The 41,928-nt window shown below is 72.8% G+C and carries 38 protein-coding genes, 2 tRNA genes, 1 pseudogene and 1 riboswitch (1 of these 42 running past the window's edge); of the genes and pseudogenes, 21 read left to right on the top strand and 20 right to left on the bottom strand.

Annotation, left to right across the window (positions count from 1 at the left end):
* The 5 genes from ACZ5ID_RS19775 to ACZ5ID_RS19755 all read left to right on the top strand — a co-directional run.
* A partial coding sequence (locus ACZ5ID_RS19775; protein WP_468899437.1) for a flavodoxin-dependent (E)-4-hydroxy-3-methylbut-2-enyl-diphosphate synthase occupies positions 1 to 609 on the top strand: 609 nt, incomplete at its 5' end.
* A 44-nt stretch (positions 610 to 653) separates the two neighbouring features.
* Entirely contained in the window at positions 654 to 2,561 is a 1,908-nt protein-coding gene (gene dxs / locus ACZ5ID_RS19770) for a 1-deoxy-D-xylulose-5-phosphate synthase (RefSeq protein WP_468899435.1), read from the top strand.
* Positions 2,558 to 3,955 carry an aspartate aminotransferase family protein gene (locus tag ACZ5ID_RS19765; RefSeq protein ID WP_468899433.1) on the top strand — a complete coding sequence of 466 codons (1,398 nt, stop codon included), beginning with the start codon at positions 2,558 to 2,560 and terminating at the stop codon, positions 3,953 to 3,955. The genes dxs and ACZ5ID_RS19765 overlap by 4 nt, the downstream gene beginning before the upstream one ends.
* Positions 3,956 to 4,020: 65 nt before the next feature.
* Positions 4,021 to 4,629, top strand: coding sequence for a cupin domain-containing protein (locus ACZ5ID_RS19760; RefSeq protein ID WP_468899430.1), 609 nt, complete (start codon positions 4,021 to 4,023; stop codon positions 4,627 to 4,629).
* An 11-nt stretch (positions 4,630 to 4,640) separates the two neighbouring features.
* The gene (locus ACZ5ID_RS19755; RefSeq protein WP_468899428.1) at positions 4,641 to 4,787 is read left to right on the top strand and encodes a DUF6126 family protein; all 147 of its coding nucleotides are present in this window, start codon (positions 4,641 to 4,643) and stop codon (positions 4,785 to 4,787) included.
* A gap of 14 nt (positions 4,788 to 4,801) precedes the next feature.
* Here ACZ5ID_RS19755 and ACZ5ID_RS19750 read toward each other — a convergent pair whose 3' ends face one another.
* Positions 4,802 to 5,617, bottom strand: a complete 816-nt coding sequence (locus tag ACZ5ID_RS19750) for a tyrosine-protein phosphatase (protein WP_468899425.1) — start codon at positions 5,615 to 5,617, stop codon at positions 4,802 to 4,804.
* Positions 5,618 to 5,815: 198 nt separating this feature from the next.
* On the opposite strand from ACZ5ID_RS19750, the gene ACZ5ID_RS19745 reads away from it, so the two are divergent.
* From ACZ5ID_RS19745 to ACZ5ID_RS19735, 3 genes are all read left to right on the top strand, one after another.
* The gene (locus ACZ5ID_RS19745) at positions 5,816 to 7,927 is read left to right on the top strand and encodes an alpha-galactosidase (protein ID WP_468899422.1); all 2,112 of its coding nucleotides are present in this window, start codon (positions 5,816 to 5,818) and stop codon (positions 7,925 to 7,927) included.
* A 387-nt stretch (positions 7,928 to 8,314) separates the two neighbouring features.
* Positions 8,315 to 8,481, top strand: a riboswitch (cyclic di-AMP (ydaO/yuaA leader).
* 4 nt (positions 8,482 to 8,485) lie between these two features.
* Positions 8,486 to 9,409, top strand: a complete 924-nt coding sequence (locus tag ACZ5ID_RS19740; RefSeq protein ID WP_468899420.1) for a M23 family metallopeptidase — start codon at positions 8,486 to 8,488, stop codon at positions 9,407 to 9,409.
* Between the two features lie 139 nt (positions 9,410 to 9,548).
* Positions 9,549 to 10,340, top strand: a complete 792-nt coding sequence (locus tag ACZ5ID_RS19735; RefSeq protein ID WP_468899417.1) for an SGNH/GDSL hydrolase family protein — start codon at positions 9,549 to 9,551, stop codon at positions 10,338 to 10,340.
* A 78-nt stretch (positions 10,341 to 10,418) separates the two neighbouring features.
* Here ACZ5ID_RS19735 and ACZ5ID_RS19730 read toward each other — a convergent pair whose 3' ends face one another.
* The 4 genes and pseudogenes from ACZ5ID_RS19730 to ACZ5ID_RS19715 all read right to left on the bottom strand — a co-directional run bounded on the left by ACZ5ID_RS19730 (position 10,419) and on the right by ACZ5ID_RS19715 (position 13,889).
* Positions 10,419 to 11,411: an NAD-dependent epimerase/dehydratase family protein gene (locus ACZ5ID_RS19730; protein ID WP_468899414.1), complete on the bottom strand. Its 993-nt coding sequence runs from the start codon at positions 11,409 to 11,411 to the stop codon at positions 10,419 to 10,421.
* A gap of 108 nt (positions 11,412 to 11,519) precedes the next feature.
* Positions 11,520 to 12,317, bottom strand: a complete 798-nt coding sequence (locus ACZ5ID_RS19725; RefSeq protein ID WP_468899411.1) for a polysaccharide deacetylase family protein — start codon at positions 12,315 to 12,317, stop codon at positions 11,520 to 11,522.
* Positions 12,318 to 12,679: 362 nt separating this feature from the next.
* Positions 12,680 to 13,495: pseudogene (locus ACZ5ID_RS19720) on the bottom strand (pentapeptide repeat-containing protein); the annotation flags it as partial.
* 214 nt (positions 13,496 to 13,709) lie between these two features.
* Positions 13,710 to 13,889: a hypothetical protein gene (locus tag ACZ5ID_RS19715; protein ID WP_406554936.1), complete on the bottom strand. Its 180-nt coding sequence runs from the start codon at positions 13,887 to 13,889 to the stop codon at positions 13,710 to 13,712.
* Positions 13,890 to 14,037: 148 nt separating this feature from the next.
* Between ACZ5ID_RS19715 and ACZ5ID_RS19710 the strand changes: the two genes are divergently transcribed.
* The 7 genes from ACZ5ID_RS19710 to ACZ5ID_RS19680 all read left to right on the top strand — a co-directional run bounded on the left by ACZ5ID_RS19710 (position 14,038) and on the right by ACZ5ID_RS19680 (position 19,852).
* Positions 14,038 to 14,478 (top strand): PPOX class F420-dependent oxidoreductase, encoded by a 441-nt coding sequence (locus ACZ5ID_RS19710; protein WP_468899407.1) that lies wholly within the window; start codon positions 14,038 to 14,040, stop codon positions 14,476 to 14,478.
* A gap of 97 nt (positions 14,479 to 14,575) precedes the next feature.
* The gene (locus ACZ5ID_RS19705; protein ID WP_468899404.1) at positions 14,576 to 15,769 is read left to right on the top strand and encodes an MBL fold metallo-hydrolase; all 1,194 of its coding nucleotides are present in this window, start codon (positions 14,576 to 14,578) and stop codon (positions 15,767 to 15,769) included.
* Between the two features lie 219 nt (positions 15,770 to 15,988).
* A complete protein-coding gene (locus tag ACZ5ID_RS19700) occupies positions 15,989 to 17,878 on the top strand; it encodes a sensor histidine kinase (RefSeq protein WP_468899402.1) in 1,890 nt (629 codons plus the stop codon).
* Positions 17,879 to 17,885: 7 nt separating this feature from the next.
* Positions 17,886 to 18,320, top strand: coding sequence for a roadblock/LC7 domain-containing protein (locus ACZ5ID_RS19695; RefSeq protein ID WP_067166122.1), 435 nt, complete (start codon positions 17,886 to 17,888; stop codon positions 18,318 to 18,320).
* Positions 18,321 to 18,322: 2 nt separating this feature from the next.
* A complete protein-coding gene (locus ACZ5ID_RS19690) occupies positions 18,323 to 18,694 on the top strand; it encodes a DUF742 domain-containing protein (RefSeq protein WP_406556486.1) in 372 nt (123 codons plus the stop codon).
* On the top strand, positions 18,672 to 19,286 hold the full coding sequence (locus tag ACZ5ID_RS19685) for a GTP-binding protein (RefSeq protein ID WP_406556487.1): 615 nt from the start codon (positions 18,672 to 18,674) through the stop codon (positions 19,284 to 19,286). Before ACZ5ID_RS19690 ends, ACZ5ID_RS19685 begins: the two co-directional genes overlap by 23 nt.
* Entirely contained in the window at positions 19,283 to 19,852 is a 570-nt protein-coding gene (locus tag ACZ5ID_RS19680; protein ID WP_468899396.1) for a GAF domain-containing protein, read from the top strand. Before ACZ5ID_RS19685 ends, ACZ5ID_RS19680 begins: the two co-directional genes overlap by 4 nt.
* Before the next feature lie 25 nt (positions 19,853 to 19,877).
* Here the strand turns inward: ACZ5ID_RS19680 and ACZ5ID_RS19675 are convergent, their stop codons facing one another.
* Positions 19,878 to 21,083 (bottom strand): acyl-CoA dehydrogenase family protein, encoded by a 1,206-nt coding sequence (locus tag ACZ5ID_RS19675; protein WP_468899393.1) that lies wholly within the window; start codon positions 21,081 to 21,083, stop codon positions 19,878 to 19,880.
* Between the two features lie 612 nt (positions 21,084 to 21,695).
* On the opposite strand from ACZ5ID_RS19675, the gene ACZ5ID_RS19670 reads away from it, so the two are divergent.
* The 3 genes from ACZ5ID_RS19670 to ACZ5ID_RS19660 all read left to right on the top strand — a co-directional run bounded on the left by ACZ5ID_RS19670 (position 21,696) and on the right by ACZ5ID_RS19660 (position 25,467).
* A complete protein-coding gene (locus tag ACZ5ID_RS19670; protein ID WP_468899391.1) occupies positions 21,696 to 22,919 on the top strand; it encodes a Gfo/Idh/MocA family protein in 1,224 nt (407 codons plus the stop codon).
* A 69-nt stretch (positions 22,920 to 22,988) separates the two neighbouring features.
* Positions 22,989 to 23,065 (top strand) — tRNA-Pro (locus tag ACZ5ID_RS19665).
* Between the two features lie 179 nt (positions 23,066 to 23,244).
* The gene (locus tag ACZ5ID_RS19660) at positions 23,245 to 25,467 is read left to right on the top strand and encodes an NADP-dependent isocitrate dehydrogenase (RefSeq protein WP_468899388.1); all 2,223 of its coding nucleotides are present in this window, start codon (positions 23,245 to 23,247) and stop codon (positions 25,465 to 25,467) included.
* A 119-nt stretch (positions 25,468 to 25,586) separates the two neighbouring features.
* Here ACZ5ID_RS19660 and ACZ5ID_RS19655 read toward each other — a convergent pair whose 3' ends face one another.
* The 11 genes from ACZ5ID_RS19655 to ACZ5ID_RS19605 form a co-directional block, all read right to left on the bottom strand.
* Complete coding sequence (locus tag ACZ5ID_RS19655; protein ID WP_468899385.1) at positions 25,587 to 26,837, bottom strand: MFS transporter; 1,251 nt, start codon at positions 26,835 to 26,837, stop codon at positions 25,587 to 25,589.
* Positions 26,838 to 26,951: 114 nt separating this feature from the next.
* On the bottom strand, positions 26,952 to 27,314 hold the full coding sequence (locus ACZ5ID_RS19650; protein ID WP_406554948.1) for an ArsR/SmtB family transcription factor: 363 nt from the start codon (positions 27,312 to 27,314) through the stop codon (positions 26,952 to 26,954).
* A gap of 61 nt (positions 27,315 to 27,375) precedes the next feature.
* The gene (locus tag ACZ5ID_RS19645) at positions 27,376 to 28,101 is read right to left on the bottom strand and encodes an SDR family NAD(P)-dependent oxidoreductase (RefSeq protein ID WP_468899381.1); all 726 of its coding nucleotides are present in this window, start codon (positions 28,099 to 28,101) and stop codon (positions 27,376 to 27,378) included.
* Positions 28,102 to 28,195: 94 nt separating this feature from the next.
* Positions 28,196 to 29,572 carry an aldehyde dehydrogenase family protein gene (locus ACZ5ID_RS19640; protein ID WP_468899378.1) on the bottom strand — a complete coding sequence of 459 codons (1,377 nt, stop codon included), beginning with the start codon at positions 29,570 to 29,572 and terminating at the stop codon, positions 28,196 to 28,198.
* Positions 29,572 to 30,669 (bottom strand): phenazine biosynthesis protein, encoded by a 1,098-nt coding sequence (locus ACZ5ID_RS19635; protein WP_468899376.1) that lies wholly within the window; start codon positions 30,667 to 30,669, stop codon positions 29,572 to 29,574. Before ACZ5ID_RS19635 ends, ACZ5ID_RS19640 begins: the two co-directional genes overlap by 1 nt.
* Positions 30,670 to 30,881: 212 nt before the next feature.
* On the bottom strand, positions 30,882 to 31,763 hold the full coding sequence (locus ACZ5ID_RS19630; protein ID WP_468899373.1) for an inositol monophosphatase family protein: 882 nt from the start codon (positions 31,761 to 31,763) through the stop codon (positions 30,882 to 30,884).
* A 4-nt stretch (positions 31,764 to 31,767) separates the two neighbouring features.
* A complete protein-coding gene (locus tag ACZ5ID_RS19625; RefSeq protein ID WP_468899370.1) occupies positions 31,768 to 32,625 on the bottom strand; it encodes an NAD(P)H-binding protein in 858 nt (285 codons plus the stop codon).
* Between the two features lie 44 nt (positions 32,626 to 32,669).
* The gene (locus tag ACZ5ID_RS19620; RefSeq protein WP_468899367.1) at positions 32,670 to 33,356 is read right to left on the bottom strand and encodes an FmdE family protein; all 687 of its coding nucleotides are present in this window, start codon (positions 33,354 to 33,356) and stop codon (positions 32,670 to 32,672) included.
* Positions 33,357 to 33,424: 68 nt separating this feature from the next.
* Positions 33,425 to 34,042: an MPN domain-containing protein gene (locus ACZ5ID_RS19615; RefSeq protein WP_468899365.1), complete on the bottom strand. Its 618-nt coding sequence runs from the start codon at positions 34,040 to 34,042 to the stop codon at positions 33,425 to 33,427.
* On the bottom strand, positions 34,039 to 35,508 hold the full coding sequence (locus ACZ5ID_RS19610; protein ID WP_468899363.1) for a class-II fumarase/aspartase family protein: 1,470 nt from the start codon (positions 35,506 to 35,508) through the stop codon (positions 34,039 to 34,041). Before ACZ5ID_RS19610 ends, ACZ5ID_RS19615 begins: the two co-directional genes overlap by 4 nt.
* Positions 35,505 to 36,785: a Glu/Leu/Phe/Val dehydrogenase dimerization domain-containing protein gene (locus ACZ5ID_RS19605; RefSeq protein ID WP_468899361.1), complete on the bottom strand. Its 1,281-nt coding sequence runs from the start codon at positions 36,783 to 36,785 to the stop codon at positions 35,505 to 35,507. Before ACZ5ID_RS19605 ends, ACZ5ID_RS19610 begins: the two co-directional genes overlap by 4 nt.
* A gap of 174 nt (positions 36,786 to 36,959) precedes the next feature.
* Here ACZ5ID_RS19605 and ACZ5ID_RS19600 point away from each other — a divergent pair, with 174 nt between their 5' ends.
* Positions 36,960 to 37,394 (top strand): MarR family winged helix-turn-helix transcriptional regulator, encoded by a 435-nt coding sequence (locus ACZ5ID_RS19600; RefSeq protein WP_406556714.1) that lies wholly within the window; start codon positions 36,960 to 36,962, stop codon positions 37,392 to 37,394.
* Positions 37,395 to 37,758: 364 nt separating this feature from the next.
* On the opposite strand, the gene ACZ5ID_RS19595 is transcribed toward ACZ5ID_RS19600, so the two are convergent.
* Positions 37,759 to 38,931 (bottom strand): nitric oxide synthase oxygenase, encoded by a 1,173-nt coding sequence (locus tag ACZ5ID_RS19595; protein ID WP_468899461.1) that lies wholly within the window; start codon positions 38,929 to 38,931, stop codon positions 37,759 to 37,761.
* A 242-nt stretch (positions 38,932 to 39,173) separates the two neighbouring features.
* On the bottom strand, positions 39,174 to 39,983 hold the full coding sequence (locus ACZ5ID_RS19590) for an AraC family transcriptional regulator (protein ID WP_468899358.1): 810 nt from the start codon (positions 39,981 to 39,983) through the stop codon (positions 39,174 to 39,176).
* A 54-nt stretch (positions 39,984 to 40,037) separates the two neighbouring features.
* On the opposite strand from ACZ5ID_RS19590, the gene ACZ5ID_RS19585 reads away from it, so the two are divergent.
* Entirely contained in the window at positions 40,038 to 41,297 is a 1,260-nt protein-coding gene (locus ACZ5ID_RS19585; RefSeq protein ID WP_468899356.1) for an MFS transporter, read from the top strand.
* A 283-nt stretch (positions 41,298 to 41,580) separates the two neighbouring features.
* Here ACZ5ID_RS19585 and ACZ5ID_RS19580 read toward each other — a convergent pair.
* Positions 41,581 to 41,675: transfer RNA gene (locus ACZ5ID_RS19580), tRNA-Pro, on the bottom strand.
* Between the two features lie 233 nt (positions 41,676 to 41,908).
* On the opposite strand from ACZ5ID_RS19580, the gene ACZ5ID_RS19575 reads away from it, so the two are divergent.
* On the top strand, positions 41,909 to 41,928 hold the 5' portion of the coding sequence (locus tag ACZ5ID_RS19575) for a GDSL-type esterase/lipase family protein (RefSeq protein ID WP_468899354.1). 652 nt of this gene lie beyond the right edge of the window; the window shows 20 of its 672 coding nt (coding positions 1–20); its start codon is at positions 41,909 to 41,911; its stop codon lies off the right edge, out of view.

Raw genomic sequence — 41,928 nt, 5'->3', positions numbered from 1 at the left:
CGGGATATCAAGATCTCGGTGAAGCACAACGATCCGGTGGTGATGGTCGAGGCCTACCGGCAGCTGGCGGCTCAGTGTGACTATCCGCTGCACCTGGGGGTGACGGAGGCGGGTCCGGCGTTCCAGGGGACGATCAAGTCGGCGGTGGCGTTCGGGGCGCTGCTGAGCCAGGGGATCGGGGACACGATCCGGGTGTCGCTGTCGGCGCCGCCGGCGGAGGAGATCAAGGTCGGGATGCAGATCCTGGAGTCCTTGAACCTGCGCCGGCGTCGTCTGGAGATCGTGTCGTGTCCGTCGTGCGGGCGGGCGCAGGTGGATGTGTACAAGCTGGCGGAGGAGGTCACGGCGGGTCTGGAGGGCATGGAGGTGCCGCTCCGGGTCGCGGTGATGGGGTGTGTGGTGAACGGGCCGGGTGAGGCGCGTGAGGCGGATCTGGGGGTGGCCTCGGGCAATGGCAAGGGGCAGATCTTTGTGAAGGGCGAGGTCATCAAGACGGTCCCGGAGTCGAAGATCGTGGAGACGCTGATCGAGGAAGCGATGAAGATCGCGGAGCGGATGGAGGGCGAGGGCATCGCCTCGGGCGTGCCGAGCGTCACCGCGCGGGGCTGACCGCAACCACCGAGAGCTGAACGGGATCCGAAGGGGGCTCCAGCGTGACGATCTTGGAGAATGTTCGGGGGCCGCACGACCTCAAGGCGCTTCAGGGCGCCGAACTCACCGCGCTGGCCCGGGAGATCAGGGAGTTCCTGATCCAGGCCGTGGCGCGCACCGGGGGCCATCTCGGGCCCAACCTGGGGGTGGTGGAGCTCACCATCGCCCTCCACCGGGTCTTCGACTCGCCCGTCGACCGCGTCCTGTGGGACACCGGCCACCAGAGCTACGTACACAAACTGCTCACCGGGCGCCAGGACTTCTCGAAGCTGCGCTCCAAGGGAGGCCTCTCCGGCTACCCCTCGCGCGCCGAGTCCGAGCACGACGTCATCGAGAACAGCCACGCCTCGACCGTGCTCGGCTGGGCCGACGGCCTCGCCAAGGCCAACGAGATCCTCAGGAGGGACGACCACGTCGTCGCGGTCATCGGCGACGGCGCCCTGACCGGCGGCATGGCCTGGGAGGCGCTGAACAACATCGCCGCCGCCCGCGACCGGCCGCTGATCATCGTCGTCAACGACAACGAGCGCTCCTACGGCCCCACCATCGGCGGCCTCGCCAACCACCTGGCGACCCTGCGCACCACCGACGGCTACGAACGGTTCCTGGCCTGGGGCAAACAGGTGCTGCAACAGACACCGGTGGTGGGCCGGCCGCTCTACGAGTCGCTGCACGGCGCCAAGAAGGGGTTCAAGGACGCGTTCGCGCCACAGGGGATGTTCGAGGACCTGGGGCTGAAGTACGTGGGGCCCATCGACGGGCACGACATCGAGGCCGTCGAGTCGGCGCTGCGGCGCGCCAAGCGCTTCCACGGCCCCGTCCTGGTGCACTGCCTCACCGAGAAGGGGCGCGGCTACCAGCCCGCGCTGGACGACGAGGCCGACCGCTTCCACGCCGTCGGCGCCATGGACCCGCTGACCTGCGTACCGCTCACGCCCGCCGGCGGCCCCTCCTGGACCTCGGTGTTCGGCGCGGAGCTGGCCGCGCTCGGCGAGGAGCGCGAGGACATCGTGGCGATCACCGCCGCGATGCTCCACCCCACCGGGCTCACCGAGTTCGCGGCCCGCTTTCCCGGCCGGGTCTGGGACGTCGGGATCGCCGAGCAGCACGCCGCCGTCTCGGCGGCCGGGCTCGCCACCGGCGGCCTGCACCCGGTCGTCGCCGTCTACGCCACCTTCCTCAACCGGGCCCTCGACCAGGTCCTGATGGACGTGGCCCTGCACAAGTGCGGGGTGACGTTCGTCCTGGACCGCGCCGGTGTCACCGGGGTCGACGGCGCCTCGCACAACGGCATGTGGGACATGTCGATCCTCCAGGTGGTGCCCGGTCTGCGCATCGCCGTCCCGCGCGACGCGGCCCAGCTGCGGGCCCAACTGCGCGAGGCGGTCGAGGTCGACGACGCCCCGACCGTGCTCCGCTTCCCCAAGGAGGCGGTCGGTCCGGACCTCGCGGCCCTCGACCGGATCGGCGCGATGGACGTGCTGCGCCGGGACGAGGACGCGGAAGTCCTGCTGGTGGCGGTCGGGGTGCTCGCGCCCGTCTGCCTCCAGGCCGCCGACCTGCTCGCCGGGCGCGGCATCCGGTGCACGGTGGTGGACCCCCGCTGGGTCAAGCCCGTCGACGAGCAGCTCGCACCGCTGGCCGAGCGGCACGCGCTGGTCGCGGTCGTGGAGGACAACTGCCGTACCGGGGGCGTCGGCTGGGCCGTCGGGCAGGCCCTGCGGGACGCCGGGGTGGACACCCCGCTGCGCACCTTCGGCATCCCCGAACAGTTCCTCGCGCACGCCAAGCGCGCCGAGGTCCTCGCCGACATCGGGCTCACCCCGGTGGAGATCGCGGGACGCATCAGCGCCGCCCTCGCGGCGCGCCAGGACGCCGCCGCGGCGGCCGAGAAGGGACACGACGGATGACCGACGGCGGCCCCAAGGGCTTCGACCTGGCCCGGCTCCTCGCCGAACGCGGCGGCGAGCGCTACGAGCTGCACACGAAGTACCTCAACCACCAACTGCCGCGCATGCTGCACACCATCGGCTTCGACAAGGTCTACGAGCGGGCCGAGGGCGCGTACTTCTGGGACGCGGACGGCCAGGACTACCTGGACATGCTCGCCGGGTTCGGGGTGATGGGCCTGGGCCGCCACCACCCCGTCGTCCGCGAGGCGCTCCACGACGTCCTCGACGCCTCGCTCGCCGACCTCACCCGCTTCGACTGCCAGCCGCTGCCCGGCCTGCTCGCCGAGAAGCTGCTCGCCCACAGCCCGCACCTGGACCGGGTGTTCTTCGGCAACAGTGGTACGGAGGCGGTGGAGACCGCCCTGAAGTTCGCCCGGTACGCCACCGGCAGGCCCAGGGTCCTGTACTGCTCCCACGCCTTCCACGGCCTGACCACCGGCTCCCTCTCGGTCAACGGCGAGTCCGGCTTCCGCGACGGCTTCGCCCCGCTGCTGCCCGACACGGCCGTGCCCCTCGGCGATCTCACCGCCCTGGAGCGGGAGCTGAAGCGCGGGGACGTGGCCGCGCTGATCGTCGAACCGATCCAGGGCAAGGGCGTCCACGAGGCGCCGCCCGGCTATCTGCTCGCCGCGCAGGAGCTGCTGCACCGGCACAAGGCGCTGCTGATCGCGGACGAGGTGCAGACCGGTCTCGGCAGGACCGGCGACTTCTACGCGTACCAGCACGAGCAGGGCGTCGAGCCGGACCTGGTCTGTGTCGCCAAGGCGCTCTCCGGCGGCTATGTGCCCGTCGGGGCGACCCTCGGCAAGGAGTGGATCTTCAAGAAGGTCTACTCGTCGATGGACCGGGTCCTGGTCCACTCCGCGAGCTTCGGCTCCAACGCCCAGGCGATGGCCGCGGGCCTCGCGGTGCTCGCGGTGATGGAGGACGAGGAGGTCGTCGCCAACGCGCGGGCCACCGGCGAACTCCTGAAGTCCCGACTGGCCGCGCTGGTCGACCGCTACGAGCTGCTGCACGACGTGCGCGGGCGCGGCCTGATGGTCGGCATCGAGTTCGGCAGGCCCTCCTCGATCCGGCTGCGCGGGCGCTGGACCATGCTCCAGGCCGCCCGCAAGGGCCTGTTCGCGCAGATGGTCGTGGTGCCGCTGCTCCAGAAGCACCGCATCCTCACCCAGGTCTCCGGGGACCACCTGGAGGTGATCAAGCTGATCCCGCCGCTGACGATCGGCGAGCGCGAGGTGGACCGCTTCGTCGAGGCGTTCACGGCCGTGATGGACGACGCGCACGGCGGGGGTGGTCTGATGTGGGACTTCGGGCGCACCCTGGTCAAGCAGGCGGTCGCCAACCGGTAGGACGTGTTTTTGCCTCTGGGGCAAAAAATTTGCCCCAGAGGCAACGCGCTGACTGAATGGAGTGCATGAGCACTCCCGCCGAAGGTGCCGGGGAGACGGCAGGCCCCGCGCTCCCCGATGTCGCCCCGCGCCTGCGCGACCTGCGCCGCCGCCGGGGTCTCACCCTGGAGGCCGCCGCCCCGCGGGCCGGTCTCTCACCGGCGCACCTCTCGCGGCTGGAGACGGGCGCCCGCCAGCCCTCGCTGCCGATGCTGCTCGCGCTCGCCCGTACCTACGGTACGACGGTCTCGGAGCTGCTGGGCGAGATGCCGCCCGAGCGCGAGCCCGTCATCCGGGGCGGCCGGGCCGAGCCCGCCGAGGCGGACGGCTGGACCTACCTCCGGGCCGGGCACCCCGGCCGCGCCATGCAGGCCCTGCGCGTCGAGGTCCCGTACGGCACCCAGCGCGAGCTGGTCCGCGTCCACCCGGGCGAGGAGTGGCTGTACGTCCTGTCCGGGCGGCTGCGGCTCACCCTGGGCGACGCCGCGCATGAACTCGACCCCGGCGACAGCGCGCACTTCGACTCCCTCACCCCGCACCGGATCTCCGCCGTCTCGCACGGCGGGGCCGCGTTCCTGTTCGTCCACACCCTGCTCCAGAGCCCCGATCCGCATCCGCACCATCCGCACGGCTGAGAGGTACGAACATGTCGCAGAACTCCTCGGGACGGTCCGCAGCGAGCACCCATGAGACGAAGTTCCCCCGCGGACTGGTGGTCCGGCTGTTCGCCTACCTGATCGCGGGCCACATCTTCGCGGCCTTCCTCTACCTCCTGTTCACCGTCGGGAAGTGACCGCCCGGGCCCGGCTACGCCGGGTCCTCGACGAGGCGCTCACGCAGCCGCTCGCGGGTCTCGGGGGAGAGCCCGAGGCCTTCGGACAGATAGCGCTCGGTGGAGCCCCAGGTCTCCTCGATGGTCTCGAAGGCCGCGTCGAGGTAGTGGGCGCGGGCGTCGAAGAGGGGGTTGAGCAGCTCCACGACCTCGGCGCTCAGCCCGGCGGGGGAGCTGTCGCTGCGGTGCATCTTGTAGCGCCGGTGCGGGTCGTTGGACTTCAGGTAGTCGGCCTCGATGGCGTCGCGCTCGACCCCCACCGCGAGCAGCGCGACCGCGATGGACAGGCCCGCGCGGTCCTTGCCCGCCGCGCAGTGCATCAGGGCCGGGACGCTGTCCTCGGCGAGCGCGTGCAGCACCCGGCTGTGCTCGGCCGTGCGCTGCCGGATGATCGTGCGGTACGAGCGCGCCATCCGGTCGGCGCCCCGGCCGTCGGAGAGCACCGACCGCAGCTGGTTGATGTCGCCGTCGCGGACCATCTTCCAGAACTCCGCCCCGTCCGCCGGGTCCGTCAGCGGTATGTTCACGTTGCGCACCCCCGGCAGCTCCACGTCCGGGCCCTCCAGCTTCTGGTCCGCCGCGTTGCGGAAGTCGAAGACGGTGTGCAGGCCGAGGGAGGCGAGGAAGGCGGCGTCCTGCGCGGTCGCGTGGGCGAGGTGGCCGCTGCGGAAGAGCCGTCCGTACCGCAGCCGCCGGCCGTCCACGGTCGGCAGTCCGCCCACATCGCGGAAGTTGCGGACGCCGGAGAGCTCGGGTTCGGTCGAAGGGATCTGCGGAGTCTGCTGGGTCACGTTGGCTCCTGATGAGGGGTCGAAAGAAAGATCACGCCGCCTCGTTCCGACGATACGACATGGGTTCCCGGGGCAATCATCTCGACCGGCTGACCGGAATGCGACCCCTTCGCACCCGTTGCCCTCCGTGATGTCCTGCCCCGATCCTGGTGTTGCTGTTCATGCCTGTGCGTACCTGTGCGGAACTGGGGGTTCGGGATGATCGAGACCGCGGACGACGGACGGGTGTGGCTGCTTTCCGGCCGCACCAGTGGATATGCCCTGCACCTCACGGAACACGACGAACTTCTGCATCTGCACTGGGGGCCCCGGCTGACCCTCGCCGACGCCGAGGCCCTCGCCGCCCTGCCCCTCCCGCCCCCCTGGCCCTTCGAATCACCACTGGATGGCCGGGAGGAGTACGTGGTGGAGGGCGGGCCCCGTTTCGCGCGCCCCGCGCTCTCCCTGCGTACGCCCGAGGCGCGCGGAACCGAGTGGACTTTCACGCACGCCACGGCCCACGGCGACGAGCTGCGGCTGCGGTTCGCGGACGCCGCGCACCGCCTCGGACTCACCCTGCACTACCGGATGCGCGACGACACCGACGTGGTCGAGCGCTGGGTCACCGTCGCCCACGAGGGTGCGCCCGGCGACCCGGACCTGGAGCTGCTGCGCGCCGACGCGGCCGTGTGGACCCTGCCGCAGCGCGACGGCTGGCGGCTCAGCCAGCTGCACGGCCGCTGGGCGGCCGAGTCCCGGCTCGTCCGGGCCCCGCTCACCCCGGGTGAGAAGGTCCTCGGCAGCCGCCGCGGCCACACCGGCCACCAGCACCTGCCCTGGGTCGCCCTGGACGCCGACGGCGCCACCGAGGAGACCGGCGAGGTCTACGGATGCGCCCTCGGCTGGTCCGGGTCCTGGCGCATCGCCGTCCAGCACCTGCCGGAAGGCCGGGTGCAGATCAGCGGCGGCGCCGGGCACGACGACTCCGGGCTCCTGTCCCTGGCGCCCGGCGACTCGTACACCACCCCGGTCTTCGCCGCCCTGTGGAGCCCGGACGGCTTCGGCGGGGCCAGCAGGGAGTGGCACGCCTGGCAGCTCGCGCGGGTGATCCCGGACGCCGAGCGGGTACGGCCGGTGCTCTTCAACTCCTGGGAGGCCACCGGGTTCGACATCGGGGAGGAGCAGCAGCGGGCGCTGGCGCACCGGGCGGCCGGCCTGGGTGTGGAGCTGTTCGTCGTGGACGACGGCTGGTTCACCGGCCGCGCCCACGACGCGGCCGGGCTCGGCGACTGGACGCCCGACCCCGGCCGCTTCCCCCGCGGGCTGAAGCCGCTCGCGGACGACGTGCACGCGCTGGGCATGCGGTTCGGGATCTGGGTCGAGCCGGAGATGGTCAACCCCGACAGCGCGCTGTACCGGGCGCGTCCGGAGTGGGTGCAGCACCACAGCGGCCGGCGGCGCACCGAGTTCCGCAATCAGCTCGTCCTCAACCTCGCCCGCCCGGACGTCCAGGAGTACCTCTGGGAGCGGCTGGACGGGCTGCTCACCGAGGTGCCCGTCGACTATGTGAAGTGGGACTTCAACCGCTGCTTCAGCGACGCGGGCTGGCCGGGCGAGGCATATCCGCAGCGGCTCTGGATCGATCACGTACGCGCGCTGTACGGACTCCTCGACCGGCTGCGGACGGCCCACCCGGCGGTCGACTTCGAGTCCTGCTCGGGCGGCGGCGGCCGGATCGACCTCGGCATTCTCTCCCGTACCGACCAGGTGTGGACCTCCGACAACACCGACCCGCTGGACCGGCTCGCCATCCAGCACGGCTTCAGCCAGCTGCACCCGGCCCGGGTGATGGCCGCCTGGGTCACCGACAGCCCCAACACCCTGCTCAACGGCCGCCGCAGCAGCCTGCGCTTCCGCTTCCTGAGCGCCATGGCCGGGGTGCTCGGCATCGGCGGGGACCTCGCGCGGTGGAGCGAGGACGAACTGGCCGAGGCGCGCGGGTGGGTGGATCTCTACAAGGAGATCCGGCCGGTGGTGCAGCTGGGGGAGCAGTACCGGCTGCGGCCCCCGGACGGCGGGCTGAGCGCCGTCCAGTACGTGCGCGGCGACGACACCGTCGTCCTGGCCCACCTCCAGGCCCAGCACCACGGGGAGCGGCCCCCGGCCGTGCGGCTGCGCGCGCTGGACCCGGCGGCGGCCTACCGGTGCCTGGACACCGGTGCCGTGCACAGGGGGGCGCTCCTGCTGCACCGGGGCCTGGACACCGGACTCCGGGGGGATCTTGACGCGGCGCTGTTCCGCTTCCGGCGGGTGGGCGCGGGTCGCGGGTGAGGAGGGCCCCCGCGGCGAGCAAGGTAAAGACCCCTATTCGCGTGTATGTGCTGAAAACGGACAGCATGTGCGATAGGGGGCGAGAGGGTTGAAGTGGGTGGAACGTTCGTCCGGATTGGGCGATTTGATGGACCATGTCCATCTCCTCGGCGAGAAGGGGAGGTTGCCCGTGAGCAGCGTCATATCCGTGACGTTCCGTGGTGGCGGGCGCCGATGAATTCCCCCGCCCGGCCGGGCCTGTTGGGAATGCGGGTCCACGCAGGGTGACCGCAATTCCGGTGTGAATTCCCGGCCGGGAATGCCGAGAGGAAATCGGCACTTGTCGTGGCCCGCCGGGCTCGCTTACCGTCACCGCAATCCGGGTGGACCGCCGAATCCTGCCACCGCTCGGAATCCGCACCCATCCACGCGTGGCAGGAGCGGGGGACCCAGGTAAGCGCCGTCCGGAATTCCGGCACGGCTCGGGGTGAAGCCGAAGCACCATGACCGGTGCCCCGGCCGGGCAGCTCCAGCCCGAACCCGACAGCTCACCTCGCAGGCGCCGGAGAGGAATTCGCCATGCCCGCGAAGGGTAAGCACCGCCGTCCCAAGTCCAGCCCGATATCCCGGGGCATGGTCGCCGCCGGTACGGGTGGCGCCGCACTCGCCATCCCCCTGCTCGGTGCCACCGGAGCGCACGCCGCGGTGCAGACCGCCGCGCCCGCCACCGCTCCCCAGCAGGCCACCCGCAGCGCCGGGACCCTCGCCGCCGCCGCGCCCCAGGCCGCGCCGACCACGTACAAGGTCAAGAGCGGCGACTGCCTCTCGCGGATCGCCGAGGACCACCGGCTCGGTGGCTGGCAGCGGCTCTACCGGGACAACCGCGAGGTCATCGGCTCCGACCCGGCGCTGATCCGCCCGGGCATGAAGCTGGTCCTCGGTGCCAAGGCCAAGACGGGCGCGCCGCACGGCTCCGGCACGGCGAGCACGCACGAGTCCGGCACGAAGACGACGGCCCCCCAGACCCGCACCCCGGCGCCCTCTTCGCCCGCCCCGGCCATCCACGCCTCCACCACCGCGGACCAGGGTTCCTCCGCCGGTTTCCGCGCGCCCCTCGACAGCGTGAGCATCGGCACCCCGTACCGCATGGCCGGATCCATGTGGTCCAGCGGCTACCACACGGGCGTCGACTTCGCGGCCGAGACCGGCACCACGGTCAAGGCGGTCGGCGCGGGTACGGTCGTCTCGGCCGGGTGGGGCGGCGCCTACGGCAACCAGGTCGTCATCCGGCACGCGGACGGCATGTACTCCCAGTACGCCCACCTCTCGCAGCTCTCCGTCTCGGCCGGGCAGAGCGTGACCGCGGGCCAGCAGCTCGGACTCTCCGGTGCCACCGGCAACGTCACCGGCCCGCACCTGCACTTCGAGATCCGCACCACGCCCGACTACGGCTCGGACGTCGACCCGATCGCCTACCTCAGGCAGCAGGGCGCCACCCTCTGACCGACCCGGACTGTCCGGTGAGCCGGGGGTATTCGGCGTATTCCCGCTGGGGGAAACTGACCGGGTGGTCTATATCACCCACCGTCAACCCCTCCTTACGGTCGCGTAGGTCACACCGTTAAGGGAAAGATATGGTCTCGTGGCAGACGATTCGAGATCATTCAACAGCGGTACGTTCGGGTCGTACACGGCGATCGGCGACAGCTTCACGGAAGGTGTCGGCGACCCCGGCCCGGACGGGGCGTTCGTCGGCTGGGCGGACAGGTTCGCCGTGCTACTGGCAGATCAGCGACCGGAGGGGGCCTTTCGCTATGCCAATCTCGCGGTCCGCGGCAGGCTCCTCGACCAGATCGTCGAGGAGCAGGTACCACGGGCCAAGGAGCTCAAACCCGACCTGGTGACCTTCTGCGCGGGGGGCAACGACATCATCCGGCCGGGCAGTGACCCGGACGACGTGGCCGAGCGCTTCGAGCGCGCGGTCGCGGACCTGAAGAGCACGATTCCCACGGTGATGGTGACCACCGGGTTCGACACGCGCGGGGTGCCGGTCTTCAAGCACCTGCGCGGCAAGGTGGCGACGTACACCGCGCATGTGCGCTCCATCGCCGACCGCTACGGGTGCCCGGTGCTCGACCTGTGGTCGCTGAAGTCCGTCCAGGACAGGCGGGCGTGGGACGTCGACCGGCTGCATCTGTCGGCCGAGGGGCACACCCGGGTCGCGCTGCGCGCCGCCCAGGTGCTGGGGCTCGCGGTGCCGGCCGACCCGGACCAGCCGTGGCCCCCGCAGCCGCCGCGCGGCACGCTGGAGGTGCGGCGCGACGACATCCAGTGGGCGCGCGAGCATCTGGCGCCGTGGATCGGGCGACGGCTGCGGGGTGAGAGCTCGGGCGACCACGTGGAGCCCAAGCGCCCCGACCTGCTGCCCCTCTGACAGTCCATCAGGCCGCTGGTCCCCCAAGGACCGGCGGCAGCACTGACGGACCGTCCCAGGGGCCGGCGCCCGCACGGCTCAGCCGTGCAGCAGCTTCCGCTCCGTCTCCGGGTCCAGTCCGACCCGGGGGCGGTCCGGCCGCTGCGGCGCCTCGCCGCCGAGCGAGGCCAGCCAGGCCCAGGTGTCGGCGACCGTCTCCTCGACGGGCCGGCAGTTCAGCCCCGAGAGCACGGCCTTCCACACGTTCGAGCCGTGCATCGTGTCGTGCAGCTCGCCCGGCGGAATCCACACCGGCAGCTGGTTCCACGGCTCGACCCCGGCGGCCAGGATCGGTTCGGGGTCCGTCCAGCGCAGCTCCGCGCCGCCGCCGGTGACCCGCGCACACGCCTCCAGCAGCTCGCCCATGGTGGTGTGGTCCGGCGGGCAGACCAGGTTGTAGGGCCCGCAGAGCCCGAAGTCGGCGGCGCTCACGATCCACTCCGCCAAATCCCGTACGTCGATGAACTGCACCGGCAGATCGCGCGGCCCCGGCGCGAGCACCTCACCGCCGCGTGCCATGCGCCCCAGCCACCACGGCAGCCGCCCGATGTTCTCGTAGGGCCCGAGGATCAGCCCGGCGCGCACCAGCAGCGAGCGGTCCGGTCCGAACTCCCGGATCGCGGCCAGCTCGCCGCCCCGCTTGGCCCGCGCGTACGCCACGTCGTCCGAGGCGTCCGGCGACCCGTCGACGAGCGGCGCGCACTCGTCGGTCCCGGGCGGGACGGGGTGCTCGTACACGGAACGGCTCGACACGTACACGTACCGGGCGACGCGTCCCCGCGCGAGCAGCCTCGCCGCGTCGCGCACCACCGAGGGCGCCCCCGACCAGGTGTCCACCACCACGTCCCAGCGCCCGTCGGCGAGGGCCGTCAGACCGTCCTCGGCCGTCCGGTCGCCGAGCAGCGCCCGCACACCGGCGGGCGGCTCGTGGCGGCCCCGGTGGAAGACGGTCACCTCGTGCCCGCGGGCCACCGCGGCCTCGGCCACGGCCCGTCCGACGAACTCCGTACCACCCAGTATCAACAGCTTCATGGCCGCAACTCTGCCCGCCCGCAAGGCTTCTGAGAACCGGTCCACGCTGAAGGCGAAATCGCGGTGTCCCGTCCGGGGGCCGTACCGGCGCGGCTCGCGCTGCGCGGGTCAGGGGCGGTAGAGCCGGCCGGGCTTGGGGGCGGCGGGGGCGAGCAGCTGGGGCACGGTCACGAAGGTGAAGCCGCGCGCCTTCAGCGCGTCGATGATCCCGGGTACGGCGGGCACGGTCCCGTCGTAGATGTCGTGCAGCAGGATGATGCCGTCGCGGTCGGCCTGGTCCAGGATGCGCCGGGTGATCAGGGCCGAGTCGTTGGTGGAGTAGTCCTTGGCGGTCGCGCTCCACAGGATCTGCGAGAGCCCGAGCTCCTTGCTGACCTTGGTGACCTCCTTGTTGGTGCGGCCCTGGGGCGGTCGCATCAGGACGGGCTTGCGACCGGTCAGCGCGGCCACCGCCTCCTGGGTGCGGTTGAGTTCGGTACGTATCTCGGCGGGCTTGAGCTTGTCCAGGCGCTCGTGCGACCAGGTGTGGTTGGCGACCTCGTGCCCCTCGGCGGCGATGCGGCGCACGGTGTCCGGGTACTTCTCCACGTGGTTCGCGCCGAGCAGGAAGAAGGTGGCGTGCACCTTCTTCTCCTTGAGCGTGTCCAGCAGTTGGGGCGTCTTCACGCCCGGCCCGGCGTCGAAGGTCAGCGCGATGCACTTGGCCTTGCGGCAGTCGACCCCGGCGGCGGCCCCCGCCTCGGCGCCGGCCGCGGCCTTGCTGTCGAGCGCGTCGTTACGGGCGGAACGCGGCGAGACGGCGCCGTCGGAGCAGCCCGTCAGCGTCAGTCCGAGTACGCCCACCGTCATCAGCGCGGCGGCGGCCCGCCCCCGGGCGCGACGGACTCCGGAATTGCTGCTGCGCATGACGCGACTCCCCTTCGGACTGGACCAGAACATGCCCCGGACTATACGCGAGGTGTATACACGCGATGAATAGTGGGGTGGGGGAGGCCGGAAAGGGCAGCGAGGGCCCCTCGGCGGCGGGGGTGAGGGGCGAGCCTGTCCGCAGGGGCGAAAGGGAGACGCGGAGGCCTGCCGGCTGGGGCGAAGACGCGACCCTGGAGCCCGCCGGAGGCCGGCCGCTACTTGCGGCGTGCTCCCGTCGAGCCGGGGCCCCCGCGTCGGGAGCCGCCGGGCTTGCGGGACGAGCCGCCCCTGCGGGCGGGGGTGGCCGGAGCCGGTCGACCGCCGCCGGACGGCTTCACCGCACCCGCCGTCGCCGCGCCCCAGTGCGAGGGCCGGTCGAGTCCGGTCGGCAGCACGGTGGCCTCGTCGCCGCGCGCCGCGTTGACCTGCGTCTGGGTCAGGAACAGGCAGTCCGTGAGGTCCGCCCCGGCGAGGTCGGCGTCACGGAAGTCCGCGCCGATGACATCGGCGAACCGCAGATCCGCCCCGCTCAGATCCGCCGCGATGAGGTAAGCCCCGCGCAGGTCCGCGCCGCGCAGATCGGCGCCCCTGAGCCGGGCCCCGAACAGATCGGCGCCCCTGCGGTCCTTCTTCTTGCCCTTGATCTCGGCGCGCACCAGTTCGCTGGTGCGCAGCAGCAGGGTGTTCACCCCGGCGCGCAGCGCCGCGACATCCAGCTCCAGGAGCGTGTCCACGTCGCTGAGGGTCAGCCGCTCGATCCGCTCCCGCTCGGCCGCCACCCGGCGGTGGACCGGACGCGCGGCCGGACGGCTGCCCGCCTCGGCGAGGTACCAGAGCAGCTCGTGCAGCTGGCGCATCACCGGGAGCGCCGCGAACATCTGCCGCGATTCGTCCGGCGCCTCGCGCCAGTTGCGGCCGACGAAGGTGACCTGCGAGATCTTCTGGCCCGCGCCGAAACAGTCGTACACCGTGCACCCCTGGAAGCCCTGGGGGCGCAGCCGGTCGTGGATGCCGCAGCGGAAGTCCTGCCCGAGGTTGGCGCACGGGTCCCCGGCGGCCTTGTCGACGGCGAAGTCCGTGGACCGCGAGAACGCCAGCGCCACACAGCACAGACCGAAGCAGTTCGCGCAGTCGGCCCGCAGCCCGGAGCGGTCGTCCACCGGGCCGGGCGCCACGGCGGCCCGCTCCCGTACGCGGTTCTCGGATGTCTCGGACAAGGCGGACGCTCTCCTGCGGGGTACGGGTGGCCCGGGGGCGCCAACAGTCGGGCCCGCGGGCCCGAGGTGGCCATAAGGGGAGGTCGAGCCTACCGCCGGGCCGCCGCGCGGAACGAAGAAGGGGAAGGGCGCCGGGACGACGGCGCGCCGGGTCCGACCGACCGGTCGGGCGCTACGCGGCCTCGTCCAGGTCCGCCGTCGTGGCCTGGGCCCACAGCGTGAGCAGTCGTTCGTACTCCTCCGAGGGCCAGCCGCCCTCCGGGTCCGCGCTCTCGACGAGGTCGCGGATCGCCGCGTTGGCGGCTTCGGCGTCCGGCAGTACGGAACCAGGCTGGTCGGAGGAAGTGGACATGCGTCCAGACTAGGGCCACGGTCCGACAATCCGCTCCGCACAGTCATGCCAGGTCCATCACACAGTCATCGACCGCCCCCCACACGACCTTCACCACGCGGGCGCGGATGAGGGAATCCGGAGGTACGCGCGCGCTGTTCCAGTGGCCATGACGGCATTCGACGCACCCGAGGAAGCCCTGCTCAAGCTGGTCGCGCGGGAGAAGGGCGGCGTTCTCGCCACCCTCAAACGCGACGGCCGGCCCCAGCTGTCCAACGTGAACCACGCGTACTACCCGGACGAGGGCGTGATCAAGGTCTCCCTCACCGACGACCGCGCCAAGACCCGGAACCTGCGCCGTGACCCTCGCGCCAGCTACCACGTCACCAGCGCCGACCGCTGGGCCTGGACCGTGGCCGAGGGCGTGGCCGACCTCACCCCGGTGGCCGCCGACCCCTACGACGCCACCGTCGAGGAGCTGGTCCGGCTCTACCGGGACGTCCAAGGGGAGCACCCCGACTGGGAGGACTACCGGCGGGCCATGGTCCGCGAGCGGCGCCTGGTGCTCCGGCTGCGGGTCGAGCGCGCCTACGGCCAGCCGCTCGCCTGAACCCGTCCCCGGCGGGAACCGCCCCGTGACGGCGCGGTTCCCGCGTTGTCGTACCCGCCGCACATAATGGAATGACCCCCGAGCCCCAGGAGGTGCCGTGACCGGCGCTGGTTCTCTGCTCCCACTCCGCTCCCGGCTGCGCGAGCTGCGCCCCGCCGCCTTCGGGGCCGACCCGGCGGGGGACCGCCTGGAGCGGATCCGCCGCTCACCGAACTTCGCGGACGGGGTCTTCCAGAACCCCGAGGGCGCGCGCACGCGCCCGTCGGGCTCGATGGTGGAGTTCGCCAAGATCTACTTCCAGAAGGAGCAGCGGGCCCTGCGCGCCCCGGTGGGCAACATCCCGGTGCACGCGACGACACTCGCCGACCTGGCCAAGCCGCCCGCCACGGGCCTGCGGCTCACCTGGATGGGGCACTCCAGCGTCCTCGCCGAGATCGACGGCCGCCGGGTGCTCTTCGACCCGGTGTGGGGGGAGCGCTGCTCCCCCTTCGCCTTCGCCGGACCCAAGCGGCTGCACCCGGTGCCCGTCCCGCTGGCCTCCCTCGGCCCGGTCGACGTGGTGGTCATCTCGCACGACCACTACGACCACCTGGACCTGCCCACCATCCGCGCCCTGGCGGGTACGGAGACGGTGTTCGCGGTCCCGCTCGGCGTCGGCGCCCACCTGGAGCACTGGGGCGTCCCCGCCGACCGCCTCCACGAGCTCGACTGGAACGAGTCGACGAAGGTCAACGGCCTCACCCTCACCGCCACCCCCGCGCGCCACTTCTGCGGCCGGGGCCTGCGCAACCAGCAGCACACGCTCTGGGCGTCCTGGGCCGTCACCGGCCCCGAGCACCGGATCTACCACAGCGGCGACACGGGCTACTTCGACGGGTTCAAGGACATCGGCGCCGAGCACGGCCCGTTCGACGCCACGATGATCCAGATCGGTGCCTACAGCGAGTTCTGGCCGGACATCCATATGACTCCGGCCGAAGGCATGCGCGCCCACCTCGACCTCCAGGGCGGCCGGCCGCACGGCGTGCTGCTCCCGATCCACTGGGGCACCTTCAACCTCGCCCCGCACCCGTGGTCCGAGCCGGGCGAGGGGACCATGGCCGCCGCCGCGGCTGCGGACGCCCGCATCGCGCTGCCCATCCCGGGTGAACCCTTCGAGCCGGCCTCGGAGCACGTGCCGTCCGCGCCCTGGTGGCGCCCGGTCGCACCACCCCCGGCGGACGGCTGGCCCCTGCACACCCGCAGGCCCGCCAGGACGGGGGAGCAGGAGGCGGCGCCGGTCGTCTCCTAGGGTCACGGCCCCCGGAACCCCCGGGGGCGACCCGGTATTTCGTGCTGTCGTACGAGGCGTCATACCAGAGCGGGACACGGAAGGGGGGACTTTTCCAACTGCGCACCGAGGGTGAGGGGTTGACCCCTACTGTGAGTGGCCGACGATCAACGCGGGCCCTCACGGATCGAGTGGGGCCCGGGACCACGATCTCTGGGACCCCACGTACCGAGGACGCAGATGTCTCATCTTCGCGCACCCGCCGCGCGGTCCGACCGCCGCGAGGGCGGGCGGCACGGACGTACGGCACACCGGGCGAACCCCCCGGCCGCACCCGCGGGCGCCCCGGCCCCGGCGGGACGTCCGCCGAACGGGCAGCGCCCGTCCACCGAGAGCCGGATACGGCCGCAGCTGCAGCGCAGCGCGGTGCTGCCCGCCATCGTCGCCGTGCTGTGCGGCACGGCCGCCGTCGTCTTCACCCTCCACTCCACCCACGCCCACCCCTCGCGGATGCTCTGGGCCGCGCTCGCCGGTATGGCCGTGCTCGCCCTGGCCTCCGTGGCCGCCGCCGCCGTGGGCGCCGACCGGGCCGCGCGGACCGTGCTGGGGCGCGCCAACGGGTTGCGCCGGAGCAGCGCGCGCTCGGCCGCCGACCTGCGGACCGTGGTCGACGGACTGCGCCGCGGCGAGGGCCCGCCGGCCCGGCGCAGCCCCGGCCAGCTCCCGCCCAACGCGGACGAGTTCCAGCTCCTGGCGCACGAGCTGACCCGCTCCCACGACGCGGCCGTCGCCGCCGTGGTGCAGGCCTCCCAGCTCTCCAGCAGCGTCGGCAACGAACAGAAGGTCGAGGTCTTCGTCAACCTCGCCCGCCGGCTCCAGTCCCTGGTGCACCGCGAGATCCAGCTCCTGGACGAGCTGGAGAACGAGGTCGAGGACCCCGAGCTGCTCAAGGGCCTCTTCCACGTCGACCACCTCGCCACCCGCATCCGCCGGCACGCGGAGAACCTCGCCGTCCTCGGCGGCGCCATCTCCCGCCGCCAGTGGTCCCACCCGGTGACCATGACCGAGGTGCTGCGCTCCTCGATCGCCGAGGTCGAGCAGTACCCCAGGGTCAAGCTGGTGCCACCGATCGACGGCACCCTGCGCGGCCACGCCGTCGCCGACGTCATCCACCTGCTCGCCGAACTCGTGGAGAACGCCACGGTGTTCTCCGCCCCGCACACCCAGGTGCTGCTGCGCGCTCAACTGGTGACCGCCGGACTCGCCGTGGAGGTCGAGGACCGGGGCCTGGGCATGCCCGTCACCGAGCAGAACAAGATGAACGCGCTGCTCTCCGACCCCGACCAGGTGAACGTCGCCCACCTCCTCCAGGACGGCCGGATCGGCCTGTTCGTGGTCTCCGCGCTGGCCCGCCGGCACGGCATCGCGGTCCGCCTCCAGACCAACATCTACGGCGGCGTCCAGGCCGTACTGGTGCTGCCGCAGGGGCTGTTGGGCGCCGAGTCCGAGACCCCGAAGGAGGGGCAGACGAGCGAACGGCAGCCGCTGCCGGACCCCGATCGCGCCCCCCTCCCGGCCCAGCCCCAGCCCCCCGCGGTCGCCCCGCGGACGGCCCCGCCCGCCCCGGCCGAGGCGCCGCTGCCGACGCCCGCCGCCGTCTCCGAGCACGGCGCCCCGCAGCCGCCGCCGCCCCGCCGGCCCCAGCACGGCGAGACCGTGTCCGCGCAGGGCACCGCGCCGCTGCCGGTGCGCGCCGCCCACGAGGAGCGGCCCAACCCGGCCGCCGCCGTCCCCGGCCCCCACCGGGGCGCCGGGGAGCCCGCGACGCCGGTGCCCCCCATACCCGTGGCCGGCGGTACGGCGCACGGCACCGGCCGCCCCGATCTGCCCCGGCGCCGCAGCCAGGAGCACCTCGTCCCGCAACTGCGCGACGCCCCGGCCGCGCGCCGGGAGGACGAGCACGCGGTGCACGACCCGGGGCTGATGGCGGCGTTCCAGCGGGGCATCGGCCTCGCCGAGTCGCAGCCCGCCCGGCACGAGCACACCGGCGTACCGCAACCACACCGGTCCCACCCCGACCAGTCGTTACACCACCCGGCAGAAACTGACGCCGAACACTCCAAGGAGTAGATGCACCATGGCGAGCGATGCGCCGACCGGACACGTCTCGGACCTCGACTGGCTGCTCAGCGGACTGGTCCAACGGGTGCCCTACACACGCAACGCGGTCCTGCTCTCCTCCGACGGGCTGGTGAAGTCCGTGCACGGTCTCGACGTCGACAGCGCCGACCACATGGCGGCCCTCGCCTCCGGGCTCTACTCGCTGGGCCGCAGCGCGGGCGCGCGCTTCGGCGACGGCGGGGAGGTCCGCCAGGTGGTGGTGGAGCTGGACTCCACGCTGCTCTTCGTCTCCACGGCCGGCTCGGGCACCTGCCTCGCCGTGCTCGCCGGACGCGAGGCGGACGCGGCGGTGCTCGGATACGAGATGGCGATGCTGGTCAAGAGCGTACGGCCCTACCTCGTGACGCCGGCCCGGCAAGGCGCCGGAACACCGAGCGGCACGAGGCGCTGAGCGTGGCCGCCCCGCAGGACGGCCCATGGCTCGACGACGCGGCCGGGCGGCTGATCCGGCCGTACACCGTCAGCAACGGGCGCACCCGGCCGACCGCCACGCTGGACCTGCTCTCCCAGGTGATGGCGACCGGACAGCCGCCCCAGACGCCGCTGGGGCCCGAGCACTCCCAGGCGCTCGGGCTCTGCGAGGGGCCCACCTCGGTGGCGGAGATCGCGGCCCATCTGCGGCTGCCCGCCGTCGTCACCAAGGTGCTGCTGTCCGACCTGGTGGACTGCGGCGCGGTGACGGCCCGCGCCCCCCGCTTCCACCACACCCCGACCGACCGTTCTCTGCTGGAGGCAGTGCTCGATGGCCTACGACGAAGGCTCTGACGTCAGCCCCGCCGTGGATCTCTTCCCCACCGCGCTGAAGATCCTCGTCGCCGGCGGCTTCGGGGTCGGCAAGACGACCTTCGTGGGCGCGGTCAGCGAGATCGAACCGCTCTCCACCGAGGAGCTGCTCACCACGGTCAGCGTGGCGCACGACAGCCTCGAAGGGGTGGAGTCCAAGACCACCACGACGGTCGCCATGGACTTCGGGCGCATCACGCTGGACGAGCGGCATGTGCTCTACCTGTTCGGCACACCCGGGCAGGAGCGGTTCTGGTTCATGTGGGACGAGCTCTCCGAGGGCGCGCTCGGCGCGGTGATCCTCGCGGACACCCGGCGCCTGGAGGACAGCTTCTCCGCCGTGGACTTCTTCGAGCGGCGCGGGATCGGCTTCCTCGTCGCGGTCAACGAGTTCGACGGTGCCTACCGCTACACCCCGGACGAGATCCGCTCCGCCATAGACCTCAAGCCGGAGGTTCCCGTGGTGCTGTGCGACGCCCGTATCGGCAGCTCCGGGATCGCGACCCTGGTCACCCTGGTGCAGCACCTGCTGTCCACCTTTCCGGCCGCCACCAGCCATGGAGCCCACACATGACGTACGACCCCACCGGCCATCTGCTGCTCACCCCGGTCGACCGGGAGGCGCCCGTCCGTGTCCAGCGGCTGCGCCAGCTCGGTATCGGCGAGCATCCCGATCCGGCGTTCGACGAGTTCGCCCACAAGCTCGCGGAGGTCACCGGGGCGCCCTACTCGATGGTCAACTTCATCGACGAGCACCAGCAGTTCTTCGCCGGGCTGCACACCCCCGAGGGGGCGCACGCGGGCACGGATCTGTCCGCGGTGGCCGCGGCCGGCGGGGTGAGCCGGTTCATGGCCCGCGACCACGGCTACTGCCCGCATGTGGTGGTGCGCCGAAAAGCGCTGGTCCTGGAGGACGTCTGCGACTACCCGCGGTTCGCGGGCAACCCGGTCGTCGACGAGATCGGCATCCGCTCCTATCTGGGCGCGCCGCTGATCGACCGGACCGGTATCGCGCTCGGCACGATCTGCGTCGTCGACACCGAGCCGCGGCCGTGGGGCCGGGCCGGCCTGGAGACGATCAAGTCGATGGCGGCCGAGCTGATCGAGCAGATCCACCACCGGGAGGAGAGCGGTTTCTGACCGCCGCCCCCGCCGACTCACCCGGTCAGTGGGCCGTCGCGAACTCGTCCGTGCGTACGACGTCGGAGAGCCGCTGGGACCACTGGCCCTTCGCCGTGCCCAGCGCCACCTCCGCCAGCCGCAGCAGCTGGACGTCCGTGGTGCCGGCCGGGGCGAAGATGTGGTGCGCGTCGCGCAGATACCGTTCGATGGGGCAGTCGGTGAAGAGCCCGGCCGCCGCGTGGATCTCCATGGCGGCGCGCGCCGAGTCGAGTGTGGACTCGACGTTGACCACCTTGGCGTTCATGAGCTCGGGGTCGCACGGCATCCCCTGGTCGAGCAGGTGCACCGCGTGGTAGGCGGCGAGGCGGGCCGTCATCAGCCGGGACTGGAGCCGGCCCAGCTTGATCTTGATATTGGGCAGTTCGTGGAGCGGTTTTCCATAGCGGACGCGCTCCGCGCAGAACCTGCTGGTCTCCTCCAGGATGGCCCGGTGGATGCCGAGCGAGACGGCCGTGAGGTTGGCCCGGCCGTACAGGACGCTGGAGGAGTAGGCCACGGCGAGCCCGTCGCCCTCCTCGCCGAGTCGGTTCTCCACCGGCACCCGGCAGTCGTCGAAGCGGAGTTCGCCGAAGCTGAAGCCGTGCAGGCCCATCGTGTCGCGCTCGGGGCCGAGCGAGAACCCGGGCCGGTCGGACTCGACGAGGAACGCGGTCAGCCCCCGGGAACCGGGGCCGGTGCGGACGACCACGCCGTGCACATCCCCGACATGGCTGTTCCCGACGTACACCTTGCGGCCGTTGAGTACGTAGTCGTCGCCGTCGCGGACCGCGCTCGCCGTCATCCCGAGGACATGGCCGCCGGACTCCGGCTCGGTCACCGCGATCGTGGGAAGGCAGTCACCGGCGGCGATCGCCGGCAGCCAGCGCTTCTTCTGCTCCTCGCTGCCGAAGTGGACTATCTTGGCCACCCCCAGCTGGGAGGCCTGCGCCATGGCGCCCATGGCGCCGCTGACCCGGGACAGCTCCTCGATGATGATCGTCTTTCCCAGGTGTCCGACGCCCATCCCCCCGTACGAGGGACTGACGGTGGCGCCCATCCAGCCCTGCCGGGCGATGAGCCGTGACAGGTCGTACTGGACGGAACGCGCCGCCTCCATCGCCGCTATGCGGGGCCGGATCTCGCGTTCCGCGAACTGCCTTACGCGCTCCCGTAGTTGGTGGTGCGGGCGGCTGCTGAAGTATGCGTCCATGGCGAGCCCTCCTCCGCGAAACGCCTGCTCGTCACGGTGTTCGAGCAGGTGGTGCATCGGCAGTGGTCCCCGTCCCGAAGAGGCCGACCCACTCATGTTGTTGATCATCCAGCGGTGCTACAACGTGCTTGTCAACTTTGGCCTGAACAAGGCGTGTTGACGTTTGACTACTGGCGTGTTCTGTGAGGTTGGCCTCCTCGGTACCACTCGGTTGGCATTCCCCGGTCTCGCCTTCTTGCCACATGCCAACGGCAAAGGTTTCGTGGGCATACGGCACTGAGGGACAGGGATCGGTCCCGAACTCGCGGGCGACTGGCATCGAGGAGCACCCCCGAGCACGGGGAGAGGGCCGCCCCCGAACGCTTTCGGACGCCACCGCGGCCGTCCACCGTACGGTTCCCGCCTGTGCGAACCTGATCGTTTCACCCGGTGGCCGTCGGGCAGGGTGGTGGACCGGCGCCTTGGAGCGGGTGCAGGTGAAGATGGCGCGAAATTCTTGTCGCGGGCGCGCGCCCCAGCGTGCGGCACCGGTCCGGGCGCCGATGTCATCATCGGGCACCTGGACCACCCCGGCCCACAGTCCATCCCGCCCGGACCGCAAGGAAGTTGACCATGACCGACCTCCGTATCGGCGTCCTCGGCTACGGCCTGCGCGGCAGCCTCGCCCGCGTCGCCCACCGCCCCGGCCGCGGCTCCGTCGTGACCGCCCTCGCCGACCCCGACCCCCGGGCCCGCGCGGAGGCGGCCGGGGCCTTCCCCGACGCCGCCATGACCGGTGACCACCGCAAGGTCGTCGAGGACCCCGACATCGACGCCCTGCTGGTCCTCACCCCCGACCACACCCACGCGGACCTCGCCTGCGCCGCCCTGCGCACGGGCAAGTCCGTCCTCGTGGAGAAACCCCTGGACATCTCGGTGGAGCGCTGCGACACGATCCTGCGTACGGCGTACGAGACCGGTTCGCGGCTGTACGTCGGCCACAACATGCGCCATATGCCGGTGGTCCGCCTGATGCGCGACCTGGTCGAGCGCGGGACGATCGGCACCGTCAAGACGGTGTGGATCCGCCATTTCGTCGGCTACGGCGGCGACTGGTACTTCAAGGACTGGCACGCCGAGCGCGCCCGCACCACCGGACTGCTGCTCCAGAAGGCCGCCCACGACATCGACGTCCTGCACTGGCTGGCCGGCGGCTACGCGCGCGACGTCCAGGCCATGGGCGACCTCATGGTCTACGGGGACAACCCGCACCGGCGGGCGGCCGGGGAGCCCAAGGCGGACGACTGGTACACCAAGGACGGCCACTGGCCGCCGCACACCCAGCGGGCGCTCAACCCGGTGATCGACATCGAGGACGTCTCCCTGTTGAACATGCGCCTGGACAACGGTGTGCTCGCCGCCTACCAGCAGTGCCACTTCACCCCCGACTACTGGCGCAACTACACCGTCATCGGGGACGCGGGCCGGCTGGAGAACTTCGGCGACGGACCGGGCAGCCGGGTCAAGGTGTGGAACGCCCGGCGCTCCCACTTCCGGGACGAGCCCGACGAGATCCACGAGGTGCCGCCGGCCCGCGACGACTCGGGGCACGGCGGGGCGGACCCGCTGCTGATGGACGAGTTCCTGCGGTTCGCCCGCGAGGGCGGCCCTACGGACACCTCGCCGGTCGCCGCGCGGATGGCCGTGGCGGCGGGCTACGAGGCGACCATGTCCCTGCGCGACGGAGGCACGCCCCGCCGGGTGGAGCCGCCGGACCCGGATCTCGTGGCGTACTTCGCGGGCGGCCAGCCGCGCCGACCCAGCGCGCCGGGCCCGACGGCCGAAAGGCGTTCGTGACCACCGGTCGAAGTGCGGTATTGTTCTCGTGCACGTTCGGCCGGGGGAAACCCCAGGTCAGACGGGCGCCGGGACGTGGCGCAGCTTGGTAGCGCACTTGACTGGGGGTCAAGGGGTCGCAGGTTCAAATCCTGTCGTCCCGACCAGCGTTTTCGCAGGTCGGAAGCCGTCTTCTCCATCGGAGAAGGCGGCTTTCTGTGCGTTTTCACCCCGTTTACGGGTCCTTCCACGGTCCGCCACCCCGGGGCAGGGCCCTGTCCGGCCCGGGCCCACCACGAGATATCTTGATGTCGAGCAATGTTGCATACGTGGAGTGGAGCACCCGGTGACTGACTCGACCATCATCTACACCCACACTGACGAGGCGCCCGCGCTGGCGACGTACTCGTTCCTGCCTGTGGTCCAGGCGTATGCCTCGACGGCCGGGGTCACTGTGGAGACGCGGGACATCTCGCTGGCCGGGCGGATCATCGCCCTCTTCCCGGAGTACCTCCAGGAGGGGCAGCGCATCGACGACGCCCTCGCCGAGCTCGGCGAGCTGGCGAAGACGCCCGACGCCAACATCATCAAGCTGCCGAACATCTCGGCCTCGATCCCGCAGCTCAAGGCCGCCGTCGCCGAGCTGCAGGCGCAGGGCTACGCGCTGCCGGCCTACCCGGACGACCCGCAGACCGACGAGGAGCGCGACATCCGCGCCCGCTACGACAAGGTCAAGGGCAGCGCCGTCAACCCGGTGCTGCGCGAGGGCAACTCCGACCGCCGCGCCCCCGCCTCGGTGAAGAACTACGCCAAGGCCCACCCGCACCGCATGGGCGCCTGGACCGCCGAGTCCAAGACGAACGTGGCGACCATGGGGGAGAACGACTTCCGCTCCACGGAGAAGTCCGCGGTCGTCTCCGCGCCCGGCTCGCTCCGCATCGAGCTGGCGGCCGAGGACGGCACCACCACCGTGCTGCGCGAGTCCGTACCCGTCCTGGCGGGCGAGGTCGTCGACGCCTCCGTGATGCGCGTCGCCGCGCTGCGTGAGTTCCTCACCGAGCAGATCGCCCGCGCCAAGGCCGAGGGCGTGCTGTTCTCGGTGCACCTCAAGGCCACGATGATGAAGGTCTCCGACCCGATCGTCTTCGGTCACGTGGTGCGCGCCTTCTTCCCCCAGACCTTCGCGAAGTATGGCCAGGCGCTCGTCGCGGCCGGTCTGTCCCCCAACGACGGCCTCGGCGCCATCCTCAAGGGCCTGGACTCCGTGCCGCACCTCGGCGCCGAGATCAAGGCGTCCTTCGAGGCCGAGCTCGCCGAGGGCCCGGCGCTCGCCATGGTCGACTCGGACAAGGGCATCACCAACCTGCACGTTCCGAGCGACGTCATCGTCGACGCCTCCATGCCGGCCATGATCCGCACCTCCGGCCACATGTGGGGCCCGGACGGCCAGGAGGCCGACACCCTCGCCGTGCTGCCGGACAGCAGCTACTCGGGCGTGTACCAGGTCGTCATCGACGACTGCCGCGCCAACGGCGCCTTCGACCCGGCGACGATGGGCTCGGTCCCGAACGTCGGTCTGATGGCGCAGAAGGCCGAGGAGTACGGCAGCCACGACAAGACCTTCGAGATCGCCGCCGCGGGCACCGTCCGCGTCGTCGACGCCGAGGGCGCCGTCGTCCTGGAGCAGCAGGTCGCCGCCGGTGACATCTTCCGGATGTGCCAGACCAAGGACGCGCCGATCCAGGACTGGGTCAAGCTCGCCGTCACCCGCGCCCGCGCCACCGGCGACCCGGCCGTCTTCTGGCTCGACGCCGAGCGCGCCCACGACGCCGTACTGATCGAGAAGGTCAAGGCGTACCTCGCGGAGCACGACACCGAGGGCCTGGAGATCAAGATCATGTCTCCGGTCGAGGCGACCGCGTTCTCCCTGGAGCGCATCCGCCGCGGTGAGAACACGATCTCGGTCACCGGCAACGTGCTGCGCGACTACCTGACCGACCTGTTCCCTATCCTGGAGCTGGGCACCAGCGCCAAGATGCTCTCGGTGGTCCCGCTGATGAACGGCGGCGGCCTCTTCGAGACGGGCGCCGGCGGCTCCGCCCCCAAGCACGTCCAGCAGCTGGTCAAGGAGAACTACCTGCGCTGGGACAGCCTGGGTGAGTTCCTGGCCCTCGCGGTCAGCTTCGAGCACCTCGCCACGACCAAGGGCAACGCGCGCGCCCAGGTCCTCGCCGACACGCTCGACCGTGCCACGGGTTCCTTCCTCAACGAGGACAAGTCCCCGAGCCGCAGGCTCGGCGGCATCGACAACCGCGGCAGCCACTTCTACCTGGCGCTGTACTGGGCCCAGGAGCTGGCCAAGCAGACCGACGACGCCCAGCTCGCGGAGGCCTTCGCGCCGCTGGCCAAGACGCTGGCCGAGCAGGAGGAGACCATCGTCGCCGAGCTGATCGCCGTCCAGGGCTCCCCGGCCGAGATCGGCGGCTACTACCAGCCCGACCCGGCGAAGGCGGCGGCGGTCATGCGCCCGTCGACGACCTTCAACCAGGCCCTCGCGCTCCTGGCCTGAGCCACAGCGGCACCCTGACCGCCCCGGCCGGCATCATGCCCGCCGGGGCGGTTCCCGTTTTCCGGACGGGACGGGGCGGGGGAGGGCAGGAGGACAGGACGGGACGGGAGCAGGGCGTGTCAGCGTACGGAAGCCGTCGCGCGGCGCACGGCCGCTCGCTCCGGCACCGGCTCACCCGGCCACACCACCGTCGCCACCCCCGCCGCGCCCAGCGAGACCACGCCCAGCACCCCGGCCGTCACCGGCACCCCGGCCCCCGCCGCCAGCCAGCCCGCGAGCGGGTACGTCAGCAGCCAGCAGCCGTGGGAGAGCGAGAACTGGGCGGCGAACGCGGCCGGCAGGTCGGCCGCGGGCGTGCAGCGGCGGATCAGCCGGCCGCCGGGGGTCAGGACCGCCGAGCTCGCCGCGCCGATCGCCGCCCAGGTCGCCAGCAGCCCGGCCCAGCTCCAACTCCCCGCCGGGGCAAGGGTGGTGAGGGCCACCGCGACCAGGACGCACGGCAGGGCGTAGGCCGCCGGGAGCATCACCGCGCGGTCGCTCGCCCGGGACAGCAGCCGGGGGAGCCACAGGGCGGCGGCGATGGAGCCGGCGCCGTACGCGCCGAGGGCCAGCGAGACCGCGCCGGCGGGTTCGTGGAAGTGGCCGCGCACCACGACCACCGTGTTGACGAAGACCATCGCGCCCGCCGCCGCCACCGCGAGGTCGAGGGCGAGCAGGGCCCGCAGCCGCGGCTCCGCCCGGAACAGCCGGGCCCCGGACGCCGCCTTGGCGTACGCGCCCCCGGTGCGCGCCACCGGCGCCTGCCGGGGCAGCACGGCCGACACCACCAGGGCCGCGGAGGCCAGGAAGCCCAGGGTGGTGCCCGCGAAGAGCCAGTGGTAGGAGACCGCGGTCAGCAGCAGGGCCGCCAGCGCGGGGCTCAGCAGGCTCTCCAGGTCGTAGGCGAGGCGGGACATGGACAGCGCGTGGGTGTAGTCGCGCTCGGCGGGCAGGACCTCGGGCACGGTCGCCTGGAAGACCGGGGTGAAGGCGGCGGAGGCCGCCTGGAGCAGGAAGATCAGGGCGTACACCTGCCAGACCTGCGAGACGAACGGCAGGGTGATGGCCACGCCCGCGCGGGTCAGGTCGCTCGCCACGAGCAGGGCGCGGCGCGGGACGCGGTGGGCGAAGGCGCCCACGAGCGGGGCGACGCCCACATACGCCACCATCTTGATCGCCAGCGCGGTGCCGAGGACGGCCGAGGCATGGCCGCCCGCCATGTCGTAGGCGAGCAGGCCGAGCGCGACGGTGGCGAGGCCGGTGCCGAGGAGCGCGACCACCTGCGCGGTGAACAGATGGCGGTAGGTGCGGTTGCGCAGTACGGACAGCATGGGATCCGTCCCGGGGGCACGAGAAGGTGCGGGGATCACCATCGTAACCAATACGTGCGTACCTATGCACATATTCTTTGGGTGTCCGCTTGTGAGGCAGGGGTGCCGGGCGGGTCAGTCGTGCGGGGGGAGGGCGCCGAGCTGGTGGTCGGCCACGTTCACGGCCTCGTCGACCAGCCGGCGCAGATGGCCGTGGCGCAGCGAGTAGACCACTCGGCGGCCGTCCTTGCGGGTCGCCACCAGACCGGCCAGGCGCAGTTTGGCCAGGTGCTGGCTGACCGAGGGGCGGGCCGCCCCGCAGGCCTCGGTGAGGGTGGTGACATCCGCCTCGCCCTTGCCGAGCTCCTTGAGCAGGGCGAGCCGGGTGCGGTCCGCGAGCAGCGTCAGTACGGCGACCGCCACGTCCAGGCGCTCGTCCTCGCCAGTGGTGCGCGGGTGCGGGGAGTGCGCATCTGACAGGTGCTTGCTCGCGCTCATGTGCACATCGTAGAGGTCCGGTACGGGCCCGCCGGGTGGCCGGACCGCACCGGACCGCCCCTCAACGGGTCGGGATCACGCCGCCGTCGACCCGGACGACCTGCCCGGTGATGTGCCGCGCGGCGGGCGAGGCGAGGAACCGTACGACGGCCGCCATGTCCTCGGGCTGTCCGGCCCGGCCGAGCATCGTCTCGGCCACCCGGGCCTCGTGGAACTGCTCCGAGCGGCGGTCGCGGAAGAACTCCGTCTTGTCGACGTAGCCCGGCGCCACCACGTTGCAGGTCACCCCGCGCGGCCCGAGCTGGCGGGCGGCGAAGATGTTCCAGCTGTTCATGGCCGCCTTGGCCGCGCCGTACGAGCCCGCGCCCCGGTCGGCCGCGAAGGAGCTGATGTTGACCACGGCGCCCCCGGAGACGAGCTGCTTGTCCACGGCGGCCGTGGTCAGCACGGCGCCCAGCAGGTTCGCCTCCAGGTTGGCCCGCCAGCGTTCGGCCAGGGCCCGCAGATCACCCGGTGGCGGGGCGTCGAACTCCCGGTTGCCGCCCGCGTTGTTGACGAGGACGTGCAGCACGTCCGGCAGCCGCTCGCGGAAGCCCTCCAGCTGCTCGGGGTCGGTGACGTCGCAGGGCAGCGCCGTCACCCGGCCGTCGAGCTCCTCGGCGGCCCGCAGCAGCACGTCCTCGCGGCGGCCACTGATGACGACGTGGTCGCCGTCGGTGAGGAAGGCCGCGGCTATCGCCTTGCCGATGCCGGTGCCACCGCCGGTCACCAGGACGGTTCGAGTCATCTCCACACACTCCAGGGGTCGTTGCAGCGAGGTCGGGCGGGGCGGGGTCGGGCGGGGTCGGGCGGGGTCGCGTGGGCGGCTCGCGGGCCGTGTCTCAGGCCGAGGTGCCGAAGGCCCGGGCCTCCATCAGGTCGTGGCTCAGATAGCCGTCGTGCGGACTGGTCGGGCCCGCCTGGTACGTGGGGATGGGACCCAGCAGGACCTTGCGGATCGACCGCTCCCGCAGCGCCTCGCGCGCCAGCGGCTCGTCGCCGCCGAGGATGGTGAGGGCGAGGGTGTCCCGCAGCGGGCCGAACCCCTCCTCGCGCCGCCACGGCAGGATCCACACGCACGGGAACGAGAGCTCGACCCGGGCGCCGGGATGGTCGGAGCGGTCGCAGAGCAGGACGGCGGGACGCAGCGCGGCCGACCCGTCCCCGAGGTCCGCCACCGGCCCCTCGGGATAGAGCGGCGCGGCCACGTCCACCGCTCCCTCCAGCCGCCCCGTCAGATGTTCGCGCAGCGCCCGTGCCTCGGCGAGCGGCAGCACCGGGACCTGTGCCTCGGGCGACTGGGGCGGCGCCGGAGTCAGCCGGGCGAGCCGCTCGGCCACGGCCGCGGCCAGCGCCGCGGGATCGGCTTCGGTGAACACGGCCGTCGCGTTGGTGCAGCGCATCCCCGCGTCGTAGCCCACCGAACGGCAGATCACGTCGACCGTCTGCTCGGTGATCTCGCCGGTGTGCAGCAGCTTGGAGCGGCCCGGCCCGCGCAGGATGACCCGGCGGTCGCCGCCGTAGCGCCGGGCCGCCGCGTCCCCGCCGAAGACCAGGCTCAGATCGGCCGCCTCCACCAGCGCGTCCCCGGTGGCGTGGCTGCCGGGCAGCAGGGAGAGGTAGTGCGGGGCGACGCCCGCGTCCAGCAGCGCGGCGATCATCCGGGCCGGAGTGAACGGATCGCGCGTCCCCGGCCGCACCGCCAGCCGGTACCCGCAGGCCAGCGCGGTGAGCCACTGGGTGTGGGTGCCGGGGTTGTTGCTGGGCGCGATCACGGCGAGGACGTCGCCGCGCCGCGTCCAGACGGTGGAGATCTCGCCCGGGACGGGCGCGGCCGGGACGCCGGCCGGGCGTTCGGCGAGGAACTTCGCGCCCACGTTTCCGAACGTCTCGGCGACATCGTTCAGCGAGTGCCGGGCCACCGCGATGGGCACCCCCGCGACCCGGGACTGGAGTTCGCAGTAGGCCCGCGGCGTCAGTCCGCCCAGGGTCGCGGTCGCGAAGAGCTCGCCCGCCGCCGCGATGCGCTCGGGCTCCGGCGTCCGCTCGGCCCCGGCCCGCGCGTCCGCGACGGTGAGTCGCGCGAGCAGCGGCGGGGCGAGGTGGACCAGCGCCAGCGGGGTGCCGTCGACGCCAGCGAGTTCGGCGCGCTCGGCCGACTGCCGGGGCAGGCCCGCCCGGATCAGCGGGATCTCGTGCAGGTCCTTGGCCCCGTCCATCAGTACACCCCTTCGACCACGGAGGTGCCCGCCGACTCGTACGGGCGGACCCCGGAGAGCTCGATGCCGGGGAAGCCGTCGGCCGAGGCGCGGCGGGTCGCCAGGTCCCGCTCCAGGGTCGGCGGGGTGAAGTAGTCCCGGGTCAGCACGGTGATGACGACGCGGCCGTCCTCGTCGTCGGAGACGATCCGGTCGGGCCGTTCGGGGTCGACGAGTTCGACGACGGTGTACGGATAGAAGGGGCGGAAGACGCACGGCGCCGCGTCGCCGGGGCGCGGGGTGCGCTGCGGGGCGACGCCCATCATGGTGTTGCCGTACGCGCCGGCCAGCCTGGCCCGCGGGAACATCTCCTCGTCCAGCAGGCGCAGGGTCTCGCCGTCCATGCTGGTGCCGCCCCAGATGATGCCGCGCACGCTGTCGCGCAGCAGGGCGTGGACGTCCTCGCGGGCGCCGATGGATTCCAGGATGCGCGGGGTGGTGGAGATGCCCCGGATGTCCTGGGTGCGCAGGACGTCCCTGACCTGGTCGAGGATGTGGTCGACATAGCGGCGGAACTCGGTTTGCCGCCCCTCGCTGACACAGCGCCGGACCCAGCGGGGGTCGAGGTCGACGAAGTAGCAGAGCATGCCGCGCAGTTCGGAGAGGGTGCCGATGTTCTTGGCCATGACATGGGGGCCGGTGGGGCCGATGTGCAGCCAGTTGCCCTCGCCGGAGGGGAACCCCTGCTCGTCGAGCATCCGGCTCTGCCACTGGACGTTGCGGCGCCGCGAGGTGGCGTCCACGATCCGCTTGGGGGCGCCGGTGGCCCCGCCCGACTCGTAGATCCCGTACCGCGTGCCCGGCGCGCTGCCGCGCGGCACCAGCTGGTCGGCGGGTATGCGGCTCCAGTCGACCGGCACGTCCGCGAACAGCCGCAGATCCGCCAGGCTTTGGACGTCGGCGCGCGGGTCGAAGGAGAAGTCCTTGGCGCGCTCGACCCAGTACGGGCTGCCGGTCAGCGGGGAGAAGTGCCACTCCATGGTCGCGCGGACGAGGTCGTCGATGTCGGGCAACTGGTCAAGTGGGGGCTCGAACACGGCAGTGAAGTCGTCGGCCATCTCGGTTCGGTCCTGTCCGTTCTGGAGGGATCGGCGACCCGGCGTCTCGACACGCGGCGGGCGTAGAACAGGTGACTGATTGTCAGAGGTCCTGATTGTTGGCAGTATGTTGAGCGCGGGAAGGGGCGTCAAGACCCGCGCCGCCGGTGGGGAGTCGGCCGCGCGGACGCGACGCCCTGATCGGCCGGGGGGCCGGGCCCGACCCCCCGGCCTCACCCCGCGGCCGGTGACCCCGGGCGGGCCCGGGGCGCGGGCAGCGGCCCGGCCGGCCGGATGCCGTGGACCGCGAAGGCGGTCAGGAGCGCCCGGGTGAGCCCCGGACGGCAGAGCACCGCCAGGGGCGCGCGGCGGCCCGGGTCCACCGGACCGGACCGCCCCTCCACCGGCGCGTACAGCCGGCTCACCTGGAGCCCGGCCGCCCGCGCCACCCGGAACAGCGCCTCGTCGCCCCACTCCCAGGCGCCCGCGGAGTGGATGTAGGCATCGGCCTCGCCCTGGACCACCGCCAGGATCTTGGCGCCGGACGAGCCCATCGGCACCAGCTCGGCCCCGGTCTGGCGCACCACCGTACGGGCGAACGCCGCCGGGTCGCGGGTGTCGACCACCACCCTGGGCCGCTGCCGGGGCACCGGCCGGGCCCGGCGCCACCCCGCGTCCCGGTCCGCCGTGCACACCACCTCGCACAGCGCGGGGACCGCGACGGCCGCGGCCACCACGCCCCGCTCGCGCTCCCAGAGCGCGAGCTGCACCGACCAGTGCGGATCGCCGTCGGCGTGGTACCCCTCGGGCGAGTCCAGCGGCTCGACCAGCCACACCCGGCGTCTGCGCAGGGTCTCCGGCGCCCGGTCGGCCGGTCCGGTGAGGATCCCGTCGCGCGGGTAGCGGGCGCGGATCCGGTTGCGCAGCAGCAGCCCGGACCAGGTGCGGCCGAGCTGCGCCATCTTGGCGCCCCCGGGGGCGAGACCGTCCTCGTGCTGCATCCGCAGATCGAGGAGCAGCCGTCCGGCCGCCACCGCGGAACGGGCGGCGAAGCCCGCGGCGAGGAAGTCGTCGGCGACGACCGTCCGTTCGGCGGTGCGCGGGGTCACGGGCATGGGCTCAGTCCTCCGGGTCCGGCAGGAAGTGCTGGAGGTGGGCCTTGAGGAAGTCCGCGACGGGACGCGGCTCGTGCCCGGTGACCCGGCGCACGTCATCGGTCACCGGCTCGCCCGCGCCCTCGCGGAACTGCCCGAAGAGCGCGTCCAGTTCGGCCTCCCACGGCCGGTGCTCCCGGGCCAGCCAGGCCGCGAGCTCCGCCCCGGCGAGCTCCCGCGCCGAGACCGGCGCCGACAGCAGCCCGGCCAGTACCTCCGCGAGCTGGGCGAAGGTGGGCGCGGCCGGGCCGGTGAGGGCGTAGGTGCGGCCCTCGTGCCCCGGCTCGGTCAGTACCCGGGCCGCCGCCTCCGCCACGTCGTGCTCGTCGACGACGCTGACCCCGCGCCCGCCCGCCGGGTCCACCAGCACCCCGCGCCGCCGTACCTCGGGCGCGTAGTGCCGGATCAGCTCCTGCATCGGGTAGTTGGGGGACAGGATCGTGTACGGCAGGTCCCGCTTGGCCAGATACCGCTCGGTGATCCAGTGGTGGCGGGCCCCGGGCGCGGGGCTGTCCTCCCGTACCGCCGCCTGCCACGGCGACATCTTCACCAGCCGCGCGCCGACGTCGGCGGCCACGTCCACCGCGGCGCTCTGGCACTCGACATCGCAGGCGGCCGAGAGGAACAGGCTCGCGCAGCCCTCGGCCGCCGCCCTGACCCGGGCCGGGTCCGAGAGGTCCCCGGCCGCCACCCGCACGCCCGCCCCGGCCTGGACCCGCTCGGGGTCCCGGGCCAGGACGGTCACCTCCACCTCACGCTCCCGCAGCGCACGGACCACCAGTTGCCCGAGTCCGCCCGCCGCGCCGATCACGAACACTGTCACGGCCCCTGGGCCCCTTCCGTACGTACGCGCTCGGTCGACATCGGTCAGTGCTTGTGCTCGTGCTGGTGGCCGTGGCGGTGCTGGTGGCTCTGCGGGTGGTGCCCGTGGTCGCCGTGGCCCTCGGGCAGCACCCCGCCGTGCGCGGCCAGATGGCAGGCCGGGCAGACCATGCGGCCCCGGTGGTCGTGCAGCGTCTCCACACTGGTGGGCTCACCGCAGTCGACGCACAGGTCGGTACGGGCCAGATGCTTGACGCCCGGCGCCGGGGCCTCGGCCTTCTCCACCGCGAGGATCTCCTCGTCCGGCACGCTCAGCAGCCGCGCGATCCGCTCGCCCTGGAGCCGGGCGAAGGCGGCCTCGTCCTCCGGGGTCGCGGTGCCGTCGTCGATCCGGCCCGCCAGCGCCCAGATCTCCTCGGTACGGAAGACGACGCTGCCCGCCTTCGCCCGTATCCGGACCCCCTGCGAGCCGTCCCGCTCCCAGAGCGTGAAGACGTTGCGGCCGGTGTCCTGGTGGACCAGGTTGCGCTTGCCGTACGTACAGCCCGTGAGCACCTGGAGCGCGTCGACCGCACACGCGTCGGTCTCGGAGACCAGGACCAGGGGCGTGCCCGGCTCCTTCAGGTCGAGGGCGGCGAGCGCGGCCTCCGCGACACGGACGCCGAAGGCGGCGCCGGGGCACTCGTGGCCGTGGAAGCGGATGACGTCGTTGTATGCCTGGGTGCGATCCATGACGACCTCTTTACGGATGTACGGATGGGATACGGACGAGCGGTACGGCGCGCGGGAGCCGGGCCGGTTCAGGCCCCGGCCGCGCGCATGCCGGGCAGCGGCGGGACGATGCGGACGGTCGCCTCGCGGTCGTTGTCGCCCTCGAAGAACGCCCGCAGGAGGGGGCGGTGCAGATCGACGACGGACAGGATGAACGTCCACTGGCCCGACTCGGCGGCCAGCACCCGGTCCAGACGCGTGCAGGTGTCCCGCAGCGGGTCGTGCGGCCAGGGCACCCGATGGGTGTGGTAGTTGCCGAACAGCACCCAGCCGGCGTCGTCACAGGCGTCGTCGATGGCCATCAGCTCGCGCGGATCGGCGATCCAGCCGCGCTGCTCCATCGGGGTCTCGGACGGGATGGCGTGCTCCTCGACCACCTCGTCCATCCGGGCCCGGTGCCCGCTGTCGTGGCGCATGTTGACGATGAGCGGGAAGACCGAGCCGACCTGGATGCCGCCCGGCACCGGGCGGCCCGCGAGCATCCCGAACGCCTTGCGCTCCTCGGTCTCGCCCGCCAGGTAGTGGCCGGTGAACTTCCGTACGGCGTGGGCCACCAGGCTGGAGTAGAGGGGACGCGGAAAGACGATCTCGCGGGCCCGGGATATCTCCCCGGTGTCCGACTCGGCGGGCGCGAGCGCGGCGCTCACCGCGCGTCGCCGCCCTCGGTGTGCCGCGCGGGCCGGGCCAGGGCCTCGCGGGCCCCCGCCACCGCCCGGTCGGTCAGGGCCACCGACTGGCCCAGATAGGTCGCCGGGTCGAAGATCTCGTCCAGGGCGGCGGCGTCCAGCGGCGCGCCCGCCAGCCCGTCGCGGCCGGTCACCTCGCGCATGGAGGTGCCGTTCTCCCGCGCCGCCTGGACGAGTTCGTACACGTACTCGTGGGCGGTCTGCTTCCCGATGTGCTTGCCGAGGGCGAGCATCAGCTTCTCGGTGGCGATCTGCTCGGCGACCGCCGCGACGTTGGTCCGCAGCCGCTCGGGGCGCACCGCGAGGCCGCCCACGAGGTGGGTGACGATCTCGCACGCGGACAGGGCGTAGTGCGAGGCGTCGGGCACGCAGGCCCATTCGATGCGCAGCGACCGCGAGTCGCGCTCGTGGTCGCCGCCCATGCAGGCCAGCGCGTTGGCCATCTGGGCGGCCGTGAGCCGGGCCATCACGACGGCCTGCTCGCACGCCTCCGGGTTGCGCTTGTGCGGCATGGTGCTGCTGCCGACCTGGCCGTGCCGCCAGCCGATCTCCAGCTCGCCGAACTCCGGCCGGGACAGGACGCGCACCTCGTCCCCGATCCGGCCCATCGTCCCCGCCACCATCGCCAGCGTGGACACGAACTCCACCACCCGGTCCCGCGACACGTGCCAGCCGACGGCCGGCGCCGTGAGACCCAGACGGGCGGCGAACGCCTCCAGGAGCGGCAGCGCCTGCTCGCCGAAGCCGGCCATGGTGCCGACGCCGCCGAAGAGCTGGGCGGCCAGCACCCGGGGCCGCAGCTGCTCGACGCGCTCCAGATGCCGGACGATCTCGTCCAGCCAGCTGGCGATCTTGATCCCGAATCCCATCGGCAGGGCGGGCTGGGCGTGGGTGCGGCCCAGGGCCACGGTCGCGCCGTTGGCCTCGGCCAGCTCGGCGAGCCGCTCGGCCAGCCCCCGCAGCAGCCTCTCCATCTCGTCCAGGACGTCCCGCATCTCCAGGACCTGTGCGGTGTCCTGGATGTCCTGGGTGGTGGCGCCGTAGTGCACGTACTCACCGGCGCCGCCCTCGCAGGAGGCCTGGAAGACGCGCAGGAAACCGACGAGGGAGTGGCTGGTGCGGCGGATCTCGGCCTGGATCGCGGGCAGGTCGAGCCGGTCCACGTCGGCGGCCTCCGCGATCATGCGGGCAGCCGCCGCCGGGATGATGCCCAGCTCGCCCTGGCTCAGGGCGAGCGCCGCCTCGACGTCGAGCCATCGTTGGTAACGACATCGGTCACAGAAGATGCGGTGGCTGGCCTGGGTGCTGTACCGGTGCCCGTAGAAGCGCGAGTCGGTGATGTGGCCGCGTAAGTGGGCGCAACCGGTGGCCTCCGGGGCGGGGGCCGGGCGGGTGGCCGGGGTCTCGGGCGAGGGTGCGGTGGTCATGACGGTCGCCTCTCGGACTTCTGCGGGGTACGGACGGAACGCCCGCGGCTGCCCCGGGGTGCGGGGCGGACCGGGCGGTAGGGACTTGCGCCGTACGGCTTCTCGCCGGGCGAGACGATCGCCGACGCGGCGATGCCGGCCGCCACCTGGCGGGGACTCACCCGCCGGTCGCGCGCTCCGCAGAGGATGTCCCCGACGAGCTCGCGCATCATCGCGCCGATGGTGTCGAGCACCTCGGGCGCCGTCGGTGTGGCGGCGGGTCCGAAGAGCGCCTCCATCGACGCCGAGCCGCCGATCCCGCCGATGAAGTCGGGGACGACCACTACACCGCGGTCCAGGAGCAGCCGCTCGGCGGTGGCGCTCAGCCCGCAGTTGGCGCCCACCGCGACGATCGGCACCGGCAGCACCGCCGCGCGCTCGGCCGTGACCGCGTCCTCGCCGCCCGCGAGGACCAGCACGTCGGCGGGCAGCTCGAACAGGGCCTCGCGGGGCAGCCGCATCGGCTCGGCCAGCAGGCTCTGGACCGGACGGCGCTGGTCGAGGGTGAGCATCCGCGCGATGTCCAGGCCGCGCGGGTCGACCGCGCAGCCGTACTCGTCGGCGACGACCGTGATGCGTACGCCCGCCTCCAGCAGGGCGAGCGCGGCGGCCCGCCCGAGGTTGCCGAAGCCCTGGAGGGCGACGCTGACCCGGCTGTCGCGGCGGCCGGTGTGGGCGGTCGCGGCGAGCGCGGAGTGGGCGAGGGCCTGGCCCGCCCGGCGCTGGCCGAGGGTGAGCAGGCCGACCCGGGCGTCGAGCAGGCCCATCCGGGCGCGGAACTCGCTGTCGGTGATCCGCTGCGCCCGCCGGACGGCGATCTTGGCGGAGCCGATGCCGAGCGCGCCGGCCATCCGGTCGAGCTCCTCGAACCGGGTGCCCATGTCGCACCCCATGCTGAAGCGGGTGGTGAGCTCGTCGGCCAGGAAGGCGACGAAGCGGCGCAGCACCTCCGCGCGGTGCGGGCCGTGCGGGTCGTAGGCGATACCGCACTTGGCACCGTCCACGTTGACCCCGAGCACGCGCTGCTTGAGCGTCATGCGCCCCGCGAGGGTCTGGAGGGTTTCGGCGGTGAGCCCCGCCTGCATACGGCACCCGCCCGCCGCGAGGCGGCAGTCCGTGGCGTCGTACGCCAGGTAGCCGGGGCAGTGCTCGACCGGATCCACATACTCGATGACGCTGACCATGGTTCCCCCGTAGGTCATGAAGATCGCGCGGCTCAGGGCGCGCGAATTGAGCAAGATAGATTGTCTGCTACAGTGACAATCAGGTGCTCTGTCAGATCGGGAGCATGGCCGACCGGTGACTGGGGAGTCAAGGGGCCCGTTGCGCGGCCCTCATGATGGACCGTCACCACTGGAGGGTGAACCGAAAAAGTGGTGGCGAAGAGGGAACCGAACAGTGGGACACAGCCGTTGTTCCCTGGGTTGCAGGGCTGGCACGGCTTCCTTCTCCGCAAGGCCGGTCAGCGTTTCACCGAGCAGGCCGAGCAGGCCCTGGGGCATCTGGACATCACGCTGCGTCAGTTCGGCGTGCTGAACGTGGTGGACTCCGAGCCCGGGATCAACCAGCGGATGGTCGGGCAGACCCTGCGCATCGACCGCACGACGATCGTCGGGCTCGTCGACGACCTGGAGCGCAAGGACCTCCTGGAGCGCCGGCGCGGCGCCGACCGCAGGACCTTCGCGCTCTATCTGACCGACCGCGGCACCGTGTGCTTGCGGGATGCCGGGGATCTGATGGTCAAGGTCCACGAATCGTTTCTGCAGCCCCTGTCGACGGCGGAGCGCGATGTGCTGCGTGAGCTACTGCAACGGCTCGCGGTCGCGGACGACTCGGCGGCCCTGTAGCGGCTGCGGCGCCGCGGATCTTCGTGACTCCCGTGCGTCCAGCTTGACTTGACTGCTCATCAGACCATTGCGGTGCGTCACTCTTGCGCATCTTGTGCAATTACGCCAGTCTGGCAATGGTCTCCTCGTCATGCCGTCCGCCCTACGGACCGCACGTCCGGCGCCCACGCACGGCGCCCGGAGCGGACCCGCCCCCTGAGGGGTCCGGCGCGGTCGCCCACATCAAGGGGTTCGGGCCGACGGCCGGACGGCACCGGCAGACGGAAGTACCAGAGCATCTCAGTTCCCCGGGGGAGGCAGCGGTACGCCCGCGGCCCCGCCGCCCCCTACGCACGCCCCTCGCCGATGGCCGGGACGCACGTCACTACATGCGCCGAATCGATTCGCCGCGGGCCCGGGCAGCCGCCTCCGGATGATGCGCGAAACCCGGCCGCAGCTGGGCCGTGTCGTAGGTGCGGTGGAAGACCTCGGTGGTCGCGCCGGACATCGGCGGCACGATCCAGGACCAGTCGGCGGGCACCGGCCGCCCCTTGTGCTCCTCGCGCTCCAGATGGCGTACGAAGCGCCGGGACTCGGTGTGGTGGTCGGCCATGGTCACCCCGGCCCGGTCGAAGGAGTGCAGCACGGCCCGGTTGAGCTCGACCAGGGCGCGGTCCTTCCACAGCGAGCGGTCGTCGGCGGTGTCCAGACCGAGCCGTTCGGCCACCCGCGGCAGCAGGTCGTAGCGGTCGGTGTCGGCGAGGTTGCGGGCGCCGATCTCCGTCCCCATGTACCAGCCGTTGAACGGCGCCGCCGGATAGTGGATGCCGCCGATCTCCAGACACATCCCCGAGATCGCGGGTACGGCGTGCCAGCGCAGCCCCCACGCGCGGCCCCAGTCGTCCTCGGGGTGGTCGAGGGGCACTTCGAGGACCGCGTCGGCGGGCAGTTCGAAGGTACGGGGCTTGTCGTCGACGCCCTCGACGACCAGCGGCAGTACGTCGAAGGCGGTGCGCGGGCCGCCCGGCCAGCCGAGCCGCAGGGCCAGCTCCGTGAGCCCGGCGTTGCGCGGGTCGCCCAGGACGCGGCCGTCGGCGGCGCGGTAGCCCGCGTACCGGATGAGCTGCTCGTTCCAGATGCGCGGCGCCGGACGGCCCGGTGCCTCCGGGGCGAACACCGTGATCAGGGGCCGGATGCGACCGCCGTTGGTGGCCAGGCGCAGATGTTCGGCGCAGGCCTCGGCGATGGGCTCGGCGTCGGTGAGGTGGCGCAAATCGCGCACCCGCAGCGAACGCCAGTAGAGGCGGCCTATGCAGCGGTTGCTGTTGCGCCAGGCCACCCGGGCGCCGAACTCCAGCTCCTCGATGGTGTGCCGGTAGGTCGCGGTGGCCCGGATCTCGTCGCGTATCTCCGCGAGCCGGCGCTCCGGCCCGCCGGGCGCGGGCTCCTCCGCGTGATGCAGCCGGACGAACTCGGCGGCCTCCTCCCATAGCGTCGCCCCGGCCGGGCTCGGGCCGCCGCTCGCGGGGCGCCTCGGCCTGGCGAGGAATTTCCGTATCACGCGCACCTCCGGGCCCAACGACGGTCGGTGGGCCGATGATGCCCGCGATCCGGCGACGGCGGATGGCCGTTGCGGAGCAGTGATGGGCAATGGCGTGTTCGGATCGTGCGATGACCGTTTTCGATCGGGTGAAGGGTCAAGTGCGGGGGGCCGGGAGCACCCCCGTGACTCCCGGCCCCCGCCGCCCCCCGTCCCCGCCCCCCTGAGCCCATGATGGCAAGGCCCCCATGTGCTCGGCGTCAAACGGCCGTTGGGTCCGGGGTAAACCTGTGCGGTACATCGGCGATGGGCGCGGTGGCCCCCGCCGCGGCCCGCCGCGCCCCCGGCGTGTGCCCGAACGCCCGGCGGTACACGTCGATGAACGCGCTGGTCGAGGACCAGCCGCAGCGGCGGGCCACCGAGGTCACCGTGGCGTCCCCGGCGAGCAGCACCAGCGCGTGGTGGAGCCGCAGTTGGGTGCGCCACTGCGGAAAGGTCATGCCCGCCTCGGCGCGGAACAGCCGGGCCAGGGTGCGGGCGCTCGCCCCCACCGCCGCGCCGAGCTCGCCCAGCGTCCGGGGGTCGGCCGGGTCCTCGTCCAGGATCGCGCAGAGCGCCGCGAGCCGGGGATCGCGGGGCGCGGGCAGGTGCAGCGGCTGCTCCGGCGCGTGCCGCAACCGGTCCAGGACGACCGCCAGCATCCGGTCGGCCTCCGGCGTCCCCTTCGGTTCCGGCGAGCTGTACGCGATGATCAGCTCGCGCAGCAGCGGCCCCACCGCCAGGACCGCGGGCCGGGCGAGCCCCAGCGGATCGCGGTCGACCGGAACGCCGACGGTGTGCAGAGCGGTCTCGCCGTACGCCCGGTGTTCGTGCGAGGTCCCGGCCGGCACCCAGATCGCCCGGGTGGCCGGGGCCACCCAGGTGCCCGCGTCCGTCCTCACCGACAGGACGCCCCGGCCCGCGTAGACGACCTGGTGCACCTCGTGGCGGTGCGCCCGCACCCCGGTGCCCGGTGCGAGGTGCCGGGTCGTGGTGGGGATGTGCGGCGGCCCATGGCGGAATATCGGCACAGCTCGGCACTTTATCGGAAGCCCGCCGACCGGCCGCGCCCGCAGGATCGGGGGGTGACGACGACAGCGCGCCCCACCAGTCCTACTGGCCCCGCCAAACCCACCAAGCCCACCAAACCCACCAGAAAGCCGTCCGCCGTTGCCGTGCTGGCCCTCGGTCACGCCACGGTCGACTTCTCCCAGGGGGCGGTGCCCGCACTCGTTCCCTTCCTGGTCGCCGGGCGGGGCTACGGCTATACCGCCGTCTCCGGCATCGTGCTCGCCGCGACCCTGCTCTCCTCCGTCGTGCAGCCCCTGTTCGGGGCGCTCACCGACCGCCGGACGATGCCGTGGCTGATCCCGCTCAGCAGCCTCTGCGCGGGCGTGGGCCTGGCGCTGTCCGGCCTCGGCCACTCCTACGCGCTCACCTGGCTCGCCGTCGCCCTCGCCGGGACCGGCGTCGCCGCCTACCACCCGGAGTCCGCGCGGCTGGCCCGCGCCGCCGGTCGCGGCAGCCATGTCGCCATGGGGTGGTACTCGCTGGGCGGCACCCTCGGCTTCGCCCTCGCGCCCGTCGTGGTCGGGCCGGTGCTCACCGCCGGGGGACTCGGGGCGACGCCTTGGCTGGTGGTGCCCGCGGTGGCCGGGGTGGTGTGCACGGCGCCGGCGGTGCGGGTGCTCGCGCACAGGGCGGCGCCCGGGCGCGCGGGCGCCGCCCGCCCCGCCGCGCCGGACGACTGGCCGGCGTTCCTGCGGCTCTCGGCGATCGTGGTGTGCCGCTCGGTGGTCTTCGTCGGCCTGAGCGCCTTCATCGGCCTCTACGCCCAGGAGCGCGTCGGGGGCGGCCCCGCGACCGGGTCGGCCGCGCTGTTCACTCTGTTCGCGGGCGGCGCCGCCGGGACCGTCGCCGGGGGACGGCTCGCGGCGCGCCGGGGCCGGGTCCGTACCGTGCGGACCGCGTACGCCGCCTCGGTCCCGGCGGTCGCGGGTGTGGTCCTGGTGCCCGGCCCCGCGCTCTTCGTGTTCGTCGCGCTGGCGGCGGCCGTGCTCTATGTGCCGTTCTCCCTCCAGGTCACCCTCGGGCAGGACTTCCTGCCGAGCCGGGTCGGCACGGCGAGCGGGGTCACGCTGGGCCTCGCGGTGAGCGTCGGGGGAGCGGTCGCGCCGGGGATCGGCGCCCTGGGGGAGACGGCCGGGCTCGGGGTGGCCCTCGCCCCGCTGATCGCGCTGTGCGCCCTCGCCCGGTGGCTGGCGCGCACGCTGCCCGAGCCGGAGGGGATGCCGGGGTACGCGGCGGGCACCGGGAGCGCGCACGGGACCCCGTCCGGTGGGTAGCGGTCCGGACCGGTGTGCGGGCGGACGGGCCGTCGCCCCGCCTCCGCACACCAGAACGGCCGGGCCGCCCGGCCCGCCCGTGGTGCGGGCGAGCTGCTGGGCACGGCCCGGCCGCTCTGTCACAGCCGGCTCGACGGGCGTACCGGCCCCCGCGATCCGTCGCGCGACCTCATGAGCCGTCTCCCGCGCCCGCGTTCCGGTGGCCGGACCGGCCACCGGCGGGACGTACGGGGGAGACGGACTCGTCGACGGACACCTCGGCGCACCCGGCGCAGCAGTGCTGTGGCGGAGAGGGCAGGGTTCGAACCTGCGCGGGCCGCTCGCGCCCGGTCCGGCGCGTGCCCGCAACCCCCGTTGGACCCCTTCGGGTACCTCTCCCGTCCTCGTACGGATGGATCCTCGCCGGGGTCGCTGAGACCGCGCTGAGACGGTGCTGAGACGCGTGTCTCACCGCCCGGCGTACGGCACCGGCCGCGGGGCGACGGGACGGCGGGCGGCGGAGTGGCCCGATCCGGTCCGGCGCGACCGGCCCCGCTCCAGGCACTGTTGACGGGCGGCGCCCCGGTCACTACGACGGGGCGGCGGGGGCGAGTGAAAGGCTGGGCCGTGCGATGGAGGACGACGATCCGCG

The organism is Streptomyces sp. NPDC031670 (assembly GCF_055580545.1).
This window is presented reverse-complemented; position numbering and strand designations above follow the sequence as displayed.

Bases quoted from the DNA above. Each gene is read 5' to 3' on its own strand.
- ACZ5ID_RS19765 (WP_468899433.1), top strand. From the start codon at position 2,558: ATGACCGACGGCGGCCCCAAGGGCTTCGACCTGGCCCGGCTCCTCGCC.
- ACZ5ID_RS19760 (WP_468899430.1), top strand. From the start codon at position 4,021: ATGAGCACTCCCGCCGAAGGTGCCGGGGAGACGGCAGGCCCCGCGCTC.
- ACZ5ID_RS19755 (WP_468899428.1), top strand. From the start codon at position 4,641: ATGTCGCAGAACTCCTCGGGACGGTCCGCAGCGAGCACCCATGAGACG.
- ACZ5ID_RS19745 (WP_468899422.1), top strand. From the start codon at position 5,816: ATGATCGAGACCGCGGACGACGGACGGGTGTGGCTGCTTTCCGGCCGC.
- ACZ5ID_RS19740 (WP_468899420.1), top strand. From the start codon at position 8,486: ATGCCCGCGAAGGGTAAGCACCGCCGTCCCAAGTCCAGCCCGATATCC.
- ACZ5ID_RS19730 (WP_468899414.1), bottom strand. From the start codon at position 11,411: ATGAAGCTGTTGATACTGGGTGGTACGGAGTTCGTCGGACGGGCCGTG.
- ACZ5ID_RS19725 (WP_468899411.1), bottom strand. From the start codon at position 12,317: ATGCGCAGCAGCAATTCCGGAGTCCGTCGCGCCCGGGGGCGGGCCGCC.
- ACZ5ID_RS19715 (WP_406554936.1), bottom strand. From the start codon at position 13,889: ATGTCCACTTCCTCCGACCAGCCTGGTTCCGTACTGCCGGACGCCGAA.
- ACZ5ID_RS19710 (WP_468899407.1), top strand. From the start codon at position 14,038: ATGACGGCATTCGACGCACCCGAGGAAGCCCTGCTCAAGCTGGTCGCG.
- ACZ5ID_RS19700 (WP_468899402.1), top strand. From the start codon at position 15,989: ATGTCTCATCTTCGCGCACCCGCCGCGCGGTCCGACCGCCGCGAGGGC.
- ACZ5ID_RS19695 (WP_067166122.1), top strand. From the start codon at position 17,886: ATGGCGAGCGATGCGCCGACCGGACACGTCTCGGACCTCGACTGGCTG.
- ACZ5ID_RS19685 (WP_406556487.1), top strand. From the start codon at position 18,672: ATGGCCTACGACGAAGGCTCTGACGTCAGCCCCGCCGTGGATCTCTTC.
- ACZ5ID_RS19680 (WP_468899396.1), top strand. From the start codon at position 19,283: ATGACGTACGACCCCACCGGCCATCTGCTGCTCACCCCGGTCGACCGG.
- ACZ5ID_RS19675 (WP_468899393.1), bottom strand. From the start codon at position 21,083: ATGGACGCATACTTCAGCAGCCGCCCGCACCACCAACTACGGGAGCGC.
- ACZ5ID_RS19670 (WP_468899391.1), top strand. From the start codon at position 21,696: ATGACCGACCTCCGTATCGGCGTCCTCGGCTACGGCCTGCGCGGCAGC.
- ACZ5ID_RS19655 (WP_468899385.1), bottom strand. From the start codon at position 26,837: ATGCTGTCCGTACTGCGCAACCGCACCTACCGCCATCTGTTCACCGCG.
- ACZ5ID_RS19650 (WP_406554948.1), bottom strand. From the start codon at position 27,314: ATGAGCGCGAGCAAGCACCTGTCAGATGCGCACTCCCCGCACCCGCGC.
- ACZ5ID_RS19645 (WP_468899381.1), bottom strand. From the start codon at position 28,101: ATGACTCGAACCGTCCTGGTGACCGGCGGTGGCACCGGCATCGGCAAG.
- ACZ5ID_RS19640 (WP_468899378.1), bottom strand. From the start codon at position 29,572: ATGGACGGGGCCAAGGACCTGCACGAGATCCCGCTGATCCGGGCGGGC.
- ACZ5ID_RS19635 (WP_468899376.1), bottom strand. From the start codon at position 30,669: ATGGCCGACGACTTCACTGCCGTGTTCGAGCCCCCACTTGACCAGTTG.
- ACZ5ID_RS19630 (WP_468899373.1), bottom strand. From the start codon at position 31,763: ATGCCCGTGACCCCGCGCACCGCCGAACGGACGGTCGTCGCCGACGAC.
- ACZ5ID_RS19620 (WP_468899367.1), bottom strand. From the start codon at position 33,356: ATGGATCGCACCCAGGCATACAACGACGTCATCCGCTTCCACGGCCAC.
- ACZ5ID_RS19610 (WP_468899363.1), bottom strand. From the start codon at position 35,508: ATGACCACCGCACCCTCGCCCGAGACCCCGGCCACCCGCCCGGCCCCC.